This window comes from Pseudoalteromonas sp. Z9A5, assembly GCF_011378875.1.
In the GTDB taxonomy this organism is placed as follows: Bacteria; Pseudomonadota; Gammaproteobacteria; order Enterobacterales; family Alteromonadaceae; genus Pseudoalteromonas.
This window is the reverse complement of sequence record NZ_WTLC01000016.1, coordinates 57672-104561: the sequence shown is the minus strand read 5'-3', so window position 1 is coordinate 104561 and position 46890 is coordinate 57672. Positions and strand designations below refer to the sequence as shown.

At 39.3% G+C, this 46890-nt stretch carries 43 protein-coding genes (1 of these 43 cut by a window edge); 20 read left to right on the top strand and 23 right to left on the bottom strand.

All coding sequences use genetic code 11. The features are described from left to right. Nucleotides 1-105 precede the first annotated feature (105 nt). Nucleotides 106-684, bottom strand: a complete 579-nt coding sequence (locus GQR56_RS10180; protein WP_166110979.1) for a hypothetical protein — start codon at nt 682-684, stop codon at nt 106-108. A gap of 240 nt (nt 685-924) precedes the next feature. Here GQR56_RS10180 and GQR56_RS10175 point away from each other — a divergent pair, with 240 nt between their 5' ends. Further along, nucleotides 925-1893, top strand: coding sequence for an integron integrase (locus GQR56_RS10175; RefSeq protein ID WP_024592411.1), 969 nt, complete (start codon nt 925-927; stop codon nt 1891-1893). Nucleotides 1894-2137: 244 nt separating this feature from the next. Here GQR56_RS10175 and GQR56_RS10170 read toward each other — a convergent pair whose 3' ends face one another. The 7 genes from GQR56_RS10170 to GQR56_RS10140 all read right to left on the bottom strand — a co-directional run bounded on the left by GQR56_RS10170 (nt 2138) and on the right by GQR56_RS10140 (nt 9958). Next, nucleotides 2138-2917: an SDR family oxidoreductase gene (locus GQR56_RS10170; RefSeq protein WP_024592410.1), complete on the bottom strand. Its 780-nt coding sequence runs from the start codon at nt 2915-2917 to the stop codon at nt 2138-2140. 9 nt (nt 2918-2926) lie between these two features. Further along, nucleotides 2927-3826: a 3-hydroxyisobutyrate dehydrogenase gene (gene mmsB, locus GQR56_RS10165; protein ID WP_166110976.1), complete on the bottom strand. Its 900-nt coding sequence runs from the start codon at nt 3824-3826 to the stop codon at nt 2927-2929. A gap of 24 nt (nt 3827-3850) precedes the next feature. Further along, the gene (locus tag GQR56_RS10160) at nt 3851-5008 is read right to left on the bottom strand and encodes an enoyl-CoA hydratase/isomerase family protein (RefSeq protein WP_166110973.1); all 1158 of its coding nucleotides are present in this window, start codon (nt 5006-5008) and stop codon (nt 3851-3853) included. Further along, the gene (locus tag GQR56_RS10155; RefSeq protein ID WP_166110970.1) at nt 5008-5799 is read right to left on the bottom strand and encodes an enoyl-CoA hydratase; all 792 of its coding nucleotides are present in this window, start codon (nt 5797-5799) and stop codon (nt 5008-5010) included. Before GQR56_RS10155 ends, GQR56_RS10160 begins: the two co-directional genes overlap by 1 nt. A gap of 10 nt (nt 5800-5809) precedes the next feature. Beyond that, nucleotides 5810-6967, bottom strand: a complete 1158-nt coding sequence (locus GQR56_RS10150) for an acyl-CoA dehydrogenase family protein (RefSeq protein WP_166110967.1) — start codon at nt 6965-6967, stop codon at nt 5810-5812. A 172-nt stretch (nt 6968-7139) separates the two neighbouring features. Continuing rightward, complete coding sequence (locus GQR56_RS10145) at nt 7140-8630, bottom strand: CoA-acylating methylmalonate-semialdehyde dehydrogenase (protein WP_166110964.1); 1491 nt, start codon at nt 8628-8630, stop codon at nt 7140-7142. 146 nt (nt 8631-8776) lie between these two features. Next, the gene (locus GQR56_RS10140; RefSeq protein ID WP_166110961.1) at nt 8777-9958 is read right to left on the bottom strand and encodes an acetyl-CoA C-acyltransferase; all 1182 of its coding nucleotides are present in this window, start codon (nt 9956-9958) and stop codon (nt 8777-8779) included. Between the two features lie 330 nt (nt 9959-10288). Here GQR56_RS10140 and GQR56_RS10135 point away from each other — a divergent pair, with 330 nt between their 5' ends. The 9 genes from GQR56_RS10135 (at nt 10289) to GQR56_RS10095 (ending at nt 19948) form a co-directional block, all read left to right on the top strand. After that, nucleotides 10289-10723, top strand: coding sequence for a MerR family DNA-binding transcriptional regulator (locus tag GQR56_RS10135; protein WP_008169212.1), 435 nt, complete (start codon nt 10289-10291; stop codon nt 10721-10723). 56 nt (nt 10724-10779) lie between these two features. Further along, nucleotides 10780-11955 carry an isovaleryl-CoA dehydrogenase gene (locus GQR56_RS10130; RefSeq protein WP_101163880.1) on the top strand — a complete coding sequence of 392 codons (1176 nt, stop codon included), beginning with the start codon at nt 10780-10782 and terminating at the stop codon, nt 11953-11955. Between the two features lie 10 nt (nt 11956-11965). Next, nucleotides 11966-13585 (top strand): carboxyl transferase domain-containing protein, encoded by a 1620-nt coding sequence (locus tag GQR56_RS10125; RefSeq protein WP_166110958.1) that lies wholly within the window; start codon nt 11966-11968, stop codon nt 13583-13585. Between the two features lie 12 nt (nt 13586-13597). Then, nucleotides 13598-14368: an enoyl-CoA hydratase/isomerase family protein gene (locus GQR56_RS10120; RefSeq protein WP_166110955.1), complete on the top strand. Its 771-nt coding sequence runs from the start codon at nt 13598-13600 to the stop codon at nt 14366-14368. 8 nt (nt 14369-14376) lie between these two features. After that, nucleotides 14377-16398: an acetyl/propionyl/methylcrotonyl-CoA carboxylase subunit alpha gene (locus GQR56_RS10115; RefSeq protein WP_166110952.1), complete on the top strand. Its 2022-nt coding sequence runs from the start codon at nt 14377-14379 to the stop codon at nt 16396-16398. After that, on the top strand, nt 16395-17291 hold the full coding sequence (locus GQR56_RS10110; protein ID WP_166110949.1) for a hydroxymethylglutaryl-CoA lyase: 897 nt from the start codon (nt 16395-16397) through the stop codon (nt 17289-17291). The genes GQR56_RS10115 and GQR56_RS10110 overlap by 4 nt, the downstream gene beginning before the upstream one ends. A 63-nt stretch (nt 17292-17354) precedes the next feature. Further along, nucleotides 17355-18053 (top strand): CoA transferase subunit A, encoded by a 699-nt coding sequence (locus GQR56_RS10105; RefSeq protein ID WP_166110947.1) that lies wholly within the window; start codon nt 17355-17357, stop codon nt 18051-18053. Nucleotides 18054-18067: 14 nt separating this feature from the next. Beyond that, a complete protein-coding gene (locus GQR56_RS10100) occupies nt 18068-18724 on the top strand; it encodes a CoA transferase subunit B (protein ID WP_007376577.1) in 657 nt (218 codons plus the stop codon). Nucleotides 18725-19066: 342 nt separating this feature from the next. After that, the gene (locus GQR56_RS10095; protein WP_024612440.1) at nt 19067-19948 is read left to right on the top strand and encodes a LysR family transcriptional regulator; all 882 of its coding nucleotides are present in this window, start codon (nt 19067-19069) and stop codon (nt 19946-19948) included. Between the two features lie 787 nt (nt 19949-20735). Here the strand turns inward: GQR56_RS10095 and GQR56_RS10090 are convergent. Then, a complete protein-coding gene (locus GQR56_RS10090) occupies nt 20736-21512 on the bottom strand; it encodes an amino acid ABC transporter substrate-binding protein (RefSeq protein ID WP_166110942.1) in 777 nt (258 codons plus the stop codon). A 137-nt stretch (nt 21513-21649) separates the two neighbouring features. Further along, nucleotides 21650-22939, bottom strand: a complete 1290-nt coding sequence (msrA, locus tag GQR56_RS10085; protein ID WP_024612438.1) for a peptide-methionine (S)-S-oxide reductase MsrA — start codon at nt 22937-22939, stop codon at nt 21650-21652. A 313-nt stretch (nt 22940-23252) separates the two neighbouring features. Between msrA and pxpB the strand changes: the two genes are divergently transcribed. The 7 genes from pxpB (at nt 23253) to GQR56_RS10050 (ending at nt 29901) form a co-directional block, all read left to right on the top strand. Continuing rightward, nucleotides 23253-23918 carry a 5-oxoprolinase subunit PxpB gene (pxpB, locus tag GQR56_RS10080; RefSeq protein WP_166110939.1) on the top strand — a complete coding sequence of 222 codons (666 nt, stop codon included), beginning with the start codon at nt 23253-23255 and terminating at the stop codon, nt 23916-23918. Next, the gene (locus tag GQR56_RS10075) at nt 23911-24840 is read left to right on the top strand and encodes a biotin-dependent carboxyltransferase family protein (protein WP_166110936.1); all 930 of its coding nucleotides are present in this window, start codon (nt 23911-23913) and stop codon (nt 24838-24840) included. Before pxpB ends, GQR56_RS10075 begins: the two co-directional genes overlap by 8 nt. A gap of 17 nt (nt 24841-24857) precedes the next feature. Continuing rightward, nucleotides 24858-25568 carry a DUF969 domain-containing protein gene (locus GQR56_RS10070; RefSeq protein ID WP_024612436.1) on the top strand — a complete coding sequence of 237 codons (711 nt, stop codon included), beginning with the start codon at nt 24858-24860 and terminating at the stop codon, nt 25566-25568. Beyond that, nucleotides 25565-26590 carry a DUF979 domain-containing protein gene (locus GQR56_RS10065; RefSeq protein ID WP_166110931.1) on the top strand — a complete coding sequence of 342 codons (1026 nt, stop codon included), beginning with the start codon at nt 25565-25567 and terminating at the stop codon, nt 26588-26590. The genes GQR56_RS10070 and GQR56_RS10065 overlap by 4 nt, the downstream gene beginning before the upstream one ends. Beyond that, the gene (gene pcp / locus GQR56_RS10060; protein WP_197112202.1) at nt 26583-27251 is read left to right on the top strand and encodes a pyroglutamyl-peptidase I; all 669 of its coding nucleotides are present in this window, start codon (nt 26583-26585) and stop codon (nt 27249-27251) included. The genes GQR56_RS10065 and pcp overlap by 8 nt, the downstream gene beginning before the upstream one ends. A gap of 153 nt (nt 27252-27404) precedes the next feature. Then, nucleotides 27405-29078, top strand: a complete 1674-nt coding sequence (gene asnB, locus GQR56_RS10055; RefSeq protein ID WP_024612788.1) for an asparagine synthase B — start codon at nt 27405-27407, stop codon at nt 29076-29078. Further along, complete coding sequence (locus GQR56_RS10050; protein WP_231613129.1) at nt 29062-29901, top strand: PhzF family phenazine biosynthesis protein; 840 nt, start codon at nt 29062-29064, stop codon at nt 29899-29901. The genes asnB and GQR56_RS10050 overlap by 17 nt, the downstream gene beginning before the upstream one ends. A 43-nt stretch (nt 29902-29944) precedes the next feature. On the opposite strand, the gene egtD is transcribed toward GQR56_RS10050, so the two are convergent. Both egtD and egtB read right to left on the bottom strand, forming a co-directional pair. Next, the gene (gene egtD / locus GQR56_RS10045) at nt 29945-30919 is read right to left on the bottom strand and encodes an L-histidine N(alpha)-methyltransferase (protein ID WP_166110928.1); all 975 of its coding nucleotides are present in this window, start codon (nt 30917-30919) and stop codon (nt 29945-29947) included. After that, nucleotides 30916-32211, bottom strand: coding sequence for an ergothioneine biosynthesis protein EgtB (egtB, locus tag GQR56_RS10040; RefSeq protein ID WP_166110925.1), 1296 nt, complete (start codon nt 32209-32211; stop codon nt 30916-30918). The genes egtD and egtB overlap by 4 nt, the downstream gene beginning before the upstream one ends. 461 nt (nt 32212-32672) lie before the next feature. Here egtB and GQR56_RS10035 point away from each other — a divergent pair, with 461 nt between their 5' ends. Continuing rightward, the gene (locus GQR56_RS10035) at nt 32673-34253 is read left to right on the top strand and encodes a BCCT family transporter (RefSeq protein ID WP_166110922.1); all 1581 of its coding nucleotides are present in this window, start codon (nt 32673-32675) and stop codon (nt 34251-34253) included. Between the two features lie 171 nt (nt 34254-34424). Here the strand turns inward: GQR56_RS10035 and GQR56_RS10030 are convergent, their stop codons facing one another. From GQR56_RS10030 to GQR56_RS10020, 3 genes are all read right to left on the bottom strand, one after another. Beyond that, entirely contained in the window at nt 34425-35135 is a 711-nt protein-coding gene (locus tag GQR56_RS10030; RefSeq protein ID WP_024612793.1) for a 3'-5' exonuclease, read from the bottom strand. 3 nt (nt 35136-35138) lie between these two features. Beyond that, the gene (locus GQR56_RS10025) at nt 35139-37034 is read right to left on the bottom strand and encodes a putative nucleotidyltransferase substrate binding domain-containing protein (protein WP_024612794.1); all 1896 of its coding nucleotides are present in this window, start codon (nt 37032-37034) and stop codon (nt 35139-35141) included. A gap of 150 nt (nt 37035-37184) precedes the next feature. Continuing rightward, a complete protein-coding gene (locus GQR56_RS10020) occupies nt 37185-38192 on the bottom strand; it encodes a rhodanese-related sulfurtransferase (RefSeq protein WP_166110919.1) in 1008 nt (335 codons plus the stop codon). 209 nt (nt 38193-38401) lie between these two features. On the opposite strand from GQR56_RS10020, the gene GQR56_RS10015 reads away from it, so the two are divergent. Together GQR56_RS10015 and GQR56_RS10010 are read left to right on the top strand one after the other, a co-directional pair. Beyond that, a complete protein-coding gene (locus GQR56_RS10015) occupies nt 38402-39724 on the top strand; it encodes a DEAD/DEAH box helicase (protein ID WP_024612796.1) in 1323 nt (440 codons plus the stop codon). 2 nt (nt 39725-39726) lie between these two features. Then, entirely contained in the window at nt 39727-40560 is an 834-nt protein-coding gene (locus GQR56_RS10010; RefSeq protein ID WP_024612797.1) for a S1-like domain-containing RNA-binding protein, read from the top strand. Between the two features lie 38 nt (nt 40561-40598). Here GQR56_RS10010 and GQR56_RS10005 read toward each other — a convergent pair whose 3' ends face one another. The 8 genes from GQR56_RS10005 to aroA form a co-directional block, all read right to left on the bottom strand. Next, complete coding sequence (locus tag GQR56_RS10005) at nt 40599-40973, bottom strand: hypothetical protein (RefSeq protein WP_024612798.1); 375 nt, start codon at nt 40971-40973, stop codon at nt 40599-40601. A 96-nt stretch (nt 40974-41069) separates the two neighbouring features. Next, nucleotides 41070-41774: an orotidine-5'-phosphate decarboxylase gene (gene pyrF, locus GQR56_RS10000; RefSeq protein WP_024612799.1), complete on the bottom strand. Its 705-nt coding sequence runs from the start codon at nt 41772-41774 to the stop codon at nt 41070-41072. A 43-nt stretch (nt 41775-41817) separates the two neighbouring features. Beyond that, nucleotides 41818-42954, bottom strand: a complete 1137-nt coding sequence (gene lapB, locus GQR56_RS09995; RefSeq protein ID WP_166110916.1) for a lipopolysaccharide assembly protein LapB — start codon at nt 42952-42954, stop codon at nt 41818-41820. Nucleotides 42955-42956: 2 nt separating this feature from the next. Continuing rightward, the gene (locus tag GQR56_RS09990) at nt 42957-43238 is read right to left on the bottom strand and encodes a LapA family protein (RefSeq protein WP_024612800.1); all 282 of its coding nucleotides are present in this window, start codon (nt 43236-43238) and stop codon (nt 42957-42959) included. Nucleotides 43239-43263: 25 nt separating this feature from the next. Further along, nucleotides 43264-43551: an integration host factor subunit beta gene (gene ihfB / locus GQR56_RS09985; RefSeq protein ID WP_024612801.1), complete on the bottom strand. Its 288-nt coding sequence runs from the start codon at nt 43549-43551 to the stop codon at nt 43264-43266. 67 nt (nt 43552-43618) lie between these two features. Next, nucleotides 43619-45286, bottom strand: coding sequence for a 30S ribosomal protein S1 (gene rpsA, locus GQR56_RS09980; protein WP_008171719.1), 1668 nt, complete (start codon nt 45284-45286; stop codon nt 43619-43621). Between the two features lie 96 nt (nt 45287-45382). Beyond that, nucleotides 45383-46093, bottom strand: a complete 711-nt coding sequence (gene cmk, locus GQR56_RS09975) for a (d)CMP kinase (RefSeq protein WP_166110913.1) — start codon at nt 46091-46093, stop codon at nt 45383-45385. 105 nt (nt 46094-46198) lie between these two features. Beyond that, nucleotides 46199-46890: the 3' portion of a 3-phosphoshikimate 1-carboxyvinyltransferase gene (gene aroA / locus GQR56_RS09970; protein ID WP_166110910.1), read on the bottom strand. It continues 586 nt past the right edge of the window; 692 of the gene's 1278 nt are visible here — the last part of the coding sequence; its start codon lies off the right edge, out of view — the gene reads right to left on this strand; its stop codon occupies nt 46199-46201.

Here is a 46890-nt window from a genome sequence, read left to right as displayed (position 1 = left end):
TATTTAGCGGCCTTAAAACACAGAGGTTCACCACTTTTAAAATTTGCAATTAATAGCTAAATTTTACTAGTCGTCCACCTCAGGGCGTGTTGTTAGCTGCTGATTTTAGCCCATATTATTATAGTGATGGATATTCATTAACTCATCTATCCGATCACAAACATCCAAATTTTCTTTGACGTCTGCTACCCAATCTTCTACTGCCAAACAAACATCTTTGCAAAATACATCTATTTGTAATTGATAGACACCATTTATGGAGTTTCCATGAATTATATTGCCATTCGGTGGCGGTGTAATAAATATAAAGGCTTCTTTATGCTCTTTTTCTAAAAGCCCCTGATGTAAACCTTTGCACCTAAACTTATAGCAATCACTACCAGTAAAAGAACAACCTTCGTTTGCAGGCATAGACTTTAGAGACTCTATGCCAGTTTCGTCCATTCTTGTAATTGCATCTGGATTTCTAGACATAACTAATTCAAATAAATTTTCAGGATCATATTTCACCTTTAAATACTTATTGAACCAATTACGATATCTCTCCCCAACTTCACCCCTCTTACCTGTAGGAGGCTTTTCTAACGCACCACAGATATCAGGTAAAGCTAATGCTAAAAATAAAGCTGAAAACCAATTTTCATCCTCTATCGATTTTCTTATTGATGATACAAACCGATCCATAGTTCGACTCCAAGCAGCTAACAGCTTTATCAGAGGACACTTTCCTCTTTTTATGAGCAATGTATGTCCTCTTAATTATTTTTAATATTAATAACAAATCCTGTAACACATTGCCAGCTTTAAACTTTAAGTCAGGCTGTTCTTTTATTAAAATGCAGAAAAGAGGAAAATGTCCTCATTTCTTGACTTAGGAGGAAAAATGTCAATACTGTATATAAATACAGTTAATTGAGAATTAAAATGAAAACTAAATCCCCTTTTCTTAATAGTATTATCAACTATATGTATAGCCATCACTATGCTAAAAAATCTATCGAAACTTATGTATTTTGGATTACTGCCTATATCCATTTTCATAATAAGCGGCACCCTACCAGTATGGGCAATAATGAAGTTGAAATATTTTTAAATCACTTAACAGTCACTAAAAAAGTAGCAGCGAGAACACAAGCAACCGCTTTAAATGCACTAGCTTTTTTATATAAACATATTATCAAGAATGAGCTCTCATTAGATTTAAATTTCGTTAAAAGTAACCGCCAACAGAAACTTCCTGTCGTACTTACACAGACTGAGGTATCGCTATTTTTTAGAAATATAAATAAACGACATTATTTGATAGCAAGCCTGCTATATGGAAGTGGTTTACGGCTGATGGAAGCAGTAAAAATAAGAGTTCAAGATATTGACTTCGACTATAAAAACATACGCATTTGGAACGGTAAGGGTAATAAAAATCGTATTGTGACACTTGCTGAAGAATTAATACCAATGCTAAGAAATCAAATAATTCAAGTTGATGAATATTTACAGTTAGATTTAAAAAATGATGCGTACGCCGGTGTATGGATGCCTCATCGACTTAGTAAAAAATACCCAAGCGCTAATAAGTCTTTACAATGGCAGTTTTTGTTCCCATCACATAAATTAAGTACAGACCCTGAAACAGGAGAAATAAGACGTCACCACTTAGATCATTCAGGGGTAAGAAAGGCAGTTAAACTGTCTTCAACAAAAGCTGAAATTAATAAACACGTTACGCCACATACTTTGCGTCACTCTTTCGCTACGCATTTGCTGCAAAGCGGCGCTGATATCCGCACAGTACAAACACAGCTAGGTCATAGTGATGTGCGTACTACACAAATATATACGCATGTACTACAACAAGGTGCCAACGGTGTTATTAGCCCTTTTTCAAGATTATAAATATCTCAGTAACAAGGCAAAAATTTAGTTATATTGTTTGTCTATATGAGAAGTTTTTAACGCAGTTAATTAGAACGCTAGAATGTTCTACGCTTTAATTCAACGGGTATCCTACTCATGTTTTACAACAAATTGTCAACGCCGTTGTTAGCCCTTTTTCAAGGTTATAAACTCCCCGATTTAAAACAAAAAAGCACAGTCCACAACAACCATGCTTTTTAAATAAACCTTAATTCAGTTCGGTTTACAAACGAATACCGCCGTCTATTTCAACCACGCGACCGGTAAAAAAGTCGTTTTCGATTATGTATTGTGCAGTATGCGCAATTTCGTCGCTTTCGCCTAAGCGCCCGACTGGCGTTACTGCAAGCATACGCTGTTTGGCTTCGGGCTTCATGGCGTCGGTCATGGCGGTGCTTATTACACCTGGTGCAATAGCGCCTACACGTATACCAAAACGACCAAGTTCTTTAGCCCATGTGGTGGTAAGTGCCACTACGCCTGCTTTTGATGCCGCGTAGTTTGTTTGGCCTATGTTACCTGCTCGCGCTACGCTCGACATATTAACGATTACGCCGCCTTTACCTGATTCAATCATGTGGCTTGCAGCTTCCCGCCCTGCTAAAAACACACCTGTCAGGTTTACATCAATCACTGATTGAAATTGCTCAAGAGACATTTTTTTAACGACTTTACCGTCTTTTGCTTTTATAAACATGCCATCGCGTAAAATACCGGCGTTGTTTATAAGGACGCCAATGTGACCAAAATCGCTGTTAATGGTATTAAATACGTTTTCTACTTCGCTCTCATTTGTTACGTTTGCGGCATACCCTTTTATATTGCTAGTTACACCTTCAAGCTGCATTAGTTGCATAAGTTGCTCGCATGCGGTGTTTAATAAGTCTTGTGCCATATCTATTAAAGCGATATTTGCACCCATAAGAGCAAACTTTTGCGCCATTGCAAAGCCTAAACCTTGTGCGCCACCGGTTATTACTACCGTGTTATTTTTAATTTCCACGCGTTGCTCCTACTTAGAAAACAGTTTAAAAATGGCACTAAAGTCATCACTACCCGCACCTTGGTGTTGTAGCATAGTGTATAAATTTTTAGCCATTGAACCCATAGGGGTTGTTGAATTACTTTGCTGCGCGGCTTCCATGGCAAGGCCTAAATCTTTAGCCATTAAATCAACCATAAAGCCTGGTTTATAATCGTTACTTGCAGGTGCACCGTCCATTACACCTGGGCAAGGGTTGTAAAGTTCGAGTGTCCAGTTACGGCCAGAACTTGCGGTCATTATGTCGCTAAGTACTTTAGGATCGAGGCCGTTATTTATGCCCATTTGTAGTGCTTCGCTGGTGCCTGCCATTAAAATGCTAAGTAGCATGTTATTACATATTTTTGCAACTTGTCCTGCGCCAATATCACCTGCATGAAATATGTTTTTACCCATATCACTAAGCACTGTATTTGCTTTATCAAACGCTGCTTTTTCGCCGCCTACAATAAAGGTAAGTGTGCCTGCAGTTGCGCCTGCAACGCCGCCCGACACCGGTGCATCTACAAAGTTTATGCCCTGATCGCCAAGCGCACTGCCTACAATACGGGCTGATTCTGCATCTATTGTAGAGCAGTCAATTACTAATGTACTTTTGCTCAGCACGTTAATTAAACCGCTGTCGTCGTTATTACCTAAGTAAAGCGATTTAACATGTTTGCCCGCAGGTAACATGCTAATAAGCACGTCAGCATTAGTTGCACAGTGCTTTGCATCAACCGCTGCTTTTGCACCTTTGCTTGCAAGCTCATTTACGACCGATTGGTTTAAATCGAACACGCTAACAGTATGTCCAGCTTTAATTAAGTTAGCCGCCATTGGGCCGCCCATATTACCTAAACCAATAAAACCTATGTTTAATTTACTCATAGTTGTTCCTTTTAGATACCAATTTTATTTAACAGCAAGCTCATTGAGCGGGTGATTTTCGCCAAAGCGGTTAGCAAAAAAGCTATCTATTATTGTTTGTGGTACATCACTAAGTGTTTTGTATTGCCAATTTGGCGCACCGTCTTTATCTATTAGTAGCGCCCTTACACCTTCTTGAAACTCACCTACTTCGCCAGCGCGAACCGACATACCCAGCTCCATTTTAAAACACGCTAATAAGCTTTTGCCTTGGCTTGTTTTTAATTGCTCACTTACAAGTGCACAACTTAGTGGGCAGCCATGTTTAAGTGATTTTTGGGCGCATTGTAGCCATTTATCGTCAGTGGTTAGCCCTAAAATGTAATCAACTTGCTCCTGCAAGGTTGTAAACTCACCCAGTCTTTGAATCGTTTTTAGGTTAGCTTTTACGTTGCCTTTGGGCATACACGCCGACTGGTTGTCTAAATCGGTGAGTAAATCGGTTAATCGCTCATGATTTAGCCTGTCATGATTTGAATTTGCTGTTTTATCCCACTTGGCAGTTAAAATTTGTGCAAGCATGGCATCATATTTATTGCTATCGATGAAGTGATCGGCAAGCGATACAAAACGCGCGTCGTCGCAGTTTATAGAGGCCGACGTTAGCCCTAAAAATAGCCCAACACTTTGTGGCATTTTATGTAAAAAGTAACTGCCGCCTACATCAGGGTATAACCCTATGGTTTGCTCTGGCATGGCAATGCGTGATGTTTCCGTTACTACGCGGTGGCTAGCACCAGCCATTAACCCTAAACCGCCGCCCATTACTATGCCGTTACCCCAAACAAGGATTGGTTTATCAAAGGTATGAATAAGATAATCAAGCTTGTACTCAAGCGTAAAAAATTCTTCAACTAAGCTTATTGGTTTACCTTGCGCCATTGCATGATGAAGGCTTACAACATCGCCACCTGCGCAAAATGCTTTATCGCCTGCGCCTTTTAACAACACCATTGCAATAGCATCATCGTCTTGCCAAGCTCGCAATTGCGGCTCAAGTAATTTGATCATCTCAAAATTAAGTGCATTTAAGGCTTTTGGCGCGTTGAGTGTAATAAGCCCAATTAAACTGCCATTTTCTGCGGTTGCGGTTTCAAATATCACGGGCTCATCGGCGCTATTTAATAATGTTAAAGTACTCATTAGCCGTTTACCCAGTTAGCGCGGCGTTTTTCTAAAAAGGCATTTACGCCTTCTTGTTGATCTTCGGTATCAAATAAACCAACAAATAACTCGCGCTCAAGAGGCAATACACTCGCCATTGGTTGATGACGCCCTTTTTGAATCAATGTTTTACACGCTGCAACTGAGGTAGGGCTTTGCTCGCTTACTTGATTAGCTAGTTTTAATGCCGCCGCAAAGCTTTCGCCCTGCGGTACTACTTCTTCTACTAAGCCAATTTGCAGGGCTTTATCAGCTTTTAAGCGCTCGCCGCATAAAATCATGCGTTTTGCCCAGCCTTCGCCAACTAGCCATGCTAAATTTTGTGTGCCACCAGCACAGGGTAATAACCCTACTTTAGCTTCAGGGAGCGCCATTTGTGCTTGCTCTTCCGCTATACGTACGTCGCACGCAAGCGCCACCTCTAAACCGCCGCCCATTGCATAGCCGTTTATGGCAGCAACCGACACGCCTCTAAAATTAGTAAGCGCTTCAAATGCTTCACCAAATACACGCGACATATCAGCAGCTACGCCTTTATCGCCACATGCAAATACGTTCAGGTCGGCACCCGCGCTAAAAAACTTCTCGCCTTCGCCAGTCAGTACTAATGCATAAATATTTTTATTATTATTAAGCTCATTAACGGTATTTTTTAAATCAACTAAGGTGTCTTTTGTCCAGGTGTTTGCTGGCGGATTAGACATCGTTAAAATAGCAACATGACCTTCAATTGTAAGTTCAATACTCGGATTAGATTTAGATTCTGACATACATTGCTCCTTATAAAACGTCGTTTGCTGACTCAGCCAAAATACGGCGCGCAATTATTACACGCATAATCTCGTTAGTGCCTTCTAAAATTTGATGAACGCGTACATCACGTACATGGCGCTCTAGCGGGTATTCTTTTATGTAACCGTAACCACCATGAATTTGCAGTGCGTCGTTACACACGGTAAAGCCAACATCGGTAGCAAAACGTTTAGCCATGGCGCAGTAAGTTGTTTTTTCAACGTCGTTATTATCAAGTTTAAATGCTGCAAGCCTAACCATTTGGCGCGCAGCTACAAGCTCGGTGTTCATGTCGGCAATTTTAAATTGTAGCGCTTGAAACGCAGCGAGTGGCTTACCAAATTGGGTGCGTTCTTTTAAATATTCACGGGCGGTATTAAGCGCCGCTTGCGCTGTACCAATTGAACATGTGGCAATGTTAATTCGACCGCCATCAAGGCCTTGCATCGCAAATTTAAAGCCTTCGCCCTCTGCGCCTAATAAGTTATGCGCAGGAATGCGTACATTTTCAAAGCTAATAGAACGAGTAGGTTGTGCGTTCCAACCCATTTTTTCCTCAGCTTTGCCGTATTCCACGCCTTTTGCGTCGGCAGGCACTACAAATGCCGAAATACCCGCAGCGCCTTCGCCACCGGTACGTGCCATTACAACTAATACTTCGGTTTCGCCAGCGCCCGATATAAACATTTTTGAGCCGTTAATAACGTACTCATCGTCCTCAAGCACGGCTTTTGTTTTAAGTGATGCCGCGTCTGAACCCGAACCAGGCTCTGTTAAACAATAAGAGGCAAGTAGCTCGCCCATTACTAATTGCTCTACGTATTGGTCTTTAACTGCATCGGTACCAAAACTTGCTACCATCCACGTTGCCATATTATGAATGGTTAACATGGCCGTGGTTGCTGTACAGCCCATAGCAAGCTGTTCAAAAATAATACTCGAATCTAAACGCGATAAACCAAGGCCGCCGGCTTCCTCTGGCGTGTATAAACCACAAAAACCAAGCTCGCCCGCTGCTTTAATCGTGTCTTTAGGGAAAATATGTTCGCGATCCCATTTTGCTGCATAGGGTGCGAGTTCTGACTCGGCAAATTGACGTGCTGTTTGCGCAAAGGCTTGTTGATCTTCTGATAAATTAAAGTCCATGGTAGAGACCTCTTTAGTTGTGTGTTTGTTGTTGTGTGTTTGTTGCGTGTCGTTTTCCCATTACAGGAATAGTTAGTGACGAGCAGCGAAGACTTATGTGTGTTGTGTGTGAAGTAGCCTTCGCGCCCATCTTTTTTATTATTAGTTATTTAGTTATTCGTTTTAATCATGATTACTTTAAGTTAATGCTCATGTTTGGACCAGACGCAATGTCGTCTTCAAACCAACGTGAGGTAATCGTTTTAGTTTCTGTGTAAAAACGAATACCTTGTTTACCGTACGTGTGTGTATCGCCGTAAAACGAGCCTTTCCAACCAGTGAACGAAAAGAACGGAAGTGGCACCGGAATTGGCACATTAATACCCACTTGGCCTACTTCAATTTCGTGTTGGAATTTACGAGCCACTGCGCCGCTTGATGTAAATAACGAGGTACCGTTACCGTATGGGCTGTCGTTAATAAGTGCGATCGCTTCATCAAGCGTGTTTACAAACATACACGCTAGTACTGGGCCAAATATTTCTTCTTTGTATAAATCCATTTCTTTGGTTACGTCAGTAAATAACGTTGGGCCAACCCAGTTACCTTGCTCATACCCTTCAACCGTAAAGTCAGAACCATCAATTAAACAGGTAGCGCCTTGCTCTTTACCACCGGCAATGAGTGATAAAATACGTGCTTTTGCTGCTTTTGATGTTTGTGGACCGTATGCCGCATTAGCATCATCCCACACGCCTGGGCGTACATTTTCAAAGCCTGCTTTAATTTCATCTACCCATTCGCTTGCTTGACCTACAAATACAGCAACCGAAATACCCATACAACGTTGGCCAGCTGCACCGACCGATGCGCCTACTAGGTTGTTTACAACGTGCGATTTACTTGCATCAGGCATAATAACCATGTGGTTTTTAGCGCCAACACACGCTTGCACACGTTTAAGATTTTGTGTGCCTTTAGAATAAATATAAGCACCTACACCACACGAACCAACAAACGAAATAGCACGCACTGCTTTATCTTCTAGTAAGCGGTCTACTTGTGGTTTTGTACCGTGAACAACTTGTAATACGCCTTTTGGTGCGCCGGCTTCAATAAATAGCTCTGCTAAGCGCATTGGTGTAAGTGGATCTTGCTCAGACGGTTTTAAAATAAAGGTGTTACCACACACAATAGCCAGCGGGAACATCCAAAGTGGGATCATTGCAGGGAAGTTAAACGGAGTAACGCCCGCACACACGCCAAGTGGCTGCATGTAAGAATACGTATCGATTTTACGCGCTACGTTTTCCATTGTTTCACCCATCATTAATGATGGTGCGTTCGCTGCTTGCTCTACTACTTCAATACCACGCCAAACATCGCCTTTTGCATCTTCAAATGTTTTACCCAATTCGTGGCAAATAATGGTAGCAAGCTCATCGTGATGTTCTTTTAATAGCGCAGCGTACTTCATCATAATGCGTGCACGTTCAGTAATGGGTACGTCTTTCCATGTTTTAAACGTCTCAGAGGCTGAGGCAATTGCCGCGTCCATTTCTGAATCGGTAGTGCATGGCACTTGTGCAAGTACTTCTTGAGTTGCTGGGTTTATAACGTCGATAAGCTCTTTAGACGCTGATTGAATAAATTCGCCATTAATAAGTAGTGGAACTTGGTGCATAATTAAATCCTAGTGTGTGAGTTGTGTGTTCTCTTTTAAAAGTTGTGTGTTCTCTTTTAGAATTGGTAGCGCCGCTTTGTTAGTATTATTAGTGCAGCGCTTTTATAGTTATTCGTACAGCTTTCTTATAACTATTTAATACCTCGTTAATACGCTTCTACGGCCATAGCAACCGCTTCACCGCCGCCAATACATAAAGACGCAATGCCTTTTTTAAGGCCTCGGTTTTTAAGGGCATGAATAAGCGTTACTAAAATACGCGCGCCGCTTGCACCAATTGGATGACCCAATGCACATGCACCGCCATTCACGTTTACTTTGCTTTCATCAAGTTTTAACTCGTTAATAGCCAGCATGGTTACCATGGCAAATGCTTCATTAATTTCCCAAAGGTCAACGTCGTTTACAGCCCAACCTGCTTTTTCAAGCACGCTGCTTATTGCACCTACTGGCGCTACTGTAAATTCACTTGGTTTTTGAGAATGAGTACTGTGCGCTACAATTTTACAAAGCGGTGTTAAACCCTGCTCTTTTGCTTTTGATTCGCTCATTAATATAAGCGCCGCGCCCCCGTCTGAAATTGACGATGAATTAGCGGCTGTAATGGTGCCGTCTTTTTTAAAGGCTGCACGTAAGGTAGGAATTTTTTCTGGGCGGGCGTTACCTGGTTGCTCGTCAATCGAAACTGTTACATCACCTTTGCGTGTTTGCATTGTGTGCGGTGCAACTTCGTTATCAAAGCTACCATTTTGTATTGCTGCTTTTGCTTTACTTAATGAGCCTAATGCAAACGTATCCATTTGCTCGCGACCAATGCCGTATTCGTCGGCGGTGTCTTGTGCAAAACAACCCATTGCTTTGTTGTCGTAGGCATCTTCAAGGCCGTCGCTCATCATGTGATCTTTTATTTCGCCATGCCCCATACGCATTCCGCCACGCGCTTTTGGAATAAAGTACGGTGCGTTTGTCATGCTTTCCATGCCACCAGCAATAGCAGATTGAATAGAGCCCGCCTTAATTAAATCGTTTGCAAGCATGGCTGCTTTTAAACCAGATCCGCACACTTTATTAATTGTTGTAGCGCCAGTGCTAAGTGCAAGCCCTGCTTTTAACATTGCTTGGCGTGCAGGCGCTTGCCCAAGGCCCGCTGGTAATACACAGCCCATAATTACTTCATCTATAGCGTTATTAGCTAAACCAGTTTGTGCAAGTGCGCTGGCAATGGCGGTAGCGCCAAGCTCGGTAGACTGCGCATCACTTAACGCTCCCATAAATCCACCCATTGGGGTGCGTTTTGCTGCTACAATTACCACTGATTCTAAAGTCATAACTAACTCCGTTGTAATTTAATGCAAATAGTTGTTAGTATATTTGCTCTATTAATTTAGTATTCATTTATTATTTAACACCCATACACAATACTAACGTTTACGCCAACGTCAACTAAAAACAGCTTAATCTTTTGTTTTAAAAGTGTACGCATTATTTTCCACCTGTAAGGCTTTACCTACCAAATAAAAATAAACTATTGAATATTAGCAATATAACTCAACACTTCGCACCAACACTCCTTTATAAATAGTTTCAAAACACACCAAGCTTTACCTTTACGTAAACATCACTTATATTGGGGTTATTCGAATGAGGTAAATACAAAAATGAAACCAGATAATCAAACAAACTTTGCAAGCTCATCTAATATACCGGCAAGTAATGAGCAAACATTTAGCATTAGCGAACTCGCTAAAGAATTTGACATTACAACCCGCTCTATTCGTTTTTACGAAGACCAAGGGTTAATTACACCTGAGCGAAACGGGCAAACCCGTATTTATTCAAAACGCGACAAAGTGCGTTTAAAACTAATACTACGCGGTAAGCGCCTTGGCTTTACATTGGCCGAAACCGGTCGTTTGTTTGAACTGTACGACGCAGATAAATCAAGCGCTAAGCAGTTGGTTACCATGCTTGACCTTATTTCAGAAAAAAAAGCAGACCTATCTCAACAAATGGACGACATTAAAGTTGTTCTTATGGAATTGGTAACAGCCGAGCGCCGCTGCCGCGACACCCTTAACAAAATAGACGAGTAAGTTTATTTTTAAAATAAAAACACACTGACAACACACACGTCACACAGGAATGAATCATGAGCACTATTTCACTATATAAAGAAATGAACTTTGGCCTTGGCGAAACTGCCGATATGATCCGCGACCACGTAAACAGTTTTGCGAGTCAGGAGATTGCCCCGCTTGCTGAAAAAACTGATTTAGATAACGCTTTTCCAAATCAACTTTGGACACAAATGGGCGAAATGGGCGTACTGGGTATGACCGTATCTGAAGAACTTGGCGGCGCCGGTTTAGGTTACTTAGAACATGTTATTGCTATGGAAGAAATTAGCCGTGCCAGTGCCTCTATAGGTTTAAGCTATGGAGCACATTCTAACCTGTGTGTTAATCAAATTAACCGTAACGGTACACAAGCTCAAAAAGAAAAATACTTACCAAAGCTTATTAGTGGCGAACACATTGGAGCTCTTGCAATGAGCGAGCCTAATGCAGGCTCTGACGTTGTATCGATGAAACTTAAAGCCGAGAAAAAAGGCGATAAGTACATTTTAAACGGTAATAAAATGTGGATCACCAATGGTCCAGATGCACACACTCTAGTTATTTACGCTAAAACAGATTTAAACGCCGGCGCTAAAGGCATTACCGCGTTTATTGTTGAGAGCAACTTTCCTGGTTTTTCTACGGCGCAAAAGCTAGACAAACTGGGTATGCGTGGCTCAAACACCTGTGAGCTGGTATTTGAAAACTGCGAAGTGCCCCAGGAAAACATTTTAGGTAATTTAAACGAAGGCGTTAAAGTACTTATGAGTGGTCTTGATTACGAACGCGTAGTACTTGCAGCAGGTCCGCTTGGCATAATGCAAGCGTGTATGGATATAGTGGTACCGTATATTCACGAGCGTAAACAGTTTGACACCCCTATTGGTCAATTTCAGTTAATTCAGGGCAAAGTAGCCGACATGTATACACAAATGAATGCAGCCCGCTCATATGTATATACGGTAGCTCGCTCTTGTGACCGTGGTGAAACAACCCGTAAAGATGCAGCCGGTGCCATTTTATACGCCGCAGAACTTGCGACTAAAATGGCGCTTGATGCGATTCAAATTTTAGGTGGCAATGGCTACATAAACGAATACGCCACAGGCCGCCTGCTTCGTGATGCTAAATTATACGAAATTGGTGCAGGCACATCAGAAATACGCCGTATGCTTATTGGTCGCGAACTTTTCACTGAAAGCCGTTAAGGATTAAACCATGACGATTTTAAAATCGAGCGTTAACCCTCACGATCCAACGTTTGTGCAAAACCACAAAAACATGTCGGCGCTGGTGGACGATTTACGCAGTAAAGTAGCAACAATTAGCCAAGGCGGAGGCGCTGCATTAAAGGAGCGCCACGAAGGCCGTGGTAAATTATTTGTACGCGACCGTATAAGTACGTTAATTGACGAAGGCTCACCGTTTTTAGAAATATCGCAATTTGCTGCCTTTGGTGTGTACGAACAAGCAATACCGTGCGCAGGTGTTGTAGCCGGCATTGGTCGTGTTAAAGGCATTGAATGCATGATTATTGCAAACGATGCCACGGTTAAAGGTGGTACGTATTTTCCGCTTACCGTTAAAAAGCATTTACGCGCACAAGACATCGCAGAGCGCTGCCACTTACCGTGTATTTATCTTGTAGATTCGGGCGGTGCAAACCTGCCTGAGCAAGACGATGTATTTCCGGATAAGCTGCATTTTGGTCGTATTTTTTACAATCAAGCCCGTATGTCGGGTAAAGGTATTCCACAAATTGCCGTGGTAATGGGGTTATGTACCGCAGGTGGTGCATACGTACCGGCAATGGCAGACGAAAGCATTATTGTAAAAGATCAAGGCACTATATTTTTAGCAGGTCCGCCGCTTGTAAAAGCAGCAACAGGCGAGGAAGTAACAGCCGAGGAGCTTGGCGGTGCCGATGTGCACTGTAAAGTGTCAGGTGTTGCCGATCACTACGCTGAAAACGATGCTCATGCGCTGTCTATTGCGCGCCAATGTATTGAGCGCATTAACTACACACGCCCTACTGCGCCGTTACTTAAACAAGAGCTAGAAGATGTAAAACCACCGCGTTACGATATTAACGAGCTTTACGGCATTGTAGGCACCGACCTTAAAAAGCCGTTTGATGTACGCGAAGTAATAGCCCGCACTGTAGATGACTCATCATTTGATGAATTTAAACGCTATTTTGGTGAAACGTTAGTCACCGGTTTTGCCAGCATTTATGGCAACCCCGTTGGCATAGTGGCTAATAACGGTATTTTATTTAGTGAGTCGGCGCAAAAAGGCGCACACTTTATTCAGCTGTGTGCTCAGCGCAATATTCCTTTAGTGTTTTTACAAAATATTACCGGCTTTATGGTGGGTAAAAAATACGAAGCCGAAGGCATTGCAAAGCACGGCGCTAAAATGGTGATGGCGGTTTCGTGTGCTGACGTACCTAAATTCACAGTACTTATTGGCGGCTCTTACGGCGCAGGTAACTACGGAATGTGTGGTCGTGCATTTGAACCAACCATGATGTGGATGTGGCCTAATGCCCGTATTTCGGTCATGGGCGGCGAACAAGCAGCCGGTGTAATGGCGCAAGTTAAACAAGATGGTTTAGCACGCAAAGGTCAAAGCATGAGCGAGCAAGAAATCAGTGACTTTAAAAAGCCAATTATTGACCAGTACGAAGAGCAAGGTCATCCGTATTACGCCAGCGCACGCTTGTGGGATGACGGTATTATAGACCCTGCCGACACGCGTAATGTATTAGGGCTTGCGTTAACAGCTGCGAATAACGCACCAAAACGTGATTCGAAATTTGGCGTATTTAGAATGTAACCGGAGCGCAAAATGTCAGTAACACTACAAATAACAAAATCTAATGTGGCTGTACTTGTGTTAAGCCGCCCAGAAAAAAGAAACGCATTTAACAGTGAAGTAATACACGAGCTAATTCAGTGTATTGAACATGCAAATACGCTTGATATTCGTGCTTTGGTTTTAAAAACAGAAGGTAAACACTTTTCAGCCGGTGCTGATTTAGCTTGGATGAAATCGATGGCGGATAACAACTATGCCGATAACCTAGCTGATTCAATGCAATTAGCTAAATTAATGCAGGTATTAGCAAGCTCGCCACACCCTACAATTTGCGCTGTGCAAGGTGCTGCTTTTGGTGGTGCTCTGGGTTTAATAGCCTGTTGCGACATAGCCCTTAGTAAAGACGATGCACAATTTTGTTTAAGCGAAGTAAAGCTTGGTCTTATTCCAGCAGTTATTAGTCCATACGTCATTAAAGCCATTGGTGAGCGCGCTGCTCGCAGGTACTTTTTAACGGCTGAAGTGTTTGATGCACATACTGCTAAACAACTTGGTTTAATTCATCAAGTAACCGGTAATTTAGACTGTGCGGTCGATAATATGCTGCAAACACTAATTGATAACGGACCTGTTGCAGTAAAAGCTGCTAAAGCATTAATTAACGATGTAGCAAATAAACCAATAACCGATGAACTCATTGAGCTTACCGCAGAGCGTATTGCAAAAATTCGCGTATCTGAAGAAGGTCAAGAAGGGCTAACTGCTTTTTTTGATAAACGCCCACCCGCTTGGCAACTGTAGGATTGATTATGAACACACAACGATTACAAAAAATACTGATTGCCAATCGTGGAGAAATTGCGTGTCGAGTAATGCGCACTGCAAAACAAATGGGCTTAACCACGGTCGCGGTTTATTCTGATGCAGACAAACATGCTCAACACGTAAAAATGGCCGACGAGGCTTACCATATTGGTGCTGCGCCAAGTAAAGATTCGTATTTAGTAGCAGACAAAATTTTACAAGTTGCCAAAGACTGCGGCGCTGATTGTATTCACCCAGGCTATGGTTTTTTATCTGAGAACAGCGATTTTGCTAAAGCCTGCGAAGCTAACAACATTGCGTTTGTAGGACCACCAGCAAGTAGCATTGAAGCAATGGGGTCTAAAACCCGCGCTAAAGAAATAATGGCAGCTGCTAACGTGCCGTTAGTACCTGGTTATTATGGCGATAAACAAGATCCTGCTTTTTTACAAAGTGAAGCTGAAAAAATTGGCTACCCTGTACTAATTAAAGCTGCCTTTGGTGGCGGTGGTAAAGGCATGCGCGTTGTACAAAACGCCAAACAATTTATGAGTGCACTTGAGGGCGCGCAACGTGAAGCAATTGCCGGTTTTGGTAACGATTTAGTATTGCTTGAGCGCTACGTAAACCAGCCTCGCCATGTTGAAGTGCAAGTATTTGCAGATAACCATGGTAACTGTGTTTATTTAGGCGATCGTGATTGTTCTTTGCAACGTCGTCATCAAAAAGTAATTGAAGAAGCCCCTGCTCCGGGTTTATCTGACGAGCTACGCAAAGAAATGGGCGAAGCGGCTGTACGTTGTGCATTGGCTATAAATTATAGAGGTGCAGGTACGGTTGAGTTTTTACTGTGTGGCGATGAATTTTTCTTTATGGAAATGAATACGCGCCTTCAAGTAGAACACCCAGTGACCGAAATGGTAACCGGTGTAGATTTAGTCAATTGGCAAATTAATATTGCGGGTGGGCAAACACTGCCACTGACACAAAGTGATATTCAATTGCAGGGTCATAGCTTTGAAGCGCGTATATACGCAGAAGATCCAGCTAACGACTTTATTCCGTGCTCAGGCACTATTGAAGCGTTACATACACCCCTTAACAGTGAATTTGTACGCATTGATACAGGCATTGCACAAGGCGACGAAATCAGCCCGTTTTACGATCCGATGATTGCAAAACTTATTGTGCACGACGACAATCGCGAACAAGCCTTGAGCCGTTTACAACACGCCCTTGAGCAATTTCATTTAGCGGGTTTTAGCACTAACATTGGCTTTTTACATAACTTAGCAAGCCACCCTACGTTTAAACAAGGTGCGCCAAGTACACACTTTATTGCAGAGCAAGGCGAGTCGTTAGTTGCGGTTGATAAATCGTTATTACAAGCAAGCCAACTTATTGGTGCTTTTGCATATTTAGAATCGTTAACTAGCACCCAAAATGCGCAAAACAGTGCAAGCCCTTGGCAACAACTGAGTGGTTTTACACTCAATGCTCCGCAAGCAATTAAAATCCCTTTTGCCGATTTACAGCTAAGCGCTATAAAAACGTCAGCGGGCTATAGTATTACGCATAACGAGCACGTATTTAACCTACAAGGCACATTAAATAATGGTCTTTGCAGTGTATTTATTAATGGCGAAAAACATACCGCGCATGTAAATACTGTTGGCAATAGTACCTTGAGCAATAGTACCGTGGCCAATATTGTCACTGTTATGAATAAAGCACTGCAAACTAAGCTTGAACTAGTTGATAAACATTATATCAGTTCGCACGAAAGCGAAGCTTTGCCACTTGCCGCGCCGCTTAATGGCACGGTAGTTAAGCACTTAATCGACATTGGTAGCACAATTACCAAAGGTGATGCGGTTGTTATTATTGAAGCCATGAAAATGGAATACACGCTTAACGCACCGCATGACGGAATTTTAAAAAGCTACTGTTTTGGTGAAGGCGAATTAGTAACGCATGGCGCTCTACTTGCGATAGTAGAAGATACAACAGAGGAAGGTGCATTATGAGTGCATTTCCAAGTAAAGTTCGTATTGTTGAAGTTGGCGCACGAGACGGCTTACAAAACGAAAAAACAGTAAGCACAGCCGATAAAGTAGCACTTATTAACGCCTTAAGTGCTGCTGGCTTAAAAGATATTGAAGCTGGCGCGTTTGTGTCACCAAAATGGGTGCCGCAAATGGCAGACTCAGCCGATGTAATATCAGCCCTTAATTTACCCGATGTAAATTTAAGCGCCCTTACACCTAACTTAAAAGGCGCACATGCAGCGCACGCTGTCGGCATTAAAGAGTTTGCTATATTTACAGCTGCGAGTGAGTCGTTTTGTCAAAAAAACATAAACTGCTCAATAGAGCAAAGTATTGAACGCTTTAGCGAAGTAATGGCGTTTGCTAAAGCTAATAATATCCGCGTACGTGGTTATGTAAGCTGTGTGCTAGGTTGCCCTTATGAGGGTGAAATTAACCCGCAAGCAGTACTGAGTGTATCGCAAAAGCTATTAGATTTAGGATGTTACGAAGTAAGCCTTGGCGATACCATTGGTGTTGGCACCGCTAAAAAAGTAACGCAGTTAATAGAGTTACTTTTAACGCACATTGATAAAACCAAACTTGCCGTGCATTTTCATGATACTTACGGTCAAGCGCTTACAAATATTTACGCAGCCTTAAGCCTAGGTATAGCAACGGTTGACGCGGCAGTCGCAGGCCTTGGTGGCTGTCCTTATGCTAAGGGTGCGTCAGGAAATGTTGCCACCGAAGATGTAGTTTACTTACTGCAAGGGCTTGGCATTGAACACGGAATTGATTTACAAAGGTTAAGTGAGGCTGGCTGGGAGATAACCAAAGCACTTGGTAAACAACCTGTGAGCAAAGTATCTGTGGCACTACACACTAAATAGCTATCTTATAAAATGATGATTCAAGATAGTTAACAACAAATAGCACACAATGAGGAGAGACTCATGGCCGGTTTTGATAAGGTAGTTTATAGCTACGAAGCTGCAATGGAAGGATTAAAAGACGGCGATACCATTATTGCCGGAGGTTTTGGTTTATGTGGTATTCCAGAGGGTTTAATTAAACAAATTAAGCAGATGCAAACAAAAGACTTAACCGTGGTATCTAATAACTGTGGTGTTGATGACTTTGGTTTAGGTATTTTATTACAAGACAAACAAATTAAAAAAGTAATTGCCTCATACGTTGGCGAAAATGCCCTATTTGAGCAGCAGTTATTAAGTGGTGAAATTGATGTAGAGCTTACGCCACAAGGTACTCTTGCCGAAAAAATGCGCGCTGGTGGCGCAGGCATACCTGCCTTTTACACCGCAACCGGTTACGGAACCCCTGTTGCTGAGGGCAAAGACGTAAAAGAATTTAATGGGCGCCCGTATATTTTAGAAGAGTCTATAACAGGTGAATTTGCCATAGTAAAAGCATGGAAAGCCGATCGTTACGGTAATTTAGTGTTTAGACACACGGCAATGAACTTTAATCCAATGGCGGCAACGGCTGGCAAAATTACCGTTGCCGAAGTAGAAGAGATTGTAGAGCCGGGTGAGCTTGAGCCAAGCCAAATTCATACCCCAGGTATTTTTGTAAATCGCGTTATTAAAGGCAGCTTTGAAAAACGCATTGAACGTGTAACAACACGAGATTAAGCAGGAGCATAATTATGGCATTATCACGTGAACAAGTTGCAATGCGCGTTGCACAAGAACTACAAGATGGTTACTACGTTAATTTGGGCATAGGAATTCCGACACTCGTCGCAAACTATGTACCGGATGATATTGAAGTTATGTTACAGTCCGAAAATGGTCTTTTAGGTATGGGTCCGTACCCTACTAAAGCAGAGCTAGATGCCGATATGATAAACGCGGGTAAAGAAACCGTGACAGCTGCTAAAGGTGCAGCCATATTTAATAGTGCGGATAGTTTTGCCATGATACGGGGTGGTCATGTAGACTTAACTGTTCTGGGTGCATTTGAAGTTGACCAGAACGGCAATATTGCATCGTGGATGATCCCTAAAAAGCTAATTAAAGGCATGGGCGGCGCGATGGATTTAGTCGCTGGCGCAAAAAATATTATTGTTACTATGACTCATGCTAGCAAGCATGGTGATTCTAAACTATTAGAGGCATGCTCTTTACCGCTTACAGGCGTTAATTGCGTTAAAAAAATAGTGACAGACTTAGCCGTACTAGAAGTGAAAGACGGCGCATTTCATCTATTAGAACGCGCTCCTGGTGTATCAGTTGATGAAATTATTAGTAAAACAGCAGGTAAACTACTTGTTGATGGTGAAGTACCAGAAATGGTTTTTTAGTTACTTTTAAAAAGTTTAATTAAAATATCGCTTTACCTTGTACCGACCTCATTCCCAGTGCCAATGGCGCTGAGTTACCCAAAATCCCTCTTACGAGGGATTTTTTTTATCTTTTTCTTTATTTTTTGGTCTTATTCATACATCTGTAGTAAATTATTATCTATAATAAGTGAATATTTAGATAGTCAGTATCTAGAGCTTTTGCACTACATTGTTGTTATCATGCACCACTTTTGTGAACTTGCTCTATAAATATTATTAACTAATTGATATTATTAGTTTTAATAACTGGTTCGATTATTGCCTATAGTAGGCGTCTCAAATAACTTTATATTGGAAAACATGCAAACTCCTATTCGTGGCCTTCGCTCTTTTTGCTTTGCAGCAAGAAGCCTAAGTTTTAAGCATGCAGCTAACGAGCTGTACTTAACTCCGTCTGCGGTAAGCCATCAAATTAAACAATTAGAAGAACAACTTGGCATTGAACTTTTTCAGCGTAAAACTCGCTCAATTAGTTTAACTACGGCCGGAAAAAACTTCTTTGATGCTATATCTCCAATAATTAGCACCTTAGAGGGCACCATCAATGAATTTAGTCAGATGCAGCAAAATACAAACTTGACGATAACGTTACCTGAGTTTTTTGCTAGTGAATTACTTATGCCTAGATTGCGTGAATGGACGTCAGAACATCCTAATATCAATTTGCAAATGGACACGCTTAAAACACGTAAAGAATTAACGCGCCATAGTGATTTATCAATCGTTTTATCATCAAGTAAGCCCACTGAAGGGTTAACAACTGAGTTGTTTAATTTAGAGTATATTCCGGCTTGTAACGAAAAATTGCTAGTTCAATGGAAAGACGATCACCGTAAAGCGCTTAATCAAGTCCCGCTTATTTTGCATAAAGCTCGCCCATGGGCATGGCATCAATGGGCTGAAAAGTCAGGAATAGATGATTTTTCTCCAACACAAATCATTCAAATTGACAGCATGTTTGGTGTAGCTAGAGCTGCACAACAAGGCATGGGAATAGCATTAATCCCATTACCGATAAGCCAGAGTTGGTTAGATGAAAAATGGTTATTTAAACTGTTTGAACAGCCACTAACAACGAAAGATAAATACTATTTAGTACAACATGAAGCAAGTGAGCCAAACCACCCTCTTGATATATTTGCTAAATGGGTTGTAAGTACATTTAGAAAAATACAAGACTGATCTCCTCTTTATTGTGGGCGAACCAATACTTAATAACTAATTATGTATTGTACAACTAATTCGCCCTAACATTATTTATACCTAACGTTTTTAAAACAAACCCACCAACTTTATTTATATTTAAAAAAATCAAGAGCTTAAAAAACCAACCTAGACTAAAGTCTATAGTTTAGTTTTTTTCACTTATTAGATTCGTTTTTATCGTTTGTCGAAAATGCGCTAACGATTTAAAGTAAATTCATCGGATACGCAAGCAGCAAAACTTGATTTATTTAATAAAACGCCAAGTTAATAAATGCAATTATTTGGGTTGTTAAGCTCATATAGCGTAAGAAAAAATCTTTATATTGTGTGTGAAGATGTTGTCAGTGTGAAAAGCAGTTCAGGTTAGGTGGTGACTTGATTTGAACTGTTTTTATTTTCGCTACAATCCACGTAATATTATTAATAAAGCTACAAGTATTAAAGTAGCAAACTATATCTTTATATTGTGTGTGAAGATGTTGTCAGTGTGAAAAGCGGTTCAAGTTAGGTGGTGACTTGGCTTGAACTGTTTTTATTACTTACTAACACCCATATAATATTAAATTGCCTGAGTTAAAGGCAGAAACAGAATCTTTATATTGTGTGTGAAGATGTTGTCAGTGTGAAAAATGGTTCAAGTTAGGTGGTGACCTAGCTTGGACTGTTTTTATTATTAAGACATAACTGCATAATACATATTTAATACAATTTAAATATCTCATATAAAAAGCCCCGTAAGCTAATACTTACGGGGCTTTTTTAGTTAATTTTTTATATGATATTGTTGCTTTAATTTGTTAATTTGAATTTTATGAGAAACTAAAAACTGATCAAACTTCTTAACTATCTCAGGATACTCAATAGACGATAATGAAAATGTTTGTAGATCCACAGACAATTGATTTTGAAAATAAACGGGTCGGATTAATTTAAAGTATTTAACGATATTATAATCAAGTACGTCGTTGGATATATAAATGCACTTTACGCGTTCTTTCAAAAGTAACTCAATTAATTCCATCACATTGGCTGTTTCTATTAACTCTATTTTTTTACTGTACATTAGTGATTTAAAGCTTTGCGGTGTAAACCCTCTTACCGTGGCAAAACTCACACACTCACTAATAGTAATTTTTTTATTTAAGCTTGCAATACCCGTTTTCGTTTCAACTATAGGCCGTGAATAAATAATATCATTAACATCCATAAATGAAGCTTTATAACTTGGTTTCCATTTAGGGTTATCTGGGTATTTAAAATCAACATGGCGGTGTTCTATAAACTCTTTGTAAAGACGGTTAATAGGCAATGCATAAAACTCAAGTTCAAACTCGTGCTGCTGCGCAAACAAAGTAAGTAATTTTTCGCTAAAGCCATAATAGTCAGCCTTATCGATACCGCTGCCGTCATAATATGGGAGATATTCAATGTTCTCAACACCCACTACATAGTGAGTAGCCGACCTTGCATTGCACATAAAGAGCAGCATAACGACAGAGAAATACATAAACTGCTTTAGTATTTTTTCTAATTGATTCATTTACAACCTAAATTAAATAATGTGTGTGATAGTTGTCGATGTGAATTTTAACAAGTTTGCAACGATTTTCATAAACCTATTTTGTTTTATGCAAAAAAAAGCCTGATTAAAAAATCAGGCTTAACTAGATTATTGGCTTAGCTTTTGTCTCTTGGTACAAAATCTAATACGGTTGCATTTATACAGTAACGATCACGACCTCTTGGACCTTCACCAGGAAATAGATGACCTAAGTGAATACCAGTGCTTTTTGAACGAAGCTCTATTCGAGTCATACCCCAACTGCTGTCGTCGTGCTGAGTAACGCTGTCTTTTACTGGATGTGTAAATGAAAGCCACCCTGTTCCAGAATTAAATCTATCGCTTGTATCAAACAGCTTTTCTCCACTTAATTTATCGACAAAAGTACCATCGGGTGTATTTTTAAACTCTTTGTACTCTTTGCAATAAGGTCTATCTGTTCGCGCATCAAATGCTACTTTATAAGCATCGCTGTTACCTAGCTTAAATGCACCTAACGATTTATAAAACTCTTCAGGCGTTGCATAACCTTGTCTGCCATATACTTCTACACCATTTTCTAAAAATAGAATGGTCGGTGTTGCCCACGTTGCCGACTTAATTGTTAAACCTTTAAGCTGATCCGCATGACGAAATGTCATTGGTATAGTGCCTTTATAGTCATTTGCTACTGCCTTTTTAAACTTTTCACAGTATGGGCAATAATCACGTGAGTCTAATACCACTATTTGTTTACCTGTTAATAAAGCAGCGTTATCAACTTTTTCTACTGGCATTTTATTAAAAACCACACCAGTTGAATGATCTGGACAGTACCCTTTAGGATTTTTTTCCAAATAATTTTGATGATATTCCTCAGCCGAATAAAAGGCTTCTAGAGGTTTGATCGTTGTTTCTATTTTTCCATAGCTTGCGCTCGTTAATAGCTGCTGATACTCAGATTTAACTTTTTCTGCTACTTGCGCTTGCTTTTGCGTTGTTGTTAAAACAATTGAGCGATATTGTGTTCCAACATCGTTACCTTGGCGATTTTTTTGCGTAGGATCATGGCTTTCAAAGTAACTTTTTAAAAGCTCTTCAGCTGAAATAATATTACTGTTGTACATCACCTGTACAACCTCAGCGTAGTTGTTATCGTCAAATCGACGAGATTGATCGGTAATGTTACGGTATGTGGCTTTAAAGCCATTTCCATCAGCGTAACCCGACTCTGCATCTATAACACCATTTAGTGCTTCGTAGTGCTTTTCGGCTCCCCAAAAACAACCTGAACCAAGTACAATAGTCTCTACATGCATGGTTGCTTCTACATTACTGTGTTCTACTTTTTCCATAGATAAAGCAAAACTGCCAGCGCTAAATAAAATAGCAGCGCCCGATAAATAAAATAATTGCTGGTGTTTCATAAAATACCTCTTAAACAAGTGCGTGCTAATTAAGACCTAACTATCTTAATTTTCATTTCAACCTAATTACTTATTTAGTACGAAATTAATCTTATAAGGTTTATTTTTAGATAGCTTTTGATCAATTTGGGGGGGATTTTTACATTCAAAGATTAAATTTAAGGAAAGCTTGTTCAAATAAACTAATGTTTATGCTCATTAATTTACAATAAGCAGATTAATAAACAAAACATACTTAACTTAGTCGCAATGGTGTGATTTATTTAATAAAACTATGTTAGGTTTGAGTTATCTAGTATTAATAGGTTTATATATGAACCCTGCGCCTCAAACTTATGCATTAAGCAATAATAGTTTACTGCTTGATGCATCGCATTTAGATACAAATAATATATTAGCTATTCAAAAAAGAATTTGGGCTTTAGCTAGTCACTGTAAAAACAGTGGTGAATTTATTGATTTAGTTCCGGCAATGAACTCGCTAACTCTTTATTTAAAATCAGAAAAACATTTAAATAAATGGCTGCAAACCTTACCAACGCTCTGGGACGATATTGCAAGTAGCTTCTTTACAGGCAAGCATCACTTAATTGAAACCACATACAATGGTGAAGATCTCAATTATGTAGCTAACTATCATAATTTAAGTGTGGCTGAAGTTATTAAGCTTCATAGTAAAACGCATTACCATGTTTTATTTTTAGGGTTTCAGCCTGGTTTTGCTTATTTATATGGCTTAGACGAGCAATTATACACACCAAGGCGCGATGAACCGCGTATTAAAGTCCCTAAAGGATCTGTTGCTATTGGCGCAACGCAAACTGGTATTTACCCTGCCGATACACCGGGTGGCTGGCATATAATAGGTCATACAGATATATCTCTGTTTGATTCGACCTCTGAACAACCTTGTTTAATTCAACCAGGCGACACGCTTGAATTTGTTCCTATTAATATAAAGGGGGCTACTCATGATTAAAGTACTCAAAAGTGGTGTACAACTTACCATTCAAGATTTTGGCCGCGCTGGTTACCGCCATTTAGGTGTAAGTAAAACGGGTAGCTTAGACCCCTATGCACAAATAATTGCTAACCGGTTACTTAACAACAATGACAGCGATGCCGTTTTAGAAATAACGGTTGGTTTGTGCGAACTTGAATTTACCTGCGATACAGTTGTTGCCCTTTACGGCGCTGATTTACAGGCAAAGCTTGACGGAAAAGCAATTTACCCAGGCTGGACTTATGCAATAAAAAGCAAACAAGTACTTAGCTTTGCAACCGGTAGAGCTGGCTTAAGAGCTTATTTAGCGATTAAAGGCGGCGTACAATGCAATGAAATTATGGGGTCTAAATCTACAGATTTAAACGCGTGCTTTGGCGGTCTACATGGGCGAGCTCTTACCAATAATGATGAAATACCTATTACGCCCTATCAACAAGAATTTGTTGAAGTAGGTGCTATTCCTCTTCCGCAACGCAAACTTATACGTTTACACCCAAGTCCTCACGTTAACCTGTTAGGTCAGTCGCTACTTAATACCTTTGCATCAACAACATTTAAAGTCAGCACTAACAGCAATCGTATGGGAGTAAGGCTTGAGCACAATAAAAATAACTTGGTGCACTGCCACTCGTTGCCGTCGATGGGTGTAAGCCCTGGGAGCATTCAGTTACCACCAAATGGTGAGCCAATTGTGCTGCTTAATGATGGGCAAACAACTGGAGGTTATCCGCTTTTAGGAACCGTTATTGAAGCCGACCTACATCAATTCGCTCAATTTAGACCTTTAGATACGGTCGAATTTGAATACGTTACTTTTGAACAGGCAACTAAAGCTAAGCAAAAACTTGATGGGCATTTACATCAATTAAGCCTTGCACTTAAAAATAACCTATAAAAATAAATAGGAAAACTATGTTCGATTTAAACTATTGGCCACTTATTGGTATACCGGTTGTGGTGGTTGGTTTTGCCTTGAGGTTTAACCCTTTATTAGTTGTTACATTTGCAGGATTAGCGACGGGTTGGGCGGTTAACCTCGATTTTATTACGCTACTGCAAACCTTTGGCGAAAAGTTTATGAACTCGCGTCAACTTGCAAGCTTTGTATTAATTTTGCCTGTTATAGCTCTGCTTGAGCGTTATGGATTACAACAACGCGCGCGCGATTGGATTTCACAAATTAAAACAGCCACCAGCGCACGTATTTTAACATTTTATTTTATTGTTAGAGAATGCTCTGCGGCTCTAGGATTACTCTCCTTAGGTGGGCAAGCTCAAACCGTACGTCCACTTTTAGCGCCTATGGCATTGGGAGCGGCAACAAACAAATACGGCGAACTTCCAAAACCCGTAAAAGATATGATTAGCGCTCATGCTGCAGCAGTAGATAATATTGCGATGTTTTTTGGCGAGGATATATTTATTGCCTTTGGTGCGGTACTGCTTATGGACGCATTTTTAAAAGAAAATGGTATTGCAGGCATAGAGCCTCTTCATATTGGTTTATGGGCTATTCCGACAGCTATAAGCGCATTAATTATTCATTTATTTAGATTAGCTCGTCTGGAAAGCAAAATAGCCAAAGCGATTGAAAAATACAACGCTGTGGAGTCTTCAGTATGAGTAAGTTAATCGACACCGATGTAACTCAATCAACCACTGCCATTGTCACTATTGAAAACGTTTATTTACTTATAGGCGTTATGGTAATGTTTTTAGTTGTACGAACGTTGCAAGACAAGCAACACCCTAAAAAGTTAACAACCGCCCTATTTTGGTTTTTATTTGGTAGCAGTTTTTTATTCGGTGATTTATCGATTGCTCTATTTGGTGCGCCAATGACTTATTTAATAGTTGGCATAAGTATTATAGTCATTGCGCTACTGGCGGGCTGTAATTTAGTGTCAATGGGAAGCTATTCAGTACTAACTGATGAGCAGCAAACTAAATCATCAAAACGATTGGGTAATAAGCTCTTTATACCGGCATTAATGATACCCGTAGTAACCGTAATATTTACTGTATTACTCGATGGCGTAGCTATTAATGATTTATATTTACTTGATCAACGTCACTTAACGCTCGCTTCACTTACGATAGCTTGTTTGCTGGCGTTATTAGTAGGTTGGAAAATCACGGGAGGAAGCCCAGTCGAGGCTGTTAGCGAATCGCGCCGTTTAGTCGACTCAATTGGTTGGGCTGCTATTTTACCGCAAATGCTAGCCATGCTCGGTGGTGTATTTATCGTCGCGCAAACAGGCGATTCAATCAAAGAATTAGTTACTTTGTTTATCGCGCCTGATAACCGCTTTATGTTGGTTGTTTTATATTGTGTGGGAATGGCGTTTTTTACCATGATTATGGGTAATGCGTTTGCTGCATTTCCGGTAATGACGGCAGGTATTGCGATGCCATTTTTAATAGAAGGTCACGGCGCAAGCCCTGCACCTTTAGTTGCGCTGGGTATGTATAGCGGCTATTGCGGTACTTTAATGACCCCTATGGCAGCTAATTTTAATATCATCCCTGCGGCATTATTAGACTTAAAAGATAAGTATCATGTAATAAAAGTACAAATTCCTACGGCGGTTACTCTTCTCGTCGTCAATATTATTTTAATGTATAGCGTGGTGTTTAATGACTAAATCAACTTCTTCAATGCCGTGTGTTTTAATCACCGGCTTTGCTCCATTTGGTGGCGAAACAGTTAACCCGTCATGGCAAGCAGTGCAAAAACTCGATGAAAGCATCATTATGAAACACCGTGTTTGTACTCTTGAACTGTCGTGTGAGTTTAATACTTCTATCAAAGAGCTTCATCAAGCAATAGAGTCACATAATCCCAAAGTGGTTATATGTATTGGACAAGCTGGTGGGCGCAGTGAAATATCAATTGAGCGTATTGCAATTAATATTGATGATGCTCGCATAAAAGATAACGCAGGCAATCAACCTATCGATATTCCTATAGAAAAAAATAGTCCTGATGCCTATTTTACTAACCTACCTATAAAACGCGTACTGCAAGCATTACATAACAGTAATATACCTGCTGCAATTTCAAATACAGCCGGTACGTATGTCTGCAACCATGTAATGTATGGGCTTATGCATTACATTAATGAGCACTACACAAATATGAAAGGCGGCTTTGTACATATTCCTTATTTACCGAGCCAAGCAGTGCACCACCATGGTGCACCCAGTATGAGTGAAGAAACCGTTATAAACGCACTTAAAGTGATAATAGCGCAAGCTTTGAGCAATGATGTTGATGTTAAAATAGCCGCCGGAACCACACACTAACCGCTTTGGTGCACCAATTTTCACGTTGGTGCATAAATTATTCTTAATTAATTGTAAAAGCAGTGTGACTTGAGTAATTTTTTCTGATAAAACAAGGTTTCGCAGTACAGCAAATTGGCTCTACTGCACACATAATAGGAATGAGGAGTTACTATGTGTTCAATTTTTGGGGTATTAGATATTAAATCTGATCCCGCTCAGTTGCGTACCCAAGCAATTGAAATGTCAAAACTGCTTAGACACCGTGGCCCGGATTGGTCTGGTGTATATGCATCTGAAAAAGCTATTTTAGTGCACGAACGTTTAGCCATTGTTGGCGTATCAAGTGGTGCACAGCCTTTATATAATCCAGAAAAAACCCATATTTTAGCGGTTAATGGCGAAATTTATAATCATAAAGAGCTAGCTGCTAATTTAGAAACAGATTTTACTTTTCAGACTCAATCAGACTGTGAAATTATTTTAGCGCTTTATAAGCAAAAAGGTCCTGACTTTTTAGATGACCTAAATGGTATTTTTGCATTTTGTTTATATGACGAAGAACAAGACGCTTACCTAATTGGTCGCGATCATATCGGTATTATTCCGCTTTACACTGGTCACGATGAGCACGGTAACTTTTATGTTGCCTCAGAGCTAAAAGCGTTATCGCCAATTTGTAAACATATTGAAGAATTTCCTCCAGGTCATTACTTGTACAGTAAAGATGGTAAAGTTACGCCTTATTACAAGCGTGACTGGGAAAGCTTTGATGCAGTTAAAAATAACAGTGCAAAATCAGAAGATGTTAAAGAAGCATTAGAAGCCGCTGTAAAACGCCAACTAATGTGTGATGTACCTTACGGTGTACTACTTTCTGGTGGTTTAGACTCATCTGTTATTTCGGCAATTACACAAAACTTTGCTGCAAAACGAATTGAAGACAACGATGAAAGCGACGCTTGGTGGCCAAAACTACATTCTTTCTCTGTTGGTCTTGAAGGTTCACCTGATTTAGCTGCGGCTCAAAAAGTAGCAGATATGATTGGTACTATTCATCACCCGATTTTGTTTACAATTCAAGAAGGGATTGATGCGTTACGTGAGGTGATTTACCACATAGAAACCTACGATGTAACAACTATTCGTGCATCAACACCAATGTATTTAATGGCTCGCCAAATTAAAGCAATGGGCATTAAAATGGTGTTGTCGGGCGAAGGCGCTGATGAGCTATTTGGTGGCTACCTTTATTTCCATAAAGCACCAAACGCACAAGAGTTTCATGAGGAGCTAAATCGCAAAGTATCAAAGCTTCATATGTTTGACTGTTTACGCGCTAATAAATCTATGGCGGCATGGGGCGTAGAAGCACGTGTTCCGTTCCTTGATAAAGAATTTGTTGATGTCGCTATGCGTATTAACCCTGAAGCTAAAATGTGTAAAGATGGTAAAATTGAAAAACACATTTTACGTGAAGGTTTTGAAGGCTACTTACCTGATGAAGTTTTATGGCGTCAAAAAGAGCAGTTTTCTGATGGTGTAGGCTACAGCTGGATTGATACATTAAAAGAGTTTGTAAATGAGCAAGTAAGCGATCAAGAGCTTGCAAATGCGAAATTTAAATACCCTATTAATACGCCAGATTCTAAAGAAGCATATTACTATCGCTCAATTTTTGAATCTCACTTCCCAGGTGATGCATCGGCTAAATGTGTACCGCATGGTAAGTCGGTAGCGTGTTCAACTCCTGAAGCACTTGCATGGGACGCATCGTTCCAAAATAATGCAGATCCTTCAGGTCGTGCTGCAGGTATTCATAACGACGCCTATGCAAGCAAAGGCTAAACGCGTTAATTGTACGCTGCATAAATCATTTTTATTTATGCAGCGTTTTATTTTTCATATTTCAGAGCGAACTGTTTTTTCATACAAAAAAAATAACTTAGGCGGCTCTAGCGCATTAATTGTTATTTATAAGACCGGTTTAACCTCAAGAATGATGCAGCGCATTGCCGCAACAACTCATCACCCTGCTACCGTATTTTTAAACAAAGCTGATACAAACAAACCCATGTGTCAAATTCGCTGGTTTAATCAACTTAATGAAATTAAACGCTGCGGACACGGCACGCTCGCTGCAGCAAATTATTTATTAGAATCGCAACCTTATTGCCCTAAAGTGTTTATTTCAAATAGTAACGAACGATTTTTAATTAAGGTTAAACGCACCGCTGCACAACTTGAGCTACTAACAATTAATGCCACTACATTTACTGCTGATAAATTACTACAAAGCATTATTAATACGCCTATTAAAGCTGCGTTTAAAACTGCACCTAAAAATGGTTATACGGTGATTTTAATAGATGAAGAAGTGAATTTAAAAAATCTTGATGTTGATATTAATGCTATTGAGCAATCACAAAAAAACGCGGTAATTATTATGCAAATAAAAAGTGCTAATACGCAGCAGTCTAATGTTTACTTTCGCTATTTTGCGCCGCAATTTGGTGTAAATGAAGATAGTGCGACAGGTTCAGCCGTATCTGTTATTGCCCAAGTCGCTTTTAGACTATCAGGTTTAAAGTCGGGATTGCTTATTCAGCAATCAGCCAGCGGCGCTTTGCTTAACTATGCGTTAAACAAAAGCCGAGTACTGGTTTATTAGAGCATGTTTATTAGAGCGTGTTTATTTAAGTCAATATGAAGCCTTATGCGGGTCTTAATAAGCACAAGGCAAAATAACCTTGATCATCTTGCCAAGTATTTTGTAATGTAAGCCCTGCTTGCCCAGCAAGCTCTGTGAACGACTCTACGGTATACTTATGTGAGTTTTCAGTATGAATACTCTCACCTTTTTTAAAGTCTATTTGCTGAGCGTTAATAGTAACTGATTGGTCGCACATGCTAACTAAGTGCATTTCTATTTTGCTATGTACTTCGTTAAAACGTGATTGATGCCCAAATTGAGTTAAATCAAAATTTGCATTTAACTCATTATTAATTCTCTCAAGTAAATTTTTATTAAATGCTTCGGTTACGCCAGCTTTATCATCGTAAGCATCAAGTAATACTTGGCGCTCTTTTACTAAATCAATCCCTATTAACACATAACCATTTACACCACATAACCGGTGAAAGTTACTCATTATTTCGATGGCTTTAACAGGTGAAAAGTTACCAAGTGTAGAGCCTGGAAAATACACCAAGTTAGTTTGGCTGTCTAAAGCAGTATCTTTAGTTAACTGCTTAACCATTTGGCTATGTGTAAAGTCACCTAATAAAGGTGAAATGGCGAGCTCAGGAAACAACGGTGATAAATGTGCTAATGAATAACTTAGCATTTCTTCAGATATTTCGAATGGGACAAACGTTTTTACGTTTGCCATATGCGCTAATAAATACGCTACTTTTTTACCGGAGCCACAACCTGGTTCAATAATAGAGAGGTTTTCAGGGAGCATTTGTGCAATTGCTTGTGAATATGCCTCTAAAATAGAAAGCTCAGTGCGTGTTACATAATACTCTTGCAGGGTTGTTATTTGTTCAAACAACGCAGCGCCTTTGTCATCATAAAAATATTTACACGGAAGCGTTTTTTGTTGTTGAGTTAATCCGTCTATAACGTCATTTAAAAATTCAGTGTCGGTTATATTAGTTTGTTTTATTGCTGTTACTTGACTCATATTTTATCCTTCGCCAGTCTTATTCCACTACACATCCACGCCTGATGCGGATAATAAAAGTTTCTGTACGTATTACGTAAATGATTTTGAGGGGTAAATACACATCCGCCACGTAATATCATTTGATTAGTCATAAATTTGCCATTGTACTCACCCGCTACACCTTCTATTGGTCTAAAACCAGGGTATGGTAAGTATGCGCTGTTTGTCCATTGCCAGCATGAATCTGCCAATTGCGCTATCTCGCTTAACCCTTTATGGGGAGTTGGCATAAGCTGATTATGTACTGCACTCTCAACGTTGCTATTTTGGGCTGCATATTCCCATTCAAATTCGGTGGGTAATCTTGCATTCGCAAAATTTGCATACGCACTTGCCTCAAAGTAACTAACATGGCAAACCGGTGCATTTAAATTAAGCGGCTGTAATCCATAATGTGTAAATTCAAACCATTCGTCATTTATACAGTGCCAATATAAAGGATGGCTCAAATTATTAGTTTGAATATTTGCCCAACCGTCACTTAACCAATACTGAGGGTTGTTATAAGCACCGCTGTTTATAAATGCTAAATATTCTGCATTAGTCACTAACCGATTAGCAAAACTAAATGGGTGTATTAACACTTGGTGTTTAGGTTGTTCGTTATCGTAAGCAAATTCAGTCTCGCTTTTGAAATTAATATTGGTCCCCATATCTGTACCAATATTAATTATTGCTTGTTCAAAATCGACAAAATTGATTGGCTTTACACAAGGCTTATCAGTTAATTTGAGTGGTTTTTCTGACTCGTATGTTGGGAAAAGCGGATTAACCGAAAAGTTATATTTAATATCCATAAGCATGAGTTCTTGATGTTGTTGCTCATGATTAAGTCCAAGTGTAATTATTTGCTTAAGTGTTTCGCTGGTGTCTGACTGCAATAATTCAATAACGGCGTTATCAGCATACTCTCTATATGCAATTACATCATCTAGATTTGGTCTAGATAAACTGCCTCTATTAGAGCGCGTAAACTGCTCGCCAATACCGTTGTAATAAGAATTAAATAACACTTTAAATTTTGGGTTAAATAAAGTGTATTGAGTGCAATGCGCTGTTAGTAAAAATGTTTCAAAAAACCACGTTGTATGGGCAAGGTGCCACTTACTTGGGCTAGCATCTGGCATTGCTTGCAATTGGCAATCCTCGGCTGATAACTCTTTTACGATAGCCATACTTTGGCTGCGAACAGACTTAAAGTAATAAGCGAGTTCATGCTCATTATAATTTTTTTTAATGTGAGAATTCATAGTAATACTTTAGTCCTTTGTCTATTCTTAGTTAAAATATAGCTTACTGTAGTGTTAAATCATATTCATATTACAATCTGATTAAAGGTTTTTATTAACGTGTAAATCAGGATGCTTAATATACATATTTAAAAAATATTTATAAAAAACTGATCTAATTTCACATTAATACAGTAGCCATTACTTTAAGTAACAAACTAAATTTTAATGCTCGCTGAATTTGATTTTTATTTTTGTAAAGTAAAAAAATCGTAAGTATGGCTATAATATCAGCGTTTTAAGTACAAAATCATTTACATTTAATATTTAACTCATACACTAGTAGCTGTATGATCACGCTTCAAATTAGTTAGTCTTCAAATAAAATTAAGCATCTATTCTTACTTTGTATTTAAAGATTAATGTAATTAGATAGAACCCGGTTGTAAACCGGCTTGTTAGGACAACAAAAGAGGTATTGCATGAGCGAAAATCATGACAAGTATAGTATTGACAATACGGACTACACCGTAGGTCAAGACAATGTGCAAAAATGGGGGTTTGATATACATAATCCTGTTTTTGGAATTAGTGCGGGCCTGATTGTCATTTTTTTAGTCGCCATTCTCGTTACAGATCCACAAACTGCAAAATCTGCACTTGATGGTGTAAAACTCGATATTATTAATAATTTTGATGCCCTATTTATGTGGGCTGCTAACTTCTTCGTTATTTTTTGTTTAGCACTTATAGTTTCTCCTTACGGTAAAATTCGCTTAGGTGGCGATGATGCTAAGCCTTCATATTCTCGCGTATCATGGCTTGCTATGTTATTTGCCGCAGGCATGGGTATAGGCTTAATGTTTTGGGGTGTTGCTGAACCAGTTGCTTACTTTACTGGCTGGTACGAAACACCACTGAACGTAACACCTAATACACCAGAGGCTGCAAAACTAGCAATGGGCGCTACAATGTTCCATTGGGGTCTGCACCCTTGGGCTATTTATGCTGTAGTTGGCTTATCTTTATCATTTTTTACTTACAACAAAGGTTTACCTCTTTCTATTCGCTCAATATTTTATCCAATATTAGGCGATAAAGCATGGGGCTGGCCTGGTCACATCATCGATATTTTAGCTGTACTTGCCACGTTGTTTGGTCTTGCGACTTCTTTAGGTTTAGGAGCACAACAAGCATCTGCGGGTATTAACCATGTATTTGGTCTTGAGGGCGGAATTGGCTCACAAATTTTAGTTATTGTTGGTGTAACAATGCTCGCTATTATCTCGGTTGTTCGTGGTATTGATGGCGGTGTTAAATTACTCAGTAACGTGAATATGCTTATTGCTTTTGCACTACTTATATTTGTTTGTTTAGTTGGTTTTGCTGTTGCTGTGGGAAACATTCCTACTACCTTTATGGGTTATGTAGAAAATATCATCCCGTTAAGTAACCCACATGGTCGTGAAGACGAAACATGGATGCATGGCTGGACTGTGTTTTACTGGGCTTGGTGGATTTCTTGGTCACCGTTTGTAGGTATGTTTATAGCACGAGTATCACGCGGTCGTACTATTCGTGAGTTCTTAATTGCGGTATTACTTATTCCTACATTAGTGACTGTGCTATGGATGTCGATTTATGGCGGTATTGCTATTGATCAGGTTGTACAAGGCGTTGGCGCGCTTGGTACTAATGGTCTAACCGATGTACCTATGGCTATGTTCCAAATGCTTGATGAACTACCTATGTCGAACATTTTATCGGTAATTGCTGTTATTTTAGTATTGGTGTTTTTTATTACTTCATCTGACTCTGGCTCATTGGTAATTGATTCAATTACTGCTGGCGGTAAAATAGATGCACCTATACCACAACGTATATTTTGGGCATCTATTGAAGGTGCTATTGCAGCTGCTTTACTTTGGATTGGTGGCACACAAGCAATTGAAGCACTACAAGCGGGTGCAGTATCAACCGGCTTACCATTTACAATTGTGTTGTTATTTATGTGTGTTAGCTTAATTTTAGGATTAAGAACAGAACCCCGTCTAAATAAATAATACTGACTATAAGTTACAAAAACGCCGCAAATTTTGCGGCGTTTTTTTTATTTAAATTATTACTTATTAATAAAAGTCAGTTATACCAACTTGCTTAAATATGGGGTTATTTAACGACGTTATAGAGTGATTTAATTCGCTAAATTGTTCAAATACTTATACTGATTGGTACTATTCCCACAACTCTGATATGGGTGTTTCTAATTTGTAATGATGGCTTAACTGCGCTTGTAATAATTCAGCCGTTGCTAACGCATCTGTTAAAGCATTATGATTTTTATAGGCTGGTAATGAATAACGCTCACGACAGTGCGTTAATCTAAGTGAGCCAAGGTTTGTATTAAATAGCTTACCTAATAAACCCTGCCTTGCTTCTAACGCTTTTCGCTCGATATCCATAGTATCAACAAGTGCAAACTCAATACCTTCTTTAAGCCTTAATAATAATGCATTATTTAAAAATTGACGCTCTATTGCAGCGTAATGCACAACAACGACTTTCCCACTTAAAGCCTGAAGTAACGGCTCAATAATTCTATTAAAATCAGGTGCATCGTCAACTTCTGAGTGTGTTATTCCATGTATTACAATAGATTCTTCATGCAAATTTCGACGTGGTTGAACAACCCAGTGTCTGCTGTGTTTACAGTAAATACGTTGAAAATTAAACGGCACTAAACCAACACTGACTATGTCGTCGTTTTTACTATTTAAGCCCGTAGTTTCAAAATCCATTGCAACAAAAGGAACATCCTTAATTGCAGCTAAGGGTTGATTAAATGCTGACGAGTAAAAGTTTTTTAACACTTTATTTTCAGTACTATTTATTAGCTGTTCATAGCGAGTTGACCAATCTATAACCGCACTTTTTTTAAAAACCATAGCCTATTTAACACCTGAGTTAGCAGAATAACTAAATTTTAAATAGCTTTGTGCTTTTTCGAGTATTGCAAATGCCTCTTTCAAATTACGTTGTTCAAAAGGTGAAAGCTGGCGTGGATCTAGATTATTATCAGGCTCTTCGCCTTTTTCTATTTGCCATGCTTGATGACGAATTCTCATCATTGCAATATATTCAAGCGCATCTCGTAAGTCTTGTGCTTTACCTTCAGGTAACAGATTCGCTTCAATAATATCTTCTAATCGTTCGAACGAATTTTGTTTACGTGAACCAACCGCAAGTGCATGCACTCGGATAACGTCAGAGAGCGGTGCAGTCCCTCTTCGCTTTAAGTTCATAGAATGCTTATGTTGACCATTATGCTCCATTACAAAGCCTTTAAAAAAGCCAAGCGGTGGTGTTCTATTTCGTGCATTAGATGCCATATTAGCTAAAAATAAGCGGTTAATTTTACTTTGTTTAGCTATAAATATTTTAAGCTCATCAGCCCATTTTGTTTTGCCCCAAACGCCATCTAAATCAAAAAATATTGAGCTATTGAGTAAAGCTTGAGGTTTAGGCTGAGCCATCCAACCTGCAAATTGGTCAAACCATTCTGAACGCGTTTTACGCCATTTTTTAAACGACGCCATTATTTCTCCATCACAGTAGGTGTAACCGCACTGCGCTAGACCATCACAAACAAAGTCTGAAATATTTTGAAAATACTCGTTATGTTTTTCATCATCGTAACTATCATCTAAAATAAGCGCGTTATCTTGATCCGTTACGATTAATTGCTCATCGCGCGCCATTGACCCTAATGCTATAAAACAATAAGGCACAGGTGCTGGACCAAATTTATCCTCGGCTAAACCTAAAAGACGTTGCTTAAATGTACGCCCTATAACGGCCATAGCGGTGCCAATCATATGTGAATTTGCGTCTTCATTAACCATACGAACAAATACATTGGGTAATTGGCGAGCATAATGCGCTAGGTCTTCTATTGATTGCTGAGCAAGAATACCCCGTACAAGTAAAAGACTACTTTGTGACTCATAACGTAAAATATCAGAAAGCGATATAACGCCAATAGGACGTCGCTTTTGTACAACTGGCAAATGATGCAAATTATCTCTTAACATAGCAAGTACGGCTTCGAATACGTAAGAGTTAGCATCTAAAAGCACTAAATTTGTAGACATAATGTCTTGTGCTTGAGTATCAAAAGCGAGCCCTTGGGCAACTACCTTTGAGCGTAAATCTCGATCGGTAATTATACCAACAACTTGTCCATCATCTTCCTCTGGATCGTCGTTAATGGGTTTATTTATATCAGTAACTAATACAGATGAAACAGCTTCTTCTGTCATTAGTTTAGCTATATCTTGAATCGTTGAAGTTGTATTTACGGTCACTACATCACGGTGGATAAGCGATTTTACTTTTGCAGTTGTTAAGTCATTACTGTCGGCTTGTTCTACAATTGCTTGATGTAGGCGCACATTACCATCGGTTTCGAAGTAGTCAGCAAACGCATCAAACTCATCGCAATAACGATTAAATAATTCCACATTAATACAATACACTAATGAATCTTCAAGAGCCGTTGCAGGGAAACGAACTTTGCGGTTCATTAACAATCCCATTTGTCCAAAAATACCACCAACAGATAAGCGATTATAAAGCTCTCCATTTCGACGATACATTTCGACCGAACCACTCCTAACCACGTACAAATCAGCAATATCTTTACCAAAGTGCAAAATTTCGGTTTGCGCTCTAAAATAGGTAACTTCGACCTGCTGTGCCAATTCGTTAAGTGCTTTATTTGGCAAATCATCAAAAGGTGGGTGTTGTGCTAAAAATTGCGCTATTTCAACTTGTTCGGCTTGCATAAATGCCTTCCTGCGTAGTGCTTTAAAATCACTGGTTATTGTTTGCAGATTAACATTATCAATTAGAGGTTAAAACAATTAACGTACTATTTTAAATACAAAAAAAAGAGCCTATAAAGGCTCTTCTATAATCACACTTGATGTGATGTATTATTTTCCGCGCTGAGCTTCTTTATGTGCTTTTTTAGCGTCTTTACGTTGTTGTAAAACTGCCTGTGCTTCGCTACCAATGTGGCCTTCACCACGCGCTTGCGCGAGCTCAATCTGTTTTTGTCGCTCTGCAAAGCGTTCGCGCTGTTCATCAGTTACTTCTTCAATGCAATGATGACAAGATACACCTTCCATGTATTCAGGCTTTAATTTTTCTTCTTCTGTAATTGGCATGCGACAGGCGTGACATTGATCATAAGAGCCTTTTTGTAAGTCGTGATCAACCGCTACACGATTATCAAATACAAAACATTCGCCTTCCCACATTGTTTCTTCTTTTGGTACTTCTTCTAGGTATTTTAAAATACCACCTTCAAGATGATATACCTCATCAAAGCCCTGCTCTTTCATATACGCAGTTGATTTTTCACAGCGAATACCGCCAGTACAAAACATAGCCACTTTTTTATGTTTTTCAGGGTCTAAGTTTTCTTTTGCCCACTGAGGAAACTCACGAAATGTTTTAGTGTTTGGATCGACTGCGTTTTGAAAAGTACCAATTTCTATCTCGTAATCATTCCGAGTATCAATAAGTATAACGTCAGGGTCTGATATTAACGCATTCCACTCATTAGGCTTAACATAACTACCGACTACTTTAAGTGGATCTATTCCTTCGACACCCATTGTTACTATTTCATTTTTAAGCTTTACTTTTGTACGATAGAACGGACATTCATCATCATAAGACTCTTTGCTTACAATGTTATTCAAATTTGGTTGTTTCCCTAACCATGTTAGGAGGTTATCTATGCCTTCACGCTTTGCCGAAACAGTACCGTTAATACCTTCAGCAGCAATAAGTAAAGTGCCACGAACTTCGTTCGCTTCCATTAGTTCTAGTAACGGTTTTCTGAGTACTTCATACTCAGGTAAAGCTACAAACTTATACATTGCGCACACAACAAAGTGATCCTTTGTTACATCATTTTTATTAACAGCTGTCATCTTATTTCCTATTTTGCTTTTAGTTGCCACAATTGGCATTTACCGAATCGTAAATCCGGCGCATATGGGGCGCGTATTTTACGCTTTTTAAGATTAAATGCAAAAAATAGCCCTATAATTTGCATTTTACTGTTAGCGACCTACCTGTGTAAGCTATAATGCGCTGATAAATTTATAGACTTAATTTGCTCATTTTGGAGAAACACACATTGCAGTTTACTGATCTTGGGATTGATACACGCCTTGAAACACAACTAGCACATCAAGGGATCACCCAGCCCACCGACATTCAAGCTCATGCGGTGCCTACAGCACTTGCAGGGTATGATATTTTCGCTCAGTCTAAAACTGGGTCGGGCAAAACCTTGGCGTTTTTATTACCCGCTGTTCAACGGGTTATGAAACAAAAAGCACTCAGTAAACGCGATCCCCGTGTACTTATTGTTGCTCCTACTCGTGAGCTTGCTACGCAAGTATTTACACAACTTCGTTTATTAATTGCAGGCACAAATATTAAGGCTGTAAAAATATTAGGCGGGGAAAACTTTAACGATCAAATAAAAGCATTAAGAAATGACCCACAGTTTGTAGTTGCTACACCGGGTCGTTTAGCCGATCATATTACAAAACGCTCACTACAACTAAGTGGTTTAGAGTTACTTATTTTTGATGAAGCCGACCGTATTTTAGATTTAGGTTTCACCGAACAACTAAAAATGATTAACGAGCAAGCTAATCACCGTTTGCGCCAAACGTTATTGTTTTCAGCCACACTTGACCATGCTCAAGTTGACGCTCTGTCACGTAATTTATTAAAAAAACCAAAACAAATTACATTAAGTGCCGCAAACGAGCAACATAGCGATATTAAACAAACTTTATATTTAGCAGACCACCTTGATCATAAAGAAGCATTACTTGAACACTTTTTGAATCAAGATAACGTAGGTCAATGTATTATATTTACTGCAACACGAGCAGATACGAGTCGCTTAAGTGAAGCCCTTAACGCTAAAGGATTTAAGTCTGTAGCGCTTGCGGGTGACCTTACGCAAAATAAACGTCTCGATATTATGGACTCGTTTAGTCGCGAAAACTTTAAAATATTAATAACAACAGATGTAGCATCACGTGGCTTAGATTTATTAAGCGTAACGCACGTTATTAACTTTGATTTACCTAAACACGCCGAAGAATATGTTCACCGAATAGGCAGAACCGGTCGTGCTGGTTTTAAAGGTAATGCACTCTCACTTGTTGGTCCTAAAGATTGGGCTAGTTATTTAGCGATAAAAGCATTCTTAAATGACGAATTAAATTTTGCGAGTATTGATGGTTTAAAAGCTAAATTTAAAGGGATTAAAGAGAAAAAACCTGAATCTACCTTTAAAAAAGAAAAAATAGTTGCTGTTAAAAAGCCATTATTTAAACGTAAAGCAAAGCCTAAAAAGCCATCTGCCCCAATTAAAGCACCTATGAACATAGATGGTGACACACCTATGCGCCGTAAAAAAAAGCCTGAGCAGGAATAATTATGAGTTACCTTGGAACAACACAAACCTTATTTGTAAAAGAAGTGAGCAATGAAGGTGCTTACCTTGATGGCCATGATTTAGGCGAGGTTTTTTTACCAAAACAAGAAATAAAACATGAGCTAGAAGCTGGCGATAGCATTAGTGTATTTATATATTTAGATAATGCTAATTTAGCTACAGCTACGATTAAAAAACCACATGCACAAGTTGGTGAATACGCCCTACTTCGTGTTAAAGAAATAAATAGTATTGGTGCATTTTTAGATTGGGGTTTAGAGAAAGACGTTCTTGCTCCTTTTAACGAACAAAAGCCACGCATGCAAGAAGGTCACTCTTATTTAGTACGCTTGTACCTTGATAATGCAAGCCAACGTATTTGTGCTTCGAACAACTTTAACCGCTTTTTGTCAAAAGATGAGCCAGAATATACTCACTTACAAGAAGTAGACATAATTGTAGCGGGTAAAACTGATATTGGTTATAAAGTGTTAATTGAAGAATCGCACTTTGGCGTTGTATTTTACAATATGGTATTTAAAAGCTTATTTGTAGGGCAAAAGCTCAAAGGTTTCATTCAAAAAGTACGTGATGACGGTAAGATTGACGTAGTACTTGAAAAACCAGGCATGGGTAAAGTAAGTGACCTTGGTGAAACTATTATGCAAAAGCTTAAAAATGAAGGTGGTGTAATACCACTAGGTGATAAGTCTGATCCTGAAGCAATAAAAAAGATGTTTTCAACCAGTAAAGCTAATTATAAAAAAGCAATTGGTGGGTTATTTAAACAAGAATTAATAGATATTGAAGCGAAATCCATTCGCTTAAAATCTTAATTTGAGTGATCGATTTTACTTATTATAAAAGTTTGTTACTAACCTAGAATATATTTATAAGGTAATGTACATTGCGTATATTGCCTTGAATAATCAAGAACTTCTATTTCTGACTCTAAGTTTAGCGGTGCTAAACGAAAAATTTTCCTTTCACATTCTATCTTTGTTGCATCAAGCTTAGATAAACATTCATCCACGCTTATATGTTGAAAGCTTAAGGTTTCTTCGTTTTTGTAACATAAGTGATGTGCATAGTTTTGCATTGTGTGTTTAAAATCGAACATATCGACTGGATAAGCCGATATCATATCCGTTACGACTGTAACACCATCATATGCCTTATTAGAAAAAACATACTTGTTTACTGAGAAACCCGCAATAATAAGAACTACAGAGCTAAAAAATAACTTCAAAACAAACCCCTACTGCATTTTATTTTATTTTATTAATGTAACATAATAACTACATTAAGTAAGGGTTTTAGCACTATATTGCTGCTTTTTGTTAAACTAACCTATAGATTTATTAACATCATTCAACACTTTAACTGGATTATCCGATTGTGTAATCGGACGTCCAATAACTAAATAATCACTGCCCGCGTCTATAGCTTGTTTGGGTGTCATAATTCGTTTTTGATCGCCCGCATCACTGCCTTCTGGTCGAATACCTGGTGTTATAAGCTTAAAACTTTTCCCTAATTGTGCTTTAAGTATTTCAGCCTCCTGTGCTGAACATACAACTCCGTCGAGCCCAGCTTCTTTTGCTAGTTTAGCTAAATAGAGAACTTGTTCTTGAGGTGTTTTTTCGACACCTAAACGTTTTAATTCTTTTTCATCCATACTTGTTAAAACAGTCACTGCAATAAGTAATGGTGCTTCGTCGCCGAATTCTTCTAGGGCTAACTTAGCTTTATTCATCATCTCAAAACCGCCACTAGCGTGTACATTTACCATCCATACACCCATTTTAGCTGCTGCAGTAACAGCTTTAGCTACCGTGTTTGGAATATCATGAAATTTTAAATCTAAGAAGACATCAAAGCCTAAATCAATTAATTCTTTAACAAAAGCTGGACCGAAATAGGTAAACATTTCTTTGCCTACTTTAAGTCGGCATGTGTCTGGAGAGAGTTGCTTAACAAAGCGTAAAGCTGTTTGTTGATCGTCGTAATCTAAAGCAATAAGAATTTTTTTTGAGTGTTCGAAAGACATAACTATCCTAATGAATGGCAGTAAAGTTATTAATATGGGGTTATTAAAATCCGTCTAAGCCTCTGCTTGGAACAATGGTTTCCCAATGTTTACAAGATGGGCAATTCCAATAAATGGTGTAACTAGTAAAACCACAATGCTGACATTGAAAGTCAGGCTTGGTCGCAATATACGATGTAACTAAATGATCTATTTGATCGAGAACTTCTTTGTTATTTTTATTTTGATCACCCATTAACTGCAATAAAAAACTGAATCCTCTTATAGTAGGTTGGCGTTTTAAACTGTCGGTTAAAAATTCAAAAGCTTGTTTTGTGTGACCCTGTTCAAGCAATGCTTGGCAATGTTTTATTTTTATTAACACACCACCTTTTTCTAACAAGTCACTTAATAAATCATGAAATTGATGCGTCAAATTTAATTGTTTATAGCTATGCGAAAGTTCATCAATAAATAACGGAGCAAATAAAGTAAATTGGCAAACTAATTCTCGCCAATAATAAATTGCTTTAACGTAATCTTCTTTTGTATAAGCAACTAAGCCCAACTCATAAAGCGGACGAATAGCTTTATAGTTTAAGCTAATCGCTTTTCTCATGAGGGGCGGATCATTATCGCTAATAGCTGACTCACAGTAAAAATTGGCAATTGCTTTAAACTGTTGTTCTTTAGAGAATAATTCGCTATGGGCTTCAAACATATTGATGCCTTTTTCCCAGTCACGAGTTTGCGAATACAATGTAATAATAGGATCAAGTGCTTCAACATGCCCTGCTTTTACCAACCAAACTAAATGCTCTTCTGCGCTATCAAGTAAGCCCGCCATAATATAATCTTCGGCAAGTTCTAAACGGCTTGTTGCGGCTTGTTGCTCATTTAAGCTTGGATGTTTTAAAAGGAGTTCATGGATTTTTATTGCGCGATCTAGTTCACCTCGACGGCGGAACATAGTGGCAAGTGTAGAATAATGCTCAACAGAATCAGCTGAGACTTCAAGTAAATTAATTAAATGCTCTAAACCTTGATCTTCTTCTCTATCAAGTAAAAACTTTAAGCCTTTACTATACTCAGAAGTGATCTGACGGTTAAGCTGATGAGCTTGGTTTTTAGCACTGTTTTTACCCATAATCCAGCCATAACCAGCTGCTATAGGTAATAGTAAAAACAAAAGCTCAATCATAGTTAGGTGTCTTTATTAGCAGCAAGCTTTTTTTTGTCTTTTTCTGGCGCTAATTGCTTTTTTAAGCGGTAATTTTGCCATTTTAGTTGCGAGAACAATTTAAAGCTAATAAAACATCCAATTACAACACCTAACAAAAAGCAAATACTTATTATTACAGCTAAAGGTAAAGTATTACTGGCAATAATATAATTTATTTGTACTAATTGCGGATTTTGAGAACCCAATACAAATGCGCTAATAAGGCATAGCGCAACCAGAATAATTTTTAATACCTTAAACAAGTAACTACTCCAATAAGTTAGTTAACTAGGCAATACTTTCGTTTACGCGGTCACGTAATTCTTTGCCTGGTTTAAAATGAGGTACATGCTTTCCGTCAAGCTCAACTGTATCGCCAGTCTTAGGATTACGACCTGTGCGAGGAGCGCGGAAATGCAAAGAGAAACTACCAAAACCTCTGATCTCAATACGATCTGAAGTAGATAATGAGCCGGCCATTTGTTCAAGAATTTCTTTTACTGCATCCTCAACATCTTTCACTGGAACGTGTGAGTGTTGTTCCGCAAGTGTTTCTATCAGTTCTGACTTAGTCATAGCGTTTCCTTAAAAAGAGATATAGGAAGGGCAAAAAATGCCCTTCCAACTAAAAACTAATTATATATTAGTCTTTTTGTGCATTTGCGAAAGCAGCTGCCATTGCGTTTTCAAACACTGGCTCTTCTTTCTTAAGCTTCTCTATTACTTCTTTCTCTTCTGCTTCGAAAAGAGCTTTAACAGATAGGCTTAAAGTGCGGTTTTTGCGATCAACGCCAACATATTTAACTTCGATTTCGTCGCCAACAGAAACAACAGTAGTTGCATCTTCAACGCGCTCTTGAGCGATATCAGCTACACGGATGTAACCTTCAACGCCTTCGATAAGTTCAACAGTTGCGCCTTTAGCATCAACTTCAGTCACTTTCCCCTTAACAATAGCACCTTTTTTGTTTGCATCAAGGTAGTTATTGAATGGGTCAGCTTCGATTTGCTTAACACCTAGAGAGATACGTTCGCGCTCTGGGTCAACTTGCAATACGATAGCAGTGATTTCGTCGCCTTTCTTGAATTCACGTACAGCTTCTTCGCCAGGTGTATTCCAAGAAATGTCTGAAAGGTGTACAAGACCATCAATTCCACCGTCAAGACCGATAAAGATACCGAAGTCAGTGATTGATTTGATCTTACCAGTAACTTGATCGCCTTTGTTCTGTAGACGAGCAAATTCCTGCCAAGGATTAGCAATACATTGCTTAAGACCAAGAGAAATACGACGACGTTCTTCGTCAATCTCAAGAACCATAACTTCAACAGTGTCGCCTAAGCTAACAACTTTTGAAGGATGGATGTTCTTGTTAGTCCAATCCATTTCAGAAACGTGTACTAAACCTTCAACGCCTTCTTCGATTTCCACGAAACAGCCGTAATCTGTAAGATTAGTAACACGACCAGAAAGTTTAGAACCTTCTGGGTAACGACCAGCGATAGCTGCCCATGGATCTTCACCAAGCTGTTTAAGGCCTAGAGATACACGAGTTTTATCTTTGTCGAATTTAAGAACTTTAACTGCGATTTCGTCACCAACATTAACGATCTCTGAAGGGTGCTTAACACGCTTCCAAGCCATATCTGTAATGTGTAGTAGACCATCAACACCACCAAGGTCAACGAATGCACCGTAGTCAGTAAGGTTCTTAACGATACCTTTAACTTCTTGACCTTCAACAAGGTTAGCAAGAAGCTCTTCACGTTCTTGTGAGTTTTCAGATTCGATAACTGCACGACGTGAAACAACAACGTTGTTACGTTTTTGATCAAGCTTAATTACTTTAAATTCAAGCTCTTTGCCTTCAAGGTGAGTTGTGTCACGTACTGGACGAACATCAACAAGTGAACCAGGTAGGAAAGCACGGATTGAATCAACTTCAACTGTGAAACCGCCTTTAACTTTACCGTTGATAACACCAGTAACAGTTTCTTGCTCTTCACATGCTTTCTCAAGACGGATCCACGCTTCGTGACGCTTCGCTTTCTCACGAGAAAGGATAGTTTCACCGAAACCGTCTTCAATTGCATCTAGTGCAACATCTACTTCGTCGCCAACAGCAACTTCAAGTTCACCAGCAGCATTTTTGAACTGCTCAGCAGGGATAGCACTTTCTGATTTAAGACCAGCATCTACAAGTACAATGTTATTCTCGATTGAGATTACTGTACCTTTAACGATAGAGCCTTGCTCTGCTTCAAAACCCTTTAAGCTTTCTTCAAATAACTGCGCAAAATTTTCTGACATACGAATATACGTCTCATCTATTAATACCAATAAGCAACCATGCTGCATGGGGTTGTTAAAATAGCACTGGCATCCTGCTGGCGCATAAAATGTGTTTTAGCTTCGTTTAGGAAGCTTACCTTCAGAGATAGCAATATCTAATAAAGTTATAACTTTATCAAATACTTGCTCTGCATTAAGCTCGCTAGTATCAAGCTCAATAGCATCCTCTGCAGGCACAAGCGGCGCAACGACACGATTCATATCGCGCTCATCACGAGCTTGAATGTCCTGTAATAGACCACTTAGTGTAACATCAAGACCGCGAGCATTCAACTCAACAAATCGCCTACGAGCACGTTCTTCTGCACTTGCGGTTAAATATATTTTTAATGGCGCATCTTTAAAAACCACAGTGCCCATATCTCTACCATCAGCAACCAACCCGTTTTCTGTACGAAACGCACGCTGACGACGTAATAGCGCTTCTCGAACGCGAGGCAATGCTGCTACTTTTGACGCTGCAGCACCTACTTCTTCATTACGAATAGTAGTACTTACATCCTCGCCTTCTAAAATAACTTTTCCTGCATTAGTTTGGCTATCCACCAAAAACTGCACATCTAAATTTGCAGCAAGTGGCACAAGTGCCTCTTCATTGTCTAATGCTATTTGATGATGGAGTGCTGCAAGGGATAAAACGCGGTAAATTGCACCACTATCCAATACATCCCATCCTAATTTCTCGGCTAACAAGCGACAAACAGTTCCTTTACCTGAACCACTTGGGCCATCAACGGTGATCACTGGCATTAATAACGCCTGCATTTAAACCTCCTGCGATGCACACTTAAATAAACCGCGATATTATACGTCAGTTATTAAAATAGATCTGCTATTAGCATGTAACTTTTATAAATACTTATAAATAGTCTATTCACTAACCGATGCTAAAACATTGAAAAACGTAGGAAATGTTTTATAAGTACATTTCGGATCATTAATCGTTATTGGCTTACCGCCTACGGCAACCATGGCAAAACACATGGCTATACGGTGATCATCGTAGGTATCAATTGCAACATCATTGAAGTGTTTAGGAGGTGTGATTTCAATAAAATCATGTCCTTCTACTACCTCAGCACCTACTTTTCTAAGCTCAGTAGCCATTGCGTACAACCGATCTGTTTCTTTTACGCGCCAATTATAAATATTTCTAATCGCGGTTGGACCTTTAGCAAATAGAGCAACCGTTGCAAGTGTCATGGCTGCATCTGGAATTGCATTAGCATCGATATCAACACCATTTAATTCTCCTTTACGGACAACTAGACGCTCATCATACCAATCTATTTTTGCACCAACCTGCTCCATTACTTTAGCAAAACCTATATCACCCTGAACTGATTTTGCCCCTACACCTTTAATCTCAATTTCACCACCCGCTATCGCAGCGGCTGCAACAAAGTAAGAAGCAGAAGACGCATCGCCCTCAACCATAATACGATCTAGTGATTGATACTGTTGACCACCTTTGACATTAAAAGTTGCATAATTACTGTGCTCAACGTTAACGCCAAAACGTGCCATTACATCAAGGGTTATATCAATATAAGGTTTAGAAA

What these genes read in the sequence shown, in the direction of transcription:
- GQR56_RS10180 (WP_166110979.1), bottom strand. Translation starts at nt 684, where the DNA reads ATGGATCGGTTTGTATCATCAATAAGAAAATCGATAGAGGATGAAAAT.
- GQR56_RS10175 (WP_024592411.1), top strand. Translation starts at nt 925, where the DNA reads ATGAAAACTAAATCCCCTTTTCTTAATAGTATTATCAACTATATGTAT.
- mmsB (WP_166110976.1), bottom strand. Translation starts at nt 3,826, where the DNA reads ATGAGTAAATTAAACATAGGTTTTATTGGTTTAGGTAATATGGGCGGC.
- GQR56_RS10160 (WP_166110973.1), bottom strand. Translation starts at nt 5,008, where the DNA reads ATGAGTACTTTAACATTATTAAATAGCGCCGATGAGCCCGTGATATTT.
- GQR56_RS10155 (WP_166110970.1), bottom strand. Translation starts at nt 5,799, where the DNA reads ATGTCAGAATCTAAATCTAATCCGAGTATTGAACTTACAATTGAAGGT.
- GQR56_RS10150 (WP_166110967.1), bottom strand. Translation starts at nt 6,967, where the DNA reads ATGGACTTTAATTTATCAGAAGATCAACAAGCCTTTGCGCAAACAGCA.
- GQR56_RS10145 (WP_166110964.1), bottom strand. Translation starts at nt 8,630, where the DNA reads ATGCACCAAGTTCCACTACTTATTAATGGCGAATTTATTCAATCAGCG.
- GQR56_RS10140 (WP_166110961.1), bottom strand. Translation starts at nt 9,958, where the DNA reads ATGACTTTAGAATCAGTGGTAATTGTAGCAGCAAAACGCACCCCAATG.
- GQR56_RS10135 (WP_008169212.1), top strand. Translation starts at nt 10,289, where the DNA reads ATGAAACCAGATAATCAAACAAACTTTGCAAGCTCATCTAATATACCG.
- GQR56_RS10130 (WP_101163880.1), top strand. Translation starts at nt 10,780, where the DNA reads ATGAGCACTATTTCACTATATAAAGAAATGAACTTTGGCCTTGGCGAA.
- GQR56_RS10125 (WP_166110958.1), top strand. Translation starts at nt 11,966, where the DNA reads ATGACGATTTTAAAATCGAGCGTTAACCCTCACGATCCAACGTTTGTG.
- GQR56_RS10120 (WP_166110955.1), top strand. Translation starts at nt 13,598, where the DNA reads ATGTCAGTAACACTACAAATAACAAAATCTAATGTGGCTGTACTTGTG.
- GQR56_RS10115 (WP_166110952.1), top strand. Translation starts at nt 14,377, where the DNA reads ATGAACACACAACGATTACAAAAAATACTGATTGCCAATCGTGGAGAA.
- GQR56_RS10110 (WP_166110949.1), top strand. Translation starts at nt 16,395, where the DNA reads ATGAGTGCATTTCCAAGTAAAGTTCGTATTGTTGAAGTTGGCGCACGA.
- GQR56_RS10105 (WP_166110947.1), top strand. Translation starts at nt 17,355, where the DNA reads ATGGCCGGTTTTGATAAGGTAGTTTATAGCTACGAAGCTGCAATGGAA.
- GQR56_RS10100 (WP_007376577.1), top strand. Translation starts at nt 18,068, where the DNA reads ATGGCATTATCACGTGAACAAGTTGCAATGCGCGTTGCACAAGAACTA.
- GQR56_RS10095 (WP_024612440.1), top strand. Translation starts at nt 19,067, where the DNA reads ATGCAAACTCCTATTCGTGGCCTTCGCTCTTTTTGCTTTGCAGCAAGA.
- GQR56_RS10090 (WP_166110942.1), bottom strand. Translation starts at nt 21,512, where the DNA reads ATGAATCAATTAGAAAAAATACTAAAGCAGTTTATGTATTTCTCTGTC.
- msrA (WP_024612438.1), bottom strand. Translation starts at nt 22,939, where the DNA reads ATGAAACACCAGCAATTATTTTATTTATCGGGCGCTGCTATTTTATTT.
- pxpB (WP_166110939.1), top strand. Translation starts at nt 23,253, where the DNA reads ATGAACCCTGCGCCTCAAACTTATGCATTAAGCAATAATAGTTTACTG.
- GQR56_RS10075 (WP_166110936.1), top strand. Translation starts at nt 23,911, where the DNA reads ATGATTAAAGTACTCAAAAGTGGTGTACAACTTACCATTCAAGATTTT.
- GQR56_RS10070 (WP_024612436.1), top strand. Translation starts at nt 24,858, where the DNA reads ATGTTCGATTTAAACTATTGGCCACTTATTGGTATACCGGTTGTGGTG.
- GQR56_RS10065 (WP_166110931.1), top strand. Translation starts at nt 25,565, where the DNA reads ATGAGTAAGTTAATCGACACCGATGTAACTCAATCAACCACTGCCATT.
- pcp (WP_197112202.1), top strand. Translation starts at nt 26,583, where the DNA reads ATGACTAAATCAACTTCTTCAATGCCGTGTGTTTTAATCACCGGCTTT.
- asnB (WP_024612788.1), top strand. Translation starts at nt 27,405, where the DNA reads ATGTGTTCAATTTTTGGGGTATTAGATATTAAATCTGATCCCGCTCAG.
- GQR56_RS10050 (WP_231613129.1), top strand. Translation starts at nt 29,062, where the DNA reads ATGCAAGCAAAGGCTAAACGCGTTAATTGTACGCTGCATAAATCATTT.
- egtD (WP_166110928.1), bottom strand. Translation starts at nt 30,919, where the DNA reads ATGAGTCAAGTAACAGCAATAAAACAAACTAATATAACCGACACTGAA.
- egtB (WP_166110925.1), bottom strand. Translation starts at nt 32,211, where the DNA reads ATGAATTCTCACATTAAAAAAAATTATAATGAGCATGAACTCGCTTAT.
- GQR56_RS10035 (WP_166110922.1), top strand. Translation starts at nt 32,673, where the DNA reads ATGAGCGAAAATCATGACAAGTATAGTATTGACAATACGGACTACACC.
- GQR56_RS10030 (WP_024612793.1), bottom strand. Translation starts at nt 35,135, where the DNA reads ATGGTTTTTAAAAAAAGTGCGGTTATAGATTGGTCAACTCGCTATGAA.
- GQR56_RS10025 (WP_024612794.1), bottom strand. Translation starts at nt 37,034, where the DNA reads ATGCAAGCCGAACAAGTTGAAATAGCGCAATTTTTAGCACAACACCCA.
- GQR56_RS10020 (WP_166110919.1), bottom strand. Translation starts at nt 38,192, where the DNA reads ATGACAGCTGTTAATAAAAATGATGTAACAAAGGATCACTTTGTTGTG.
- GQR56_RS10010 (WP_024612797.1), top strand. Translation starts at nt 39,727, where the DNA reads ATGAGTTACCTTGGAACAACACAAACCTTATTTGTAAAAGAAGTGAGC.
- pyrF (WP_024612799.1), bottom strand. Translation starts at nt 41,774, where the DNA reads ATGTCTTTCGAACACTCAAAAAAAATTCTTATTGCTTTAGATTACGAC.
- lapB (WP_166110916.1), bottom strand. Translation starts at nt 42,954, where the DNA reads ATGATTGAGCTTTTGTTTTTACTATTACCTATAGCAGCTGGTTATGGC.
- ihfB (WP_024612801.1), bottom strand. Translation starts at nt 43,551, where the DNA reads ATGACTAAGTCAGAACTGATAGAAACACTTGCGGAACAACACTCACAC.
- rpsA (WP_008171719.1), bottom strand. Translation starts at nt 45,286, where the DNA reads ATGTCAGAAAATTTTGCGCAGTTATTTGAAGAAAGCTTAAAGGGTTTT.
- cmk (WP_166110913.1), bottom strand. Translation starts at nt 46,093, where the DNA reads ATGCAGGCGTTATTAATGCCAGTGATCACCGTTGATGGCCCAAGTGGT.